Source organism: Campylobacter sp. 2014D-0258, assembly GCF_008000495.1.
Classification (GTDB): domain Bacteria; phylum Campylobacterota; class Campylobacteria; order Campylobacterales; family Campylobacteraceae; genus Campylobacter_D; species Campylobacter_D jejuni.
This window is the reverse complement of record NZ_VOAR01000018.1, coordinates 1-51,295: the sequence shown is the minus strand read 5'-3', so window position 1 is coordinate 51,295 and position 51,295 is coordinate 1. Positions and strand designations below refer to the sequence as shown.

The 51,295-nt window shown below is 28.9% G+C and carries 57 protein-coding genes and 2 pseudogenes; 7 read left to right on the top strand and 52 right to left on the bottom strand.

Going from position 1 to position 51,295, the window contains the following annotated elements; all coding sequences use genetic code 11:
- The 23 genes from SR62_RS03180 to SR62_RS03075 form a co-directional block, all read right to left on the bottom strand.
- Positions 1–119, bottom strand: a 119-nt coding sequence (locus SR62_RS03180) for a GTP-binding protein (RefSeq protein ID WP_222703345.1), incomplete at its 3' end; no start/stop codon positions are given.
- Between the two features lie 358 nt (positions 120–477).
- Positions 478–657, bottom strand: a complete 180-nt coding sequence (locus SR62_RS03175; RefSeq protein WP_002779751.1) for a hypothetical protein — start codon at positions 655–657, stop codon at positions 478–480.
- A gap of 18 nt (positions 658–675) precedes the next feature.
- Positions 676–2,097 (bottom strand): hypothetical protein, encoded by a 1,422-nt coding sequence (locus SR62_RS03170; protein ID WP_002790581.1) that lies wholly within the window; start codon positions 2,095–2,097, stop codon positions 676–678.
- 105 nt (positions 2,098–2,202) lie between these two features.
- Positions 2,203–4,227 (bottom strand): DNA topoisomerase 3, encoded by a 2,025-nt coding sequence (locus tag SR62_RS03165; protein WP_147502260.1) that lies wholly within the window; start codon positions 4,225–4,227, stop codon positions 2,203–2,205.
- Positions 4,228–4,490: 263 nt separating this feature from the next.
- Positions 4,491–5,111, bottom strand: coding sequence for a hypothetical protein (locus SR62_RS03160; protein WP_002834102.1), 621 nt, complete (start codon positions 5,109–5,111; stop codon positions 4,491–4,493).
- Between the two features lie 74 nt (positions 5,112–5,185).
- Positions 5,186–5,983 (bottom strand): hypothetical protein, encoded by a 798-nt coding sequence (locus tag SR62_RS03155; protein WP_002834101.1) that lies wholly within the window; start codon positions 5,981–5,983, stop codon positions 5,186–5,188.
- Positions 5,984–5,985: 2 nt separating this feature from the next.
- Complete coding sequence (locus SR62_RS03150) at positions 5,986–6,750, bottom strand: TrbM/KikA/MpfK family conjugal transfer protein (protein WP_002809111.1); 765 nt, start codon at positions 6,748–6,750, stop codon at positions 5,986–5,988.
- An 11-nt stretch (positions 6,751–6,761) separates the two neighbouring features.
- Positions 6,762–7,187 carry a cag pathogenicity island Cag12 family protein gene (locus tag SR62_RS03145; protein ID WP_052792750.1) on the bottom strand — a complete coding sequence of 142 codons (426 nt, stop codon included), beginning with the start codon at positions 7,185–7,187 and terminating at the stop codon, positions 6,762–6,764.
- Positions 7,168–8,979: a type IV secretory system conjugative DNA transfer family protein gene (locus SR62_RS03140; protein WP_072241027.1), complete on the bottom strand. Its 1,812-nt coding sequence runs from the start codon at positions 8,977–8,979 to the stop codon at positions 7,168–7,170. The genes SR62_RS03145 and SR62_RS03140 overlap by 20 nt, the downstream gene beginning before the upstream one ends.
- Positions 8,980–9,972, bottom strand: coding sequence for a P-type DNA transfer ATPase VirB11 (gene virB11 / locus SR62_RS03135; protein WP_002826431.1), 993 nt, complete (start codon positions 9,970–9,972; stop codon positions 8,980–8,982).
- On the bottom strand, positions 9,953–11,128 hold the full coding sequence (gene virB10, locus SR62_RS03130; protein ID WP_147502259.1) for a type IV secretion system protein VirB10: 1,176 nt from the start codon (positions 11,126–11,128) through the stop codon (positions 9,953–9,955). The genes virB11 and virB10 overlap by 20 nt, the downstream gene beginning before the upstream one ends.
- 26 nt (positions 11,129–11,154) lie before the next feature.
- Positions 11,155–12,042: a P-type conjugative transfer protein VirB9 gene (virB9, locus tag SR62_RS03125; protein ID WP_002834097.1), complete on the bottom strand. Its 888-nt coding sequence runs from the start codon at positions 12,040–12,042 to the stop codon at positions 11,155–11,157.
- Positions 12,039–12,701: a virB8 family protein gene (locus SR62_RS03120; RefSeq protein WP_002809287.1), complete on the bottom strand. Its 663-nt coding sequence runs from the start codon at positions 12,699–12,701 to the stop codon at positions 12,039–12,041. The genes virB9 and SR62_RS03120 overlap by 4 nt, the downstream gene beginning before the upstream one ends.
- Complete coding sequence (locus SR62_RS09155; protein WP_002809290.1) at positions 12,691–12,858, bottom strand: hypothetical protein; 168 nt, start codon at positions 12,856–12,858, stop codon at positions 12,691–12,693. The genes SR62_RS03120 and SR62_RS09155 overlap by 11 nt, the downstream gene beginning before the upstream one ends.
- Positions 12,848–13,846, bottom strand: coding sequence for a type IV secretion system protein (locus tag SR62_RS03115; protein ID WP_002842899.1), 999 nt, complete (start codon positions 13,844–13,846; stop codon positions 12,848–12,850). Before SR62_RS03115 ends, SR62_RS09155 begins: the two co-directional genes overlap by 11 nt.
- Positions 13,843–14,814 (bottom strand): type IV secretion system protein, encoded by a 972-nt coding sequence (locus SR62_RS03110; RefSeq protein ID WP_057031366.1) that lies wholly within the window; start codon positions 14,812–14,814, stop codon positions 13,843–13,845. The genes SR62_RS03115 and SR62_RS03110 overlap by 4 nt, the downstream gene beginning before the upstream one ends.
- 3 nt (positions 14,815–14,817) lie before the next feature.
- A complete protein-coding gene (locus SR62_RS03105) occupies positions 14,818–15,093 on the bottom strand; it encodes a hypothetical protein (protein WP_002835072.1) in 276 nt (91 codons plus the stop codon).
- Positions 15,094–15,108: 15 nt separating this feature from the next.
- The gene (locus SR62_RS03100) at positions 15,109–15,534 is read right to left on the bottom strand and encodes a single-stranded DNA-binding protein (RefSeq protein ID WP_002835070.1); all 426 of its coding nucleotides are present in this window, start codon (positions 15,532–15,534) and stop codon (positions 15,109–15,111) included.
- A gap of 33 nt (positions 15,535–15,567) precedes the next feature.
- Positions 15,568–15,981: a hypothetical protein gene (locus tag SR62_RS03095; RefSeq protein ID WP_229134961.1), complete on the bottom strand. Its 414-nt coding sequence runs from the start codon at positions 15,979–15,981 to the stop codon at positions 15,568–15,570.
- On the bottom strand, positions 15,978–16,658 hold the full coding sequence (locus tag SR62_RS03090) for a hypothetical protein (protein WP_025431542.1): 681 nt from the start codon (positions 16,656–16,658) through the stop codon (positions 15,978–15,980). Before SR62_RS03090 ends, SR62_RS03095 begins: the two co-directional genes overlap by 4 nt.
- A complete protein-coding gene (locus SR62_RS03085) occupies positions 16,655–17,212 on the bottom strand; it encodes a Rha family transcriptional regulator (RefSeq protein WP_147502258.1) in 558 nt (185 codons plus the stop codon). The genes SR62_RS03090 and SR62_RS03085 overlap by 4 nt, the downstream gene beginning before the upstream one ends.
- Positions 17,213–17,222: 10 nt before the next feature.
- Positions 17,223–19,991, bottom strand: a complete 2,769-nt coding sequence (locus SR62_RS03080; protein WP_147502257.1) for a VirB4 family type IV secretion/conjugal transfer ATPase — start codon at positions 19,989–19,991, stop codon at positions 17,223–17,225.
- Between the two features lie 12 nt (positions 19,992–20,003).
- Positions 20,004–20,267, bottom strand: coding sequence for a TrbC/VirB2 family protein (locus SR62_RS03075; RefSeq protein ID WP_002835064.1), 264 nt, complete (start codon positions 20,265–20,267; stop codon positions 20,004–20,006).
- Between the two features lie 170 nt (positions 20,268–20,437).
- On the opposite strand from SR62_RS03075, the gene SR62_RS03070 reads away from it, so the two are divergent.
- From SR62_RS03070 to SR62_RS03060, 3 genes are read left to right on the top strand one after another with little or no spacing between them, the layout of a single operon-like run.
- A complete protein-coding gene (locus tag SR62_RS03070) occupies positions 20,438–20,761 on the top strand; it encodes a hypothetical protein (RefSeq protein WP_002809052.1) in 324 nt (107 codons plus the stop codon).
- Entirely contained in the window at positions 20,752–21,129 is a 378-nt protein-coding gene (gene vapD, locus SR62_RS03065) for a virulence-associated protein VapD (RefSeq protein ID WP_002809051.1), read from the top strand. The genes SR62_RS03070 and vapD overlap by 10 nt, the downstream gene beginning before the upstream one ends.
- Positions 21,126–21,740, top strand: coding sequence for a recombinase family protein (locus tag SR62_RS03060; protein ID WP_002790346.1), 615 nt, complete (start codon positions 21,126–21,128; stop codon positions 21,738–21,740). Before vapD ends, SR62_RS03060 begins: the two co-directional genes overlap by 4 nt.
- 122 nt (positions 21,741–21,862) lie before the next feature.
- Here the strand turns inward: SR62_RS03060 and SR62_RS03055 are convergent, their stop codons facing one another.
- Genes SR62_RS03055 through SR62_RS03045 form a run of 3 tightly spaced genes read right to left on the bottom strand, consistent with a single transcriptional unit; the run spans position 21,863 to position 24,074 of the window.
- On the bottom strand, positions 21,863–23,656 hold the full coding sequence (locus tag SR62_RS03055; protein ID WP_011187235.1) for an AAA family ATPase: 1,794 nt from the start codon (positions 23,654–23,656) through the stop codon (positions 21,863–21,865).
- Positions 23,657–23,659: 3 nt separating this feature from the next.
- On the bottom strand, positions 23,660–23,863 hold the full coding sequence (locus SR62_RS03050; protein WP_002835056.1) for a type II toxin-antitoxin system HicA family toxin: 204 nt from the start codon (positions 23,861–23,863) through the stop codon (positions 23,660–23,662).
- A complete protein-coding gene (locus SR62_RS03045) occupies positions 23,856–24,074 on the bottom strand; it encodes a type II toxin-antitoxin system HicB family antitoxin (RefSeq protein WP_002818418.1) in 219 nt (72 codons plus the stop codon). Before SR62_RS03045 ends, SR62_RS03050 begins: the two co-directional genes overlap by 8 nt.
- A 491-nt stretch (positions 24,075–24,565) precedes the next feature.
- Between SR62_RS03045 and SR62_RS03035 the strand changes: the two genes are divergently transcribed.
- Positions 24,566–24,823 (top strand): hypothetical protein, encoded by a 258-nt coding sequence (locus tag SR62_RS03035; protein ID WP_002844160.1) that lies wholly within the window; start codon positions 24,566–24,568, stop codon positions 24,821–24,823.
- A gap of 221 nt (positions 24,824–25,044) precedes the next feature.
- Here the strand turns inward: SR62_RS03035 and SR62_RS03030 are convergent, their stop codons facing one another.
- From SR62_RS03030 to SR62_RS03010, 5 genes are all read right to left on the bottom strand, one after another.
- Positions 25,045–25,308, bottom strand: a complete 264-nt coding sequence (locus SR62_RS03030; RefSeq protein ID WP_011187234.1) for an EexN family lipoprotein — start codon at positions 25,306–25,308, stop codon at positions 25,045–25,047.
- A 117-nt stretch (positions 25,309–25,425) separates the two neighbouring features.
- Positions 25,426–26,652: a DUF5710 domain-containing protein gene (locus tag SR62_RS03025; protein ID WP_052823657.1), complete on the bottom strand. Its 1,227-nt coding sequence runs from the start codon at positions 26,650–26,652 to the stop codon at positions 25,426–25,428.
- An 82-nt stretch (positions 26,653–26,734) separates the two neighbouring features.
- On the bottom strand, positions 26,735–27,394 hold the full coding sequence (locus SR62_RS03020) for a hypothetical protein (RefSeq protein WP_052823658.1): 660 nt from the start codon (positions 27,392–27,394) through the stop codon (positions 26,735–26,737).
- Between the two features lie 3 nt (positions 27,395–27,397).
- Positions 27,398–28,009 carry a hypothetical protein gene (locus SR62_RS03015; protein ID WP_002826068.1) on the bottom strand — a complete coding sequence of 204 codons (612 nt, stop codon included), beginning with the start codon at positions 28,007–28,009 and terminating at the stop codon, positions 27,398–27,400.
- Between the two features lie 28 nt (positions 28,010–28,037).
- The gene (locus tag SR62_RS03010) at positions 28,038–28,319 is read right to left on the bottom strand and encodes a hypothetical protein (RefSeq protein WP_002809140.1); all 282 of its coding nucleotides are present in this window, start codon (positions 28,317–28,319) and stop codon (positions 28,038–28,040) included.
- Positions 28,320–28,512: 193 nt separating this feature from the next.
- On the opposite strand from SR62_RS03010, the gene SR62_RS03005 reads away from it, so the two are divergent.
- The 3 genes from SR62_RS03005 to SR62_RS02995 are packed head-to-tail and all read left to right on the top strand — an operon-like array spanning position 28,513 to position 31,179.
- A complete protein-coding gene (locus SR62_RS03005; RefSeq protein WP_002779777.1) occupies positions 28,513–29,064 on the top strand; it encodes a hypothetical protein in 552 nt (183 codons plus the stop codon).
- Entirely contained in the window at positions 29,064–30,452 is a 1,389-nt protein-coding gene (mobP1, locus tag SR62_RS03000; protein WP_002790553.1) for a MobP1 family relaxase, read from the top strand. The genes SR62_RS03005 and mobP1 overlap by 1 nt, the downstream gene beginning before the upstream one ends.
- Positions 30,453–30,474: 22 nt before the next feature.
- Positions 30,475–31,179, top strand: coding sequence for a GNAT family N-acetyltransferase (locus SR62_RS02995; protein ID WP_002790552.1), 705 nt, complete (start codon positions 30,475–30,477; stop codon positions 31,177–31,179).
- A 9-nt stretch (positions 31,180–31,188) separates the two neighbouring features.
- Here the strand turns inward: SR62_RS02995 and SR62_RS02990 are convergent, their stop codons facing one another.
- The 21 genes and pseudogenes from SR62_RS02990 to SR62_RS02875 all read right to left on the bottom strand — a co-directional run bounded on the left by SR62_RS02990 (position 31,189) and on the right by SR62_RS02875 (position 51,091).
- The gene (locus tag SR62_RS02990; protein ID WP_031263757.1) at positions 31,189–31,800 is read right to left on the bottom strand and encodes an NYN domain-containing protein; all 612 of its coding nucleotides are present in this window, start codon (positions 31,798–31,800) and stop codon (positions 31,189–31,191) included.
- 253 nt (positions 31,801–32,053) lie between these two features.
- The gene (locus SR62_RS02985) at positions 32,054–37,852 is read right to left on the bottom strand and encodes an SNF2-related protein (protein WP_079376549.1); all 5,799 of its coding nucleotides are present in this window, start codon (positions 37,850–37,852) and stop codon (positions 32,054–32,056) included.
- Positions 37,853–37,898: 46 nt separating this feature from the next.
- The gene (locus tag SR62_RS02980) at positions 37,899–38,165 is read right to left on the bottom strand and encodes a hypothetical protein (RefSeq protein ID WP_002804244.1); all 267 of its coding nucleotides are present in this window, start codon (positions 38,163–38,165) and stop codon (positions 37,899–37,901) included.
- Positions 38,166–38,167: 2 nt separating this feature from the next.
- Positions 38,168–38,728, bottom strand: a complete 561-nt coding sequence (locus tag SR62_RS02975) for a hypothetical protein (RefSeq protein ID WP_002790730.1) — start codon at positions 38,726–38,728, stop codon at positions 38,168–38,170.
- A gap of 58 nt (positions 38,729–38,786) precedes the next feature.
- Positions 38,787–39,053 carry a hypothetical protein gene (locus SR62_RS02970; protein ID WP_002779704.1) on the bottom strand — a complete coding sequence of 89 codons (267 nt, stop codon included), beginning with the start codon at positions 39,051–39,053 and terminating at the stop codon, positions 38,787–38,789.
- A 4-nt stretch (positions 39,054–39,057) separates the two neighbouring features.
- On the bottom strand, positions 39,058–39,615 hold the full coding sequence (locus tag SR62_RS02965) for a hypothetical protein (protein WP_021034318.1): 558 nt from the start codon (positions 39,613–39,615) through the stop codon (positions 39,058–39,060).
- Complete coding sequence (locus SR62_RS02960) at positions 39,612–40,124, bottom strand: hypothetical protein (protein ID WP_002779702.1); 513 nt, start codon at positions 40,122–40,124, stop codon at positions 39,612–39,614. The genes SR62_RS02965 and SR62_RS02960 overlap by 4 nt, the downstream gene beginning before the upstream one ends.
- Entirely contained in the window at positions 40,121–40,519 is a 399-nt protein-coding gene (locus tag SR62_RS02955) for a hypothetical protein (RefSeq protein ID WP_002790713.1), read from the bottom strand. Before SR62_RS02955 ends, SR62_RS02960 begins: the two co-directional genes overlap by 4 nt.
- Positions 40,520–40,660: 141 nt before the next feature.
- Entirely contained in the window at positions 40,661–40,966 is a 306-nt protein-coding gene (locus tag SR62_RS02950) for a hypothetical protein (protein WP_002790442.1), read from the bottom strand.
- Between the two features lie 351 nt (positions 40,967–41,317).
- Positions 41,318–41,869, bottom strand: a pseudogene (locus tag SR62_RS02935) (repa); the annotation flags it as partial.
- A gap of 387 nt (positions 41,870–42,256) precedes the next feature.
- Positions 42,257–43,051, bottom strand: coding sequence for an aminoglycoside O-phosphotransferase APH(3')-IIIa (gene aph(3')-IIIa, locus SR62_RS02925; protein WP_001096887.1), 795 nt, complete (start codon positions 43,049–43,051; stop codon positions 42,257–42,259).
- A gap of 83 nt (positions 43,052–43,134) precedes the next feature.
- Positions 43,135–44,418, bottom strand: a complete 1,284-nt coding sequence (locus tag SR62_RS02920) for an RNA-guided endonuclease InsQ/TnpB family protein (RefSeq protein WP_187106213.1) — start codon at positions 44,416–44,418, stop codon at positions 43,135–43,137.
- Between the two features lie 80 nt (positions 44,419–44,498).
- Positions 44,499–45,392, bottom strand: coding sequence for an aminoglycoside O-phosphotransferase APH(2'')-If (locus tag SR62_RS02915; protein WP_021424053.1), 894 nt, complete (start codon positions 45,390–45,392; stop codon positions 44,499–44,501).
- Positions 45,392–45,781, bottom strand: coding sequence for a GNAT family N-acetyltransferase (locus SR62_RS02910; protein WP_032512193.1), 390 nt, complete (start codon positions 45,779–45,781; stop codon positions 45,392–45,394). The genes SR62_RS02915 and SR62_RS02910 overlap by 1 nt, the downstream gene beginning before the upstream one ends.
- Before the next feature lie 46 nt (positions 45,782–45,827).
- A pseudogene (locus SR62_RS02905) lies at positions 45,828–46,088 on the bottom strand (AAA family ATPase); the annotation flags it as partial.
- 199 nt (positions 46,089–46,287) lie between these two features.
- The gene (ant(9), locus tag SR62_RS02900) at positions 46,288–47,064 is read right to left on the bottom strand and encodes an aminoglycoside nucleotidyltransferase ANT(9) (RefSeq protein WP_052084611.1); all 777 of its coding nucleotides are present in this window, start codon (positions 47,062–47,064) and stop codon (positions 46,288–46,290) included.
- A 24-nt stretch (positions 47,065–47,088) separates the two neighbouring features.
- On the bottom strand, positions 47,089–47,859 hold the full coding sequence (locus tag SR62_RS02895) for a nucleoside phosphorylase (protein ID WP_057033214.1): 771 nt from the start codon (positions 47,857–47,859) through the stop codon (positions 47,089–47,091).
- A gap of 248 nt (positions 47,860–48,107) precedes the next feature.
- Complete coding sequence (locus tag SR62_RS02890; RefSeq protein WP_009247521.1) at positions 48,108–48,605, bottom strand: nucleotidyltransferase domain-containing protein; 498 nt, start codon at positions 48,603–48,605, stop codon at positions 48,108–48,110.
- A 226-nt stretch (positions 48,606–48,831) separates the two neighbouring features.
- Entirely contained in the window at positions 48,832–50,124 is a 1,293-nt protein-coding gene (locus SR62_RS02885; protein WP_187106212.1) for an RNA-guided endonuclease InsQ/TnpB family protein, read from the bottom strand.
- Positions 50,111–50,749 (bottom strand): IS607-like element ISChh1 family transposase, encoded by a 639-nt coding sequence (locus tag SR62_RS02880; RefSeq protein ID WP_002782963.1) that lies wholly within the window; start codon positions 50,747–50,749, stop codon positions 50,111–50,113. The genes SR62_RS02885 and SR62_RS02880 overlap by 14 nt, the downstream gene beginning before the upstream one ends.
- A gap of 159 nt (positions 50,750–50,908) precedes the next feature.
- Positions 50,909–51,091 carry a hypothetical protein gene (locus SR62_RS02875; RefSeq protein ID WP_002779753.1) on the bottom strand — a complete coding sequence of 61 codons (183 nt, stop codon included), beginning with the start codon at positions 51,089–51,091 and terminating at the stop codon, positions 50,909–50,911.
- Positions 51,092–51,295 lie beyond the last annotated feature (204 nt).

The window sequence follows — 51,295 nt, the reverse complement described above, 5'->3', positions numbered from 1 at the left end:
GTGCCTTCATCTACGCTCCCTAGTTCTGCAATTGCACCACTGGTATACAATAAACTTTCCGTTAATGTTGTCTTTCCTGCGTCAACGTGAGCCAGAATGCCTAAGTTAATTATTTTCATGTGATTTTATTCCTATCAACACCCAAAAAAGGGCATAAAAATACCCAGTGATAAATACTCCTATCACTGGGTAAATAACTCCAATAGCCCCAAAACACTTATATGTTTTCGGGCATATAAAATTACATGATAAAAGTATTCTTAAACTGGGTACAAAAAACTAAGCCCCATATTAAAAGTGAAACGGGACTGCCACTTTTTGTTCCCACTATCAAATTGACAGTTTATTTAAGAATACCTTGCCGCATATTTATTAACTCCTTGTATAATACTGAATCTAATTATATTCCTTAACCCTTTATTTGTCAAGCTGACAAACTAAAGCAGAAAAAGCGGCAGGATTTCCCCCTGCCACTAATCATCTGTTTATGCAAAAATAATTTCCAAGTTTTACTTCTGTAAAAATAAAATGTTCTTCATCGTTTTCGCAATAAAAAACAATATTAGAATACTCATTGGCTTTAAGTAGTAAATCTAAAATTTTCAAGTCTTCCTTTGAAATTTGTATGTGTAAATCTGTAATTTTGTTTGTATTCATTTTAACTCCTTGTATTTTTTAAACAGCTTTCAGGCTTTTTTCAACAAAATTTATAACTTCTTTATTTGCAAATTCATTATATTTTGCTTTGATTTCCTTAATTGCAAATTTATTTTTTCTTTTGAAAATTTCCAATGTATAAACTCCTCCTTCGTAATTTAAACTATAAATGGCACTTAAGCCGTCTTCAATTTCTCTTCTTCTTGTATAAACGCAATTTTTTTGCTCCATTCCGTGCAAGTAAAGTTCTTTATGCGTTTCTATTAGTTTAAATTCTTCTGGAAGTTTTAAATTGATAAAATCTTCTTTAATTTTAAGTTTTTTATTTTTTGGAATTTGTTTTTTTTCTAATTCTATCGTTAAAACATTATGTTCGTTTGTTATTCTATTTATAGAATTAATGTTAAGGTTAATTAAATTATTTGTTTCATAGCTTAATTTAATATAATCATTTATTAGTATATAAATTTCAAGAAATTCATTTTGATAGCTTTCTTTCTGTGGTTTTAATTTGTGATACAATAAAAATGAGGCAATATTAATAATTTTGTATTTTTTTCTTTTGTATTTTATTTTAATAAAATGCTCGTTGGCAAAATTATTATTAATAAAATCAATATAATCATATATTAATTTGTTATTCTCCAAAACAAATTTATACAATTTATTCTGTTCGTTTTTTGCAATAAAATTTAAAGAAATTGCAAAAGATAAAGCCAAGTGGATATCAAATTTATTTAGATTGAAATTAATTTTAGTATTTAATGATTTTTCTATAACTTCTTGAACGCTATGACAATTGATTAAAACATTAAAATCTATTCTTAAAAGCTTATATATTTCAAAAGAATGATTTTCTTTGATATTTTTAAAATCTTTGGCAATATAAGGATTTATTTTTTCTAAATAGTTAAAATAATAATTTTTTAAAATATTATTTTCTAATAAAAAAACAAGATTAAAACCCTTGCTTTGAATTTTTCTATATTTAAAGGTAATTAAGCTATTATCTTTTTGTATGATGAAATGTTTTTTATTATAAATGTTACTAATATCAAAACTTTTTCTATCCAATGAATTTATTTTAAAACTAAAAACAAGTTCTGTAAATGAAATTTCTTTATTTTTAAAATTTAATGCGTAAAAAATATTTTGATTAAATTCAAATTCACTATAAGAAAAGTCAAAATTTATATCTTTGACTTTTTCTAGTATTTTTTGAGCGAATTCAAAAGTTTTTTTATGTGTCAAAAATATTCCATTAGCTATGCTATATTTTTTTATAATAAAAATATAATCTTTTGGAATGCTTTTAATAAAAAGCAAAAAATTTTCATCTTTTAACCATTCTTTTAAGGTTGTATTTTTAGTATTTTCAAAATCTAAAAACTCATAGCCATTAAGCAACAAGCATTGATTATATTTATTTTTTTCTTCCATAATTTACCTCCTCTCAAAAAATATTTTTACATAATCATAAAATTCTTTATATTTGAAAAATATTATTTATTAATATTAATTAAAATAAATTAATATTTATTAATATTATACATTTATTATTTTAGGTTTTCCATTATCGTCATAATACATAGCCTTGCAACCTTGTTTAAATTCACTACAACCCCAAAAGTTTCCATATTTCCCTTTTCGTTTGGTTAAAAATCCTTTATTGCATTGCGGACATTGAATTTTTGGTTTGTTTTCATTATCTAGTATTTTAAACTCTTGATTTTTATCAATTCTTTGAATTTCGCTAATTACTTCTTTTGTGATTTCTTCTAAGAATTGTTCTCTTCTTAATTCTGATATTTCTATCATTTTTTGTTGCTCAAACCACAATGCTGTCATGTCAGGAGTAATAAGTGATTTTGGAGAAAGTTTAATTAAATCTCTACCTTTTTTAGTGGATTTGATAATTTGTTTTTTATCTTTACTTACTTCTATATACTCTCTTTCAATTAATGTTTTTATATGATTAGATCTTGTTGCAGGTGTTCCTATGCCACCACTTTCACCCTTTTTGTCTTTATCTTTTTCCATTAGCAATTTTTTAATTCTTTCATCAGACACATATTTTGCGACACTATTTAAATCTTTAAGTAGCGTTGTCATAGTGTAGTAAGGGCGTGGCTTTGTTTGCTTTTTTTCAATTTGTATCAAAGAGCATTTTGCAATATCACCATTTTTTAAGATAGATAAATCGTTTATATCATTCTCATTATTTTCTTGTTCTTCTTCGCTATCTACATTTTGCCAAAGACTTCTAAAACCACTTTTTGTTGTCTTGTTTTGAGTAGCGGTAAAAATTCTTTGATTTACTTCTAAATTAATTGTATTAGTTTGATATTCTCTCGGATGAAAGAATTGGATAATAAATCTTTTAGCGATTAGATTGTAAACGACTAATTCATCTTGAGTTAATTGCGATGAAATTTTATTTTGGGTAGGGATTATTCCATAGTGTGCTGAAATGTTAGCATCGTTAAAAGCCTTGCTTTTTATTGTTAAATCACTGCTAGCAATGAGAGCTTGAATTTCATCATTAGAATTTAAATTTTCCTTTATAATATTTAAAATATTTGGTGCTTGTTCAAACATTGTTTCAGGTAAATATTGACAATCTGATCTATTATAAGTTATAGCCTTATGTTTTTCTCTTAAATTTTGAGTGATTTCTAATGTTTTATCAGGGCTAAAACCAAAAAGTTTTGCACATTCAGCTTGTAAAACAAGTAGGTTATAAGGTAGCGGTGGATATTCTTTTTTGTTTTCTATTTTTAAATTAATTTTTGCATTTTGGTTTTCACAAGATTCTTTGATCTCTTTAGCTAAATTTTCATCTAAAATTTTATCTTCTGTTTTCAATCTTGCTTTAATAGTATTATTGTTGATATTAAAATCACCTAGCAAGGAATAATAATCTATACTTTTAAAATTTTCAAATTCTTTATCTCTATTAACTATAAGAGACAAAATAGGTGTTTGAACTCTACCTACGCTTAAAACACCCTCATATCCATTTTTTCGTGCCATTATGGTGTAAGCCCTAGTAAGATTTATCCCAACTATCCAGTCTGCTTGACTTCTTGCAAAACCTCTTTCGCTCATTCCTTTAAAATCTGCATTTGGCTTAATTTTTGCTATTTCTTCTTTTACTGCTTTTGGTGTTAAATCATTAATTAAAACTCTAAATACAGGTTTAGAAGTTTTAGAATATTGCACAATTTCATCGACAAGAATTTGACCTTCATCGTCAGCATCACCACAATTTACAATAGAAGTAATCTTGTCGCTATGGATTAAATCGCAAATAATTTTTAATTGTTTTTTACTTTCTTTTTTGGGCAAATATTTAAATTCTTTAATGGGTAGTGGTAAGTCTTCAAGTTTCCACAACTTATATTTTTCATCATATTCTTCAGGTTTAGCAAGCTCTAAAATATGTCCAAAAGCCCAAGTAACAATATTATCACCTTTTTGTATATATCCTTCTCCGCTTTTATAATTGCCATCTAATCCTTCTGCAATTGCTCTACCAAGTTCAGGTTTTTCAGCTATAAATAATCTCATTTTTGCCTTTCAAAAATCTTATCTTATTGTTTGCTATATTATTAATAAATATTAGAAAATAATAGTTATTAATGTTATATATTATTAATTTAAATATACTATTTTTAAAGATATTGATATTTTTTTGCTATCGATTTTTCTATAGTTTGATTTTTTGTAAAACTACTCATCTTGTCAAAAAATAACTTTTAAATTTGTTATTTATAATTACTATTAATAAATAATAATAACTATAAATATGCACCTTTATGAGGTGCATATTTTTATCTTCCAAACTCTTGGTTTTGAGTTTTTTCAGGCTCTTTGATTTCTTGAGTTTGCTGTATTTGTTGTTCTTGTTTTTGTGCTTTCATTTCAGCTTCATTAACAACTTTAATTCCAGCATTTGAAATTACAGCTATAAACTCATTCCCTTTTTCTTTAAGTTCTTGTTTTAATTCTTCATTATAAAGCCTTACATTAGTTTCTAAATAGTGGCTTTTAGTTCCATCTTGATTTTGGTGTTCTACAATTCCAACTCCTTCAATTAATTCTTTTGCAGATTCTCGCTTCTGATTAATTGTGTAGTAAAAATAACCTTGCTCATTTATATTAGAGTTGATATAAATGAAATCATCTCTATTTTGTGAATTTGTAGGTTTTAAAACTATATTGTGAGTTTTTTCATCTCTATTAACAAAATAGTTTTTCCATACCTCATTAACTTTTGCAGAAAAAAGCACAGCTCCGTGTTCCATTGCAGCAACTTGTCCAGCTTCTTTAATAACATCGATGAGAGCAGTATCTACTTTTCTTTGTTGAATATCACCTTCCTTGCCTCTATAATTTAAAGCATTGTTTGTATCGATAACAATTTTATCATTAACTAATTTTCCAAATGCCATTTTTTGCTCCTTTTTTTAATAAATTTGTGATTTGTTTTTTGTTTTTTGCATTTTTTTGTATATAATTGTTCTGTTCATTCACCTCCTTGTAGTGTGATTTGAATACTATTTTTATTCTCATTGAAAATAGTTTTTTTGTTTTTTGCAAAGCTCAAGGTAAAGCTTCCTTTGCTATTTTCATCAATAGAGATAGTGGCTAAACCTTGAGTGATTGTGCTTACTCTTTCTTTTAAATTGTTATATTCTGAATATTTTATATAAGTAAGCAAAATTAAAATGCCAAGAGCCATACCTAACCCTATAGAAGTAAAACTAAAAAATATAAGATACCATTTTGTATTTTTTGTCATTTTTGTAAAAATTTCCGAAAATATATTCAATTTTTGTTTTCCATCTTCAACAAAATGATCAAGAAAAGTATTATAATTTTTTGCATTATGAGAAAGTTTATATTCTACTATTTCGCAAAATTTATTAATTTGCTCGTTATATTGTTTAAGTTTATCATCCAATGATATTTTTTGAATTTCATTAGCAAATTTAGCAAAATCTTCCATTGTTTTTTTAATAGAAATGGTTTTATTAATAATTTCTTTCTCTTCATCATTAGGAGGATTTTTAAAATAAGAAATAAGAGCTAAATAGGTATTATCTAGCTCTATAATATTGCTTTCTAAATCTTTAAAAATACCATCTTCTGTATTATTTTGTGCATTTTGCTTACCAACATTAATTTTAGCAATAATTATTTTTATAAGATTTTCAAATTTTTCCAATAATTCATTATAGTTTTGCATAGCTATATTTTTTGAATTATCTTCATTAACTATTTCAAAAAGATTATTTTCGTTAGAATTAATTTCTTCATTCATTGTTATTTCTCGTTTATCCAGCAATCTTTTTTAATAATTATTTTTTGATAATAAGCAATATCGATTCTATAATACTTGCCAAATCCTTCTTGTTTTCTTTTATTAGCAGGTAGTTTAATAAATTCTCCATAACTTATAGGAGTTAATTTTTCTCCTTGTTCTCTTTGCGATACAGGTAAAGCATTATAAATTTCTTGTGATACTTCTTTTAATTCATAACCTCTTTCCCAATCTTTTTGCTCATAAAATTTCTTATCGCAAGTATATTTTAAATGATAATCTGTGTATTTTGATGAAGCTAAAAGTTTGCAAGAGTTTGTAAGTTCAGGATTTATTCTAAATCCATAAGTTTTTATTTCTACGCATTCTCTTGATCCATTATGCCCACCACCAGTGCATATTTTTTCAACTTTTAAAGGTTGTTTTGATTTTTCAATTCTTTGATTTAATGCAGTTGTAGAGCATTCTCCATCTAAGTTAACTAAAATATCATTTTTATATTTATACATTTCTGGATCATTTGTTGTGTCAATAGGACACAAATTTAAAAATTCTTTCCTTGCTTGGATAGTTTTCCAAGGTTTTTTAAAGTGAATGCTAAAATATTTTGCTAAAGAAGATGCACATTCAGGTGGTTTAACTGGACTTGCTAAACAAAGAATTACTTCGCAAGAAGTTCTAGTATCACCAGATAGTAATTGCAAATCTAAAGCATTAACACTATTTATTACACCAAAAACACAAAATGGGAATAATATTTTTTTCATTTTTCTCTCCTTTAAAAATTTGTTTTATTAAAAAATAAAATATTAACTTTGTTAAAATCACGCTCAATAGGATTGACAGGCTGTAATTCTATAGGTGCTAAAACTTGATTTTTTTCAAAGTATTGCTTATATTGTTCAATTAAATCTTTTCTACCTACTAAAATGATTTTTGTAGAATTGTGTGCGAGTAAAAAAGTTTTAGTAATAAGATCATTTTTAATAAAATCATCATTTATAGTTTTTTTCTCAACCACGATATGATAAGTCCAATTAAATCCGCTCAAATAAGGATCTTTAGGAACAAAACTGTATTTATGCTCCAAAAGAGAATTATTAATAGATAATGCAGAGCCATCATCTAATCGTTTTGCTTTTGGTGCAGAACACCCAACCATTAATGAAGCGATTAAAGCTAAACTAAGCGACATTTTTTTCATTGTTTTCTCCTATAATTTGAATTTTAATTTTGCATTCTCCTTTCAAGATTGCATCTTCTAATTGTTTGCGTGAAGGGATTTTTTTTATTCCTGATAGGCTTTTTGAAACAGCTTTAAATTTATCCATGAAATATGAATCTGAATAGTAGAATGCTTTATTGCATAAAATAGGCTTACCACTATCAATAGTAATAAGTTCATTTTCAAAAGGCATTTCTCTAAGTTCTTGTGGCAACATTAAAGCCCTACTTGCTTCGCTAATACTATGTGATCCACCTCCATTATTGCCTGTATTAATACTTCTTGATTTTGTTTTAAAAGTAGTATTTCCTAAAATCCTAGAGATAGCTTCTGCGTCTTCTTGCTCTCTTGGTGCATAGAAAATCTGACAAGCATGATTTGTTAAGAGTGTTTTAGCTCCTTCTTTTCCATAGCCCAAAGGTGGTTGTGTTTCAAGTTGTGAATTTGATTGATAAATCATCAAAGATCTTAACCAATAACCAGCCATAAAACTGATTGCTGATTGATAGATAGGAATTCTACCAGGTGCAGTAAATTCATCCATAACCATTAAACAAGTATATTTTAAATCTTTATTGCTTTGTGGCATTTCTTTGGTGTTTAATAAAATAAGTTGCGACCAAAAAATATTTAAAATAAATTGTGCATTTGCTAATTGATCAGGCGTAATTCCTATATAAATTGTCATTTTCTTTTTACGCAAATCTCGCAAATCAAAATCGCTTGTTTCTGTGCTTAATCTTAGAGTTTCACTTTCAAATGGCACAAGGGGTGCATTAAAAGAACTCATTACGCCTGATTTAGTTGCGTCTGAGCTAATATTAAAATAAGTTTCTAAGCGTCTTATGGTAGCTTCATCTAAAATTTCACAATAGACTAAAAAATTGTATGTATCATCAAAACCTCTAATATTATTTTCCTCATTTTTAAGAGTTAAACCTTTTGAGAGTTGCAAGATATTGTAAAAATTAAATTCTCCCACATCAACATTAAAAGCTTTTTGAAAATCTTTTCCATTGCTACTAAGTTGCAAATCACGCCATAAATAACAAAGTCCTATGAATAGATTTTGAGCCAATCCGTTGAAAAATTTTGAAGTAGAATCCCCATCAAGTGGATAAAGGATATTGCCTAAATCCATTAATTGACTATCGCAATGCTCTTTATCATTCATATCAATATAAGTTAAAGGATTATAGCGATGTGTCTGTCTTGAAAATGGATTGAATAAATAAACTTCTTGTCCTAAAATCTCTTTTCTATATTTGCTTGTGTAGTCAAAACATTCTTGTTTAATATCTTGAACAACAGCACTTTCTCGCCACTCTAACAAGTTTGGTATTACTATACCTACGCCTTTACCACTTCTTGTGGGTGCTCCTAAGGCTACAAATTGCTGACCGCTAAATCTTAAAATCTTTCCCTTGTATTTTCCGATAATTATTCCATTATCTGAAAATAAATTCATTTTTTTAATTTCATTAAAATTTGCAAATCTAGCTTCGCCAAATTGAGATTTTTTGGCTTTTAAAGATAACACCAAAACAGAAAAAACAACAAAACAAATGCCAAAAGTAATACCTAAAGAAAGCCATATTTTTGGATAACCATTAGAGATTGCTTGTAGCGTAAAATTTATGTTATAAATTTCAATCGCTTTCATTATTTTTACTTTATTTAAAAAGAAAAAAACAATGGGCGTTATTAAGTAAGTGAGAATAAAACTCGCTATAGCAAGAAAAATCATTTGAATGCTTTTATTATTTTGCATTTATCTCTCCATTTCTTTAAAATAAATGCCGCTAATACGCCTTTTTCCATGATGAGCATGGATATGCACGACAATATCTATTAAGTCTTTAAGTGTTTTTTGGATAATTTCAAAAGGCACGCATTGACCTTGTGGATTTTGTAGAGTCATTAAAGCAAGTCGTGTAAATGTTTCTTCGGGGCTTCCTGCATGGCAACTTGTGATACTTCCACCATGACCACTAGCTAAAACATTAATAAAATCATAAGTTTCAGCACCTCTAAGCTCTGCTAGTAAAATCCTATCAGGCTTCATTCTTAAACAAGATTTTAAAAGTGTTGCAGAATTTAAAAAATCTGTACTTTTTGCTTCGCTAGGATAGAATAATTGCACGAAATTTTTGTGTTCATAGAATTTGATTTCTTCAACATCTTCTATTGTGATAATCCTATCATCAAGGCTTATAAAATCAATAAGAGTTTTCATAAAGGTAGTTTTACCGCTTCCTGTTTCACCAGCGATAATAATATTTTTACCATAGCTAACAGCTTTGGATATAAAATTTTGATAATCTCTTGCTTCATATAGCTTGATTAATTCTTCATCGCTTGGTTTGATTTTATTCTTATCATCAGGATTTAAATCTTCAAAAAGTCCGCTTTTAATATGATCTTCCATTTTAAAGCGAGTTTTGCTTGGCTTTCTAATAGTAATTGAAATGTGTTCGCTTTTTGTAGCAGGAGGAATAACAATTTGCATACGCTCTCCACCTACTAGAATACAACTAAGAATAGGGCGTGATACATCTATTTTATCTTTTTTGAATGAGGCTGAAGCAGTTGCAAAATGTCCAGCTTGTTCAAAATCAAGTTTAGTATCTATACATTCCCATAATCCTTTAGAGTTTTGTACCCAAATTTTATTATCGCCGTTATAGCAGATTTCATTGATATTATCATCTTTTAAAAATTCTCCAAAAAATTTTTGAGTATATTTATCTAGCGTTATTGACATTCTTTTTCCTTGTAAGTTTATAAACTTTTGAAAAATCAATATCACGATTAACATAAACACCGACCAAATCACCTTGATTTTTATAAAGTGTAGGTTTAATATCAATCATTTTTTCTAGTGCTGTATTTGCGATTTCTTTTGCAGAATCTCTTGTATTTTCAGTGTAATTGGCATAATTATTTTTATTATCTTTACCTGCAATTTGATCCGCTAAGATAGCCAGTGAATCATCTATCATTGATAGTAAAACAGCAGAGCCAAATCGTTTTAAGTAATGATGATCTACCCAACCTTGAACGCCACTTGCACCTAATTCATCGGTAGCACCTGAATAAACAGGGATAATGATATTGTTCGGTGTTCTAATTTCTTGCCAAATTACAAATAATCTATCCATTCCATCATCCATTTGTCCAGTATTAAAAGTTCCTGTAATAGTGCTACCTTTTTCAATTAAAAGAGTATTTCCATTAGCAGAATAGACATCATTTGATACAATACAAGCGATTCCACCTTTAATAGAACTTACCAATCTTGTTTTTAAAGCACAGCCTATATAAGTTCCTTTAGGTAATAGTAAATTTTGATCAAATTCGCTAACTTTAGCGATTGTGGGAGTGAAGACCTCTCCAACAAAATCTCCACTACTACCACCTTGTAAATTATTAGAGTTTTGTAAAGTACCATTTTGTCCAAACTCAAACACTGTGTTAGGTTTTTCTCCAAATTCTTCCCTGTTTCCTGTGCCATTATTTCCAAATTCATCATTATTAGATGAAGCGACAACAGTAACTCCTGCACCTTTAACAATTCTAGGCTTTGGAGGTTTTGGTTCAAGTATTAAATCTTGTGTCGGTTTTGGTGATTCTTGTGCAATTAGTTCATCAAATGTTTTTTGTGGAGGAGGTGGAATAAATTCCTTTGTTTTAACACTTTGTGCCAAATCTTTATTATCTTCTTTTTGTACTTCTTCGGTAGTTGTATTGCTACTTAAAAATGATTTTAAAAAATAAACTAATATTAAAACTAATAATAACCCACCCACAGCAAAAATTACATAAGCTTGTATCTTTCTAAGATGATTTTTTTGATCGTGTAAATCACTTGTATGATTTTCAAAATCATTGTCTAAATTATCTTGTTCTTTATCTTGCATACTTATTCCTTTTAGTTTCATTCGTTTTATTTTTTATTTATCTCTCTTTGAATATTTTCATTGGAGGTTTCTCTTGTTTTATCTAAAGGATTTTTTGCATAGCCACGATTAAAAATACCAACGACTTTATCGCCACTTCTTAACAAGATTTGTTTAGTAATTTTTTGAATTACTAAAACTTCATAATTGCCATCTTTTTTAATATGAGTATTTAAAATACTTTCTTTACCATTATCATACATGAAAACAGCAGGAAAAGTTTTAGTATTATCAAAACCAAGATATGTAAAAACACCATCATCATAAGCAAAATTTGGACTTATGTCTTCGCTACCTTTGTTAATTTTCATATAAAAATCCCAATTTCTAGGAATGGTATTTTTATTTAAATCTCTGCGTATATTTTCTTGTTCTTGTGCTTCTAAAAATTCTTTAGCGGCTTTTAAATCTTTTTTAGGGTAAGAAAAACTGAGTTTATAGGTAGCGTTATTATTTTGGTTTACAAGTTTTAAATCGAATACATAAGTATTTAGATTTGTAATAACAATTAGGTTAGTTTTCCAATCATGAGGATTTGGATCTAAAACGAATTCTTGTGATGCTTGACTCTCTCCTATATTATTGTTTTCTTGTTGAACAAGTTGTGTTTTATAAGCTTTAGGTTTTATAAATAAAAGATTGTCTTTTTCAATTAAATCCCAACCTTCTGCAAAACCTGTAGCAGTATTGATAATTCTTTCATCGGTACCAAATTCTAAAACGCTAACATAGCCATTTTTTGCATTAATTTGAAATACATCGTTTGCATTATAAATTGCATAAGCAATTCTTTTATCAAATGTAGAAGTTTTTGGAATATTTAAAGCCCAAATAAAACTACACAACAATAAATTTATCAAGATTATTTTTTTCATTGTGCCACCTCGTCATCAATTCTATAAGTTAATACTTTAAAACCTAAAGGATTTAAAAATCTGTTTTCTTCGCTAGCTTTTGCTAAGATATAGTCATAACTTAATGTTATTACTTTTGTTGCTTGAGTTGTTCCTTTGGAAGTTAAATTTTTTGTAGTAATAATTGCCCTGACTGTAGCAGTTTTCACTCCGTTACTTTCTCCTAAAACAATACTTAAAATTTGAACACTTACTTCATTGGAGTTTTTTAGAATTTGATCTCTTGCATTATCACCTTCATATAAAGCCCTATATTCATTTGCTACTTTTTCAGAACTCATTAATTGAGTAAGTAAATAATCTTGATTTAAAAGATCATAATAATAGCCTTCTCTAGCTTTTACATAAGTGCTAATAAAATATTTATCTAATGCTTCATTTGCTTTAATTTCTTTTTCATCAAGCATGGTTAAAATATCAACCATTCCTGTAGTATTGTCTACTCTTATTACATAAGGTTCTATTGTTTTTAAAGGAGTAAGTAAAACAACAGCTATAATGGAAATAATGGCTATAAAAATAGAAATAAAAGCAATAAGCCAAGCTCTTTTATTACTTTTTTCAATTAAGTATCTAAAACTTGCTTCATAATCTATTGCAGTATTAAACTCATTTTTCATCCATAGTTCCTTTATTTAAATCTTTGTTTTGAGTATTAACAGGAATCCATCCTGTTTGATTGTTAAAAAATTCATCATATTTACCCTGATTTTTAGTGCTACAAGCACTAAAAAATAAAACACCAAGTAATAAAATAAAAATTAATTTAGCCTGCATTTCTAGCCCTTTCATACATTTTTTTAGCAAAACTATAACCGCCTTTAGCACTAGCCAAAGTACCTTTGGCTGCTAATTTTCCACCAGCTTTTGCTGTATTTACAGTTTTTCCTGCGACTTTGCCTCCAGCCCAACCTGCTAATCTACCAACAGGGTTTAAAACAGAACCTATTACTCCGCCCATAGCTCCTTCCATTGAAACATTTGCAACTTTTTCGGCATAAAGTTTTGCAGAAATAATCATAATGACAAGAACTAAAGCGGCAATGACAAAGAAAATACTTGTGCCTAATACTTCGTCTCCTGCTTGAGTTACTTTTGCAAAATACTTAATCCAAGTTGATATTTGCTCCATAAAAACACCCAAAAATAAGCCTACAAGCAAAATGACTAAAGTATTTGAAAGTAAAAGTCCTATCCACTGTGTAAAAACATTTTTAGTGGCTTTAAAAACTAAAAGCCAAAATACTATAGGGGCGGTGATTACAAGCAGTGTTTGTGTGAAGGTAGTAACAACAAAGATTGTAAGTGCAGGAACTACAGCAATTGCAAATCCTACATAACAAAGTAGCATTGCTACAATAGCTAAAATAGCACCTCCAACACCACTTGATTTAGCCCAAATTATGTTTGTAAGTTGTGCTGTGTTTGCATACATTTCATCTAGTGTTTTATACATTTGCGTTCCGCCTCCTGCCCACTCGTATAATCCATCCATTGTTGAAATTGTTAAATCTAGCCAACCCCCTAAATTTAAGGCAAAAGTAATGGCAACAAGCTTTCCAACTATATCCCAAGTTAATTCTCTAATAGGGCTTTGACTTCTACCCATTAAGACTTCGTAGCCTTTATACATAATGACTAAAGTGATAATAATAGAAAGCAATACGCTAAGTTCTGCAACCTTATCATTTGTGCCTACTTGTCTTATAGCATCAACAATTTGTTGTATGCTTTTACCTAGAGTTTGAAAAAGATCTAAATTCATTTGTTGTTCTTAAAAAATTCCATAGCACTTTCTCGTGGCTTTTGTAACGACTTAGAATATTCTTGCATAGCCATATCTTCTTTAATTTTTCTTTGGTTTTCATAACTTGCATTGGCTAAATCAACTTGATTTTTAACCATTTGAATTTTTGCCACTTCCAACTGAATAGCATTGCCAACATCTGTGCTTTCTTTAATATCTTTGGAATTTACTAATTTATCTTGCAATTTTTGGAGTGTTTGACTAATCGTATCCATTTGTTTTGAAGCTTGATTATAGGTTTCTACTTGAGCAGCATAAGTGATTAAATTCATTTTACAAATGTTTTTTTCTGATTGACTTAAAAAATCAAAATTACATCGATCAAAGCTCGTATATTTTCCAAAAATTTCGCTACCTTTATTACTTAAAAATTTTTGTGGATCTCTTAATACATCATTGTAAAATGATTGAATATTTTGCCCAGCTTCAGCAAAATCTGAATATATTTGTTTAATATCTTTTAGAAAAGTTACTGAATCTCTAATGCCTGTTTTTGATAAAAGTTCATCTTTGTAAGCTTGAATTTGTTTTTGATAGTGTGCTACTGTTTCAGTCCATCTTGAAGCATCTTTAGCCCATTCTGCCACTTGTTTAGCGTTTTGTGTAGCCATTTGCTGATTTGCTGTTACATCAACTACAGGAATACCAGCACTAAATGCTAAGTTAGGCAAAACTAATAAGGAAGTAAGAATAAGAATAGATTTTTTAAATTTTTGGATATAATTTTGTGGGGTTAGCCATAGGGCTGCAACCCTGTGGCTAGATTTAACCTCAGAAAAGAGGTGGTTAAATTGAGTTACACAAATCTCATAGTTATAATTATACTCCTTTGTATAATTATAGTCAAGGCTTATTAGTCTTGCCCCATTTTCATGGGGATGAGATTTCCCTATGGCTTTATTAACACCAAAGATATTTTTTTTCATTTTTTACCTTTCAAATGATTTTTCTTGTTTTTTGCAAAGCTCTTTATCAATAGCTTCATCTAATGCTTGGTTTATATCTTCTTGTAAAAAAGAAGATATAGATTTATGATTGATATAAAATTCATATACTTCATCTAAAATTATTTCTATTTGATCTGAATTAAGATCTTCCATTGAAGAATTTTTTTCAAATAAAAACAAAGCTTTAATCAGCTTTTCATGATTTGAAGTTTCTAATTCTTGCGCTAATTCTTCTACACTTAAATTTTTTATAGACATTTTTATCCTTAAATCTTAAAATACTTGTGTTTCTTCAGATTCTATATTTGTGTTTTCATAATCAATATTTGGCTCTTTTGGTGGGACTTGTTGATTTTGTGTTCCATTGTCATCTTTATCTTTTTTGCCAAGCCAATAAAATTTAGATACAATCACGGTTAGCATTGTTCTAGTATTTCCATCTTCATCTTGATATTGATTGGATGATAATTCTCCACTACACGCAAACTGTGAACCTTTTTTAATGTGCGTTGATGCACTTTCTGCACTTTTGCCAAATAAAACAATAGGTATCCAAGTCGTGCTACTTTCTTCATTGCCTCTTTCATTTTTCCATCGCTTTGTAATTGCAAGAGAATTTTTTGCATAAACTCTTCCGCTATTTGTAGTGCCTACTTCAAAATCTTTTCCTAAGTATCCGATTAGATTTACATTATTCATTGTTTAACTCCTTTTTGTTGGTGTAATATTTTTTCATCTTTTAAACTCCTTATTTATAGATTTAACTACATTTGTTTTTTTGGTGCTAAATTCTTCTAATTTTGCTTTAAAATCATTTGTGGATTTGTTTTGTTGTGGTATAATTTTATTGGTAGCCGATGAAATGTTCTTTTGAACCAGTCGTCCGTCAAGACTTTGGGCTTGAGTGTAGGAGGTGTGGGCGTTCCTACCATCGACTACTACATCTTTTTTTGCCATTAATTCCAAGTTTTTTATTCTTTTTTCGTTAGCGTGAAAAATTTTACTGATATTTTCATCTTTTCGGATACCTACTTCACCCATTTTCTTTTCATTTAGCTTTTTCCCTGCAATGTAGTCTTTTTCACTTTTTGGAGTCGGATTATTGATAATAATTTCAGGATCATGGATAGTATAATGTTTTTTCATCTTTTAAACTCCTTATTTATAGATTTAATTGCATTTGTTTTTTTGGTGCTAAATTCTTCTAATTTTGCTTTAAAATCATTCACAGATTGGTTTTGTTGTGGTATAATATTTTCGTTAGTGGGTCTGCGAAAATTGGAGTCTTTAAATAACGGAGGCAGAGCTGACTTTGTCTGCCCATTCCCACTATTATTTATTCTCTCTCCTTTTTCTGTTTGACTATAACTTGTTAAAAGCCTATTGACTGCTTTATTGTTTTGTATATATTCTCTACTTCCATATCTAAGAATATTTTCATCATTTGCTTTAACTTTCCAAGTAAAATCTTTATGTTCTGCGTTAAATTCTACCCTAACGCCCTTAGCAACCTTAGGAAAAGAAAGCATTTCTTTAGTTGTTACCATACCTCTTAAATTTGGATTATCAAGATGCTTTCTTATTTCCTTTTCCATAAAGTCTTTATCTACTTTTATATCTCCTACATTGCTTTTAACTCTTGTATGCTCTTTAGTATCTTTTAATACTTTATACATTTGAGAGCTTTCTTTTTTGCTTTGTCTATCCCAAGCAATGTCTTTAAGATGAGTAATTCTTTTCTTGATTACATTAATAGTTGCTTCTAGTTGCTTAACATCGTTTTCTAAAGCTAATATTTCTTTTTGTAATTCTTTATCACTCATTGCAACTTCTTTGGATCTTTTGGTGTGCGATTATCTACAAGATAATTTAAAGAAAATACATTTTTAGCTTCTTTGGAATAAGGGTTATCTGTAATAGTCACACTAACCTTGTAATCGTTTTGTGGTAAATTTGGATAAATAAGTTCCATTAAATCTGTTAAGTATTTATTAGGGCTTTTAATCTCTTTTTGTAAAAGTTTTTCCATTTCATTAAAAGCATTGATGAAAGCGATTTTGAATTGTAAAGCTTTTTTGCCTGTAAAGCCCATTGCTAAAAGAAAGAATCCATCTTTTGTAAGTTGATAGTATGGGTATTTTCTTTCTCTACCTTTAAAGCCTTGTATTTTATGGACTTTGAATGAAAACTCAAAATTGAGGAGGTCGTTGGAAGTCCCTATTTCTCGCAAATCATTTAAAATGTTCTCAATATCCCTTAAAACATTATCATGTCTTTTCCCAAAAACCTTAGCCACATCTAAACTTGTGCAAAAGATTTGATTGTTTTGAGTGCCAAATTGCACTTCTTGTTTATTAATAATCACTTTATTACTCATTTTTCATCTCCTATGAGTTTTTATAAAATTCTCTTAGTTCTAACACTTTTTCATCAAGACTTTTATTTTCTTGTGAAAAAATTTTTTCTATAGTATCTATGTGTGCTGTTCCAGTTGATAGTATTTTTAGGTTTTCACTCCCCAAAGAACTAAGATCAAGAGTGCAAATTACTTTTTCATCTTGTCTTTTGATTAAAAATTGTCTTTTCGCAGGATTAAAACCTTTAATGATCATATATTCATCATAGCTTAAGCCTATTCCATTTACATATTCTTCTTCTTTGGCTTTTGGATTTGGTAAAAATACCATTGTTGCTGATTGTTCTATAAGAGTTGCAGCATTTTTAAGCTTTAAAAAGTCTTCTACACTTTGTGTAGCAAGTCTTAAAAATCCATTCTGCTTTCTAATGGTTTTAAACTTGTTTTTAACTTCTTCTTGCACGATTTCATTTTCTAGCCACTTCCAAGCTTCATCAATATCAATACAAAGTCTTCTGCCATCTGCTAAGCTCATTACACGCCAAAGAATGTAATAACTTAGTATCCCTGATACATCTTTATCATCAAGAAATTCTGTTCCATCGATTCCAAATAAATTGATATCGTCAGGAAAATCTAAATTGTCGTATTCGTTATCAAATACCCAGCCAAATTGTTTGCCTTTTTTAAAAAGTGCTAATCTTGATTTAAGAGAATTATCATCATCTACATTTTCAGTTAAGTTTTCTAAAAGTAAAGAGATAGGATATTTTCTTTCTTCTTTTTCAAAACCTTTCATAAGAGAATTAACAGCATTATTGAGCATTTCTTCTTCTCTAGTTGTAAGAATTTCATTATTTCTAGTTACTAAAAGTTTCATTAGCGATTGAAGTTGTCTTATGTTTTCCTGTGTGCTTTCAACCATGAAAGGATTAAATCCTGTTGGCTTACCGTTTTCAATGCTAATATATCTACCGCCACCACAAAGTATGTTGCCTAACGCACCTTTATCCTTATCTAAATAAATGGCTGTAAATTTTCTGTTTTCTTCAGGAATATCATCAGGAAATGTATCTTTGCTAGCGTATTTCATCATTTGATCTACAATGAAGTTCATAAACACTGTTTTACCGCCACCACTTTGTCCTAAAATTAAGGTATTAGCTAAAAAGAGTTCTCCGAAATCATTTTTATTTGCACCAGAACTTTGGTGAAAATTAAAATAATAAGGTTGTTTGTTTGGTGTTTTTAAAATGCTAACAGCGTCACCCCAGCAGTTTTTATCTCTTTTGCCTATAGAAAAATTATGTAGAGCAATTAAAGATGAATAATTAATGGATGAGATAAGATTAATGCGTGGGCGTATTGCAAAATTTGATGGTAGTTGCGAAAAAAATGTCGCAGGTAGGGCGATTGTTGCTAAAGTTACTCCAAATCCTAATTCGTTCATCTTTGTAACAACTTCATTTGTGTTGTCTTTACATTCTTTTATAGTATTTCCATACACAAGAATTGAAAAATGATATTTGCCAAAAGAGATTTCTCCATTTGTAAGTTGATCTAGTGCTTCGTCGATTTGTGCTACTTGTGAAAAACCATCATCTTCGGTTGCAATGAGTTGTTTTTTCTGTTTAGATATTGCTGATTTTGCATCCACTCTAGGAATAGGAGAAAAGCTTTGAGTTATAGTGTATTCCACATCTAAATACATTAGGATATCTAAAATTCCTGCAAAAGTTTCATTTGTATAGTCTTTAATTTCAATGCATCTAGCAAATCTTTTTGTGCTATCATTTTGGTTAAATTGAATAGTATCGTGTCCAAATTGTATGTTTTGTAAATTACCATTAAGGTACTGATCTATAGGACTTGGTAATACTCTTATAGGATTAAATTTACCACCAAGTAAATAATTATAAAATTCTAGTTGTTTAGAGTAGGTTTTATCATCTTTGGAATATGTTTTTAATCTTTTTGGGTTAAAATCTTTAATATTTGCTTCTAGTCTATCAGCAAATTCACTAAATTTAGCTAGAAATACGCTAATTGTTTTTCTTTTATTTTCAAAAGAGCTTTTCATAAAAGTTGTTTTTTCTATTTTCACTTTTAAAGGATTGAAAATAAGAGTTAAATATAAAGAATTTTTTCTAAGAGTTCCTTGCTTAAAACTCTCATAATATTTTCTGTCAATTTCTTCTAAAAAAGCATTATTAAATTTCGAAGTTAATTTGTCTTCGATAGAATATCTACAATTATGAAAATAAAAGCTTACAGGTTCATTTGCAAATGATTTAAATAGCATATTCAAAAGATCATTTTTAATATCTAGCTCATCATCATCTTCTGCTTCAAAACTAATTCCTCCAATCTCCCAAGTTGTCATTAAAAGATAATCTTTTGTAATGACTACAGAATCGTTTATTAGTGATGAAAAAGGAATTAATTTTTCAAAATTAGGTTCTGCATTAAGTCCGAAAACAGATATTTTTGGAAAATTAGAATTTGGCGGCATTTGTCTATAAGAGTTTGTGCTGTAAGTTTTAACCTTATGATAATTTTTGGAAGCAGGATTGGAGAAAAATCTCATTTTTAAAAACATTAATCGAAAAATAAAATCATCTCTTTTTGTCATTGCTTTCATAATAAAAAACACAGGAATAGAAAAGCCAACTAAAAAAATGTTTTGACTATAAAATGCAATTAAAATGATACATCCCATCGCTATAACAAAAGGTGTCATCGGAACGCCAAAAATCATAGGGGGACGCGTTAAACCTTTAAAAAGTGGATTTTTCTCCATAGCTAGTCCTATTTATGTAATGATATAACCAGCTATTGCCGAAGCTGATCCAAAAATAACACCGCCAATGAAAATAGGTGCAACTTCTCTAAGGGTTTGCCCCTGAAACATAATTTTAGATCCACCCCACATAAATGCAATTGTGAGTAGCACAGCTCCAAGTGCATACAAAGCAGTGCTTAAATTTTCCATAAAGGTATTAACTTTATCAATACCACCAGCACCAAATGCAAAAATAGGACTGATTAAAATTAATGATAATAGCCTTTTTTTCATCCATATCCTTTCGTTAAAAAATTGAGCGTTTTATTTATGTCTTAAATTTGTATTTAATAAATAAATTAAATTTAGTTTTATAATTAAATTAATATTATTCAAAAGCTTTTATTTAAGTATTAGCTATTTTTTACTAGAATTTGTTAGGTTTTTGATGAAAGGATAAAAAAATGGCATACCCACTTTTAGGTACAAGAATAGTATTAGATGAAGAAAAGATTTTAAAAGAAGGCAAATATAATTTAGAAGATATGTATAAAATGATAGATGAATATGCTAAAGAATCAGGAATGATAAAAATTAATAAAGAAACTTATCATTGTAAAGGGGATAAGTATGATTTAGGTTGTATGACTTTATTTATATATAAATATTTGATTGATTCTGAATGGTTTACAAAAAATGCAAAAGAATGGATTTGGATTAGTGAAAAAGAAGGAAATAGCGATTTAATTTCTGCAAGTAAAGCTGAAGGAGAAGGAATTTGGGAATAAATCGCAAAGCAATTAATTTTGATTTATCTACAAAAAGTCTTGAAAAATATTTCAAAGATACAAGAGAACCTTATTCTTTGATTAAAAAATTTATGCTTGAAAATGGTTTCGAGCATAGACAATATTCAGGTTATACTTCAAAAGAGCCAATAAATGAAAGACGAGTTATAAGAATAGTTAATAAGCTCACTAAAAAATTTACTTGGCTTGGCGAATGTGTTAAAGAGTTTGATATTACTGAAATAGGAGAGCAGTATAGCTTAAAAGAGACTATACAAGACTTATGTGCTAAAGATTTTCATCAAAAACTTAAAGAATTTACTGAAAAAACACCAAAAAATCAAAAGTTAAAAGATTTAGAACGATGAATATAGCATACATAAGAGTATCAACAAATAAACAAGAATTAGACTCTCAAAAGTTAGAAATTATGGAATATTGTCATAAAAACAATATTCATTTGGATGAAATTTTGGAAGTAAAAATAAGTTCTACAAAATCTCAAGAGAAAAGAAAAATCAAGGATTTAAAACAAAAACTAAAAGCAGGCGATTTATTAATAGCAACAGAACTTTCAAGACTTGGTAGAAGTATGTTAGAAATAATTAATTTAGTGCTTGAATTTAATTCTAATAATATTAAATTCTTATTTTTAAGACAAATGGAACTTAGTAATTTTAATAATCCTGCTTCTAAATTAATCTTATCGGTTTATGCTTACTTAGCAGAAAATGAAAGAGATTTGATAAGTCAAAGAACTAAAGCAGGACTAGAAAATGCTAGAGCTAGTGGAAAAAAACTGGGACGCCCTAAAGGCTCATTAAATAGTATTTATGATAAGGATATAGATAAAATACAAACCTTGCTTGATAAAGATTTATCTATTAAAAGCATTTGGAAGTTATTATACAAAGATAATGGAAAAAGCTATGATGGTCTATTGTGGTTTATCAAAAAACGAAAATTAAAAGGAAGCTAAATTTTCATTTAAGAAAAATATAAAAAATTTTGTAATAAAATAAAACGCTCAATTTGTCTATCTTATTTGTCTTTGTCTTTCTAATTCCCATTCATTCATACAACACTCCTTGATTGTAAATGTTAATCAAATAAAGATTTTTGCAAAAGAAATTTATTGCTTTTGGTGTTTAATTGATTCATTGGATCACTACGCTTAATATATCTTTTTACTCTATTATTGCTTTCATAGATGAAAAATAAATCATTTTCATTTTTATACTTATTATGAAAAAATTCATCATCATAATTAGCAAATTCTACGCCTTTGCCATAAACATTAATTCCAAATTCTATAAGTTTATCTTTTAATTTAACAATCTCTTTCTTTTGTTTCGAAATAATAGAACTTTCTTTATAAAATCTATAAGCTTTAATTTCACAAAACTCACTATAACTAAGAATTTTCTTATCAGGAAAACTTGTTAAAAATCTAATCAAATCTTGTGCCACCAAAGAATTTAAATTAATAAGAATTTTGGATAAATCATCATCATAAGAAAGGGTGGATTCTGTTTCGAGTTTTTTAATATATTCTCTACGAACTGTTAGCACGAATACAGATACAATTGTTCCATTTTCTTTTGTGATACGCTCTACAGAGTCAAACATTAAAATGCCTTTATCTCTTTGAGTGATTGTTTTTTTATCTTTATCTTCTACATTTTGAGTGAAAGCCAAATCATACGCAAAACGAGAGATTTCTGTAAATTTTTGTTTTAACCAAGAGTAATTATTAGAATTTTTATTAAGATATTGTTTCAAGAATTTATAAGGCTCTAATCTTACTTCCATATCCCAAAAATTTTCTTGATATTTTTTAATAACACTTGTATCCACATTTTTTTTGATATATAAAAATAAAGCATCTAAAATATTCCTATGCGTTTGCGTAAGCAAAGAATTCTTTAAACTTATGACATATGATGAGTCATTCGCACCTGTCATTTTAAAATCTATTTTATTATCATTTTCTTTAAATACTTTATAAAAATTAGTGTCTGTAAGCTTTCGTGAGCTTAAATAAAAAACACCTCTATTTTCATTCATTGTTACATAGCCTTTTGCTAATTCATTAACACTTACAGCAGAAATATCTTTTTTATTGATAATCTCTAAAGTATTAGAATCAATGCTGTTAGCTCTAAGATTTACAATTGAAGGCTCATCAATACTAGAATTTTGCAATACTTTAATCGTTTTTTGAAATTCTCCAGCATTGATATTATTATTATCCTTTAGCACCTCAAGCAAGCGATAGGTGGTAGAATTTTTATCTTCTCCCTTTTCGAACGAAAGTTTATAAACAAGTCTAGGAGCATTGATAATAACAGAGCTACCCATAAGACTTTCGCCTTTTTTGTCTAAGTGATGAAGTAATAAGATAGCTTGATTATTTGATTTTGCTATATCTGTTAGAATATTAAAGAAATTTTGCACATCGTTTTGATTGTTTTGATCTTTAAAGCCTAATGTTGAGAAAAATGCACTAAAGGTATCAAGAACAATTAAATCGCAATCTGCTAACTCATTAAGTTCTTCTTTTAAGCAATTTATAGGTTCTTTATTGATTTTTGGAAGTTCATTCGAAAATTCAAGTTCCGCAGTATTAAAAGAATAAAAACTTTCAATATTTTTTATGCGTCCTAAAATTGCTTTATTTTTATCTTCTACACTCCAAAAAAAAGGTTTTAAGCCATCATTAATAGCATTAGCACATACCTTTAAAGCTAAAAAAGACTTGCCTACTTCACTATTGCCACTTAATACAGCTACAGAGCCCCTTTCCAGTTTAATTGTATCTTCGCAGATTATAGAAACATCTTCATCACTAAAAAGTCCGAGTGTAATAGTATCAATAGTATTTCTTTTTGGCATTTTTTAATCCTTTGCTACTTCTATGATCTCAAATAGTTGTTTTATGATTTTAGGGTGCAATATTTCTCCAATATGATGAGGAATAACCATTCTATAAAGTCCTTTTTTATAGATTCTATGACTACCTTTTTGCCTATCAATCAAAAAATTATTTTGCAATAAAAGCTTTTCCGCTTCTTTTGCAGTCATTCTAGGCAATTCAGGCATTTGCTAAAACCATTGGAATAATTGAAGTTGTTTTGTTTTCAATAATTCTTTTTTCTTCATTTGCAAGGCTTTCTAAATAAAGCTCCCCAGCTTCTTTTATATTAGCTAAAGTTTCTTCATAGGTATTTCCTTGCGAAACGCAACCTTCAAGCTCTAGAATGCGTGCAAAATATCCATCCTGATCTTTTTCAATAATAATATTTAATAGCATCTAATTCCTTGTATTAAAAAATGATAAGATTGACTTAAATGTAACCAAATATTTTAATCTTCGAAATAAATTATACCAAAGTATCACATCTATGTCAATAGGTAGCAATTTTAGAATTTTTTCAAATAAAATTGACTTAAATGTAATATACACTTACATTAAAGTCAACAAAAATTATTAAATACTCCTCTTATTTTCAAATAAAATTGACTTAAATGTAATAATTTTTGACTTAAATGTAATAATTTTTGACATTTTTACGAAAAGAATATATGGAAAATAAGAACTTTAAAAAAACAATTGACTTAAATGTAATAATTCCTAAATTCTTAAATTCATTAAATTCTATAATATTAAATAAGGTAAATCAAAAATTAAAATTTTTGAACTTTTATTTTAAAAAACTCCAAACAGAAAGTGTTGCTAATAGAAATAGAAATTATGATATAATGTTTTAATAGAAAATAAGCATAAGAAGCAGAGGTAAAAGAATGTGTAAAATTATTAAATATTTAGATTATACTAAACTTAACACTTTAGAGAAGCTGTATTTTGATTTAACAATTATGTTAATTGTAACTTTTTTAAGTTTTTTATTTCTTGTTTTTGAATTTTTCATTTATGAAAATATTGCTGTTTTCTTTCAAGATTGTTTTTTAATGTCTGTGATTTTTATTATTGGAATCACAGGTTTATTTCATACTTGTAAAGGTTTAAGAAAATACAAAGAGATTTTAAAAAAGGTTTAATGATAAAAACTTTTATCAAGATTTGTGTAATATAATCTTTTTGTATTACACTTTAACATATAACATTAATTACTAAAAATAACTATTATATATCAGTAATTTTTAATATATAATAGTTATTTACTTTTAAAGTTCTGCAACCTTATCATTTGTGCCTACTTGTCTTATAGCATCAACAATTTGTTGTATGCTTTTACCTAGAGTTTGAAAAAGATCTAAATTCATTTGTTGTTCTTAAAAAATTCCATAGCACTTTCTCGTGGCTTTTGAAATGACTTAGAATAGTTTGCCTTATAAGCATTTGCACATTCTGTGTCAGTTTTCGCAGAATTAGCATTTTTATCGCATTCTTTGATTTTAGCTTCTAATTCTGTAGCATTTTTTGGATCTTCGTAATATTGCACTGTTTTTGGCTCTGAAGAGCAAGCAGAAAAGACACCAGTAATAACTGCACCCAATAAAGCTAGTTTGATTGTATTTTTCATTTTTAATCCTTTTTTTGTATATTTATAGTAATTATAATATACTATTATTAATTAAAAATATATAAAAAATATTTTTTATATATTTTTATATACTATGGTTACAAAGAGTAACTATTATTATCTAGTTATCTCTTTTTCAGGTTGTGTTTTTTCCATAGATTTAAAAGCTTTAAGCTTATTATGAAAATCAATAAAATTTAATTGTTTTTTGACTTCATCAAGTCCTTTGTTTAAGAAGATATCATTAAAATCACTCACGCCTTGTCCTGCTTCTTGATCGCTGATTTTTGGAATGATAACTTTAATATCTGAAAATCTTTGTTGAATTTCTTTTGCAGTTTCCACTCCGACATTAGAAAGACCTTTCAATTCTCTTTTTTTATCATTATCTGCTATTAAAGTTATAGGAGTATTTTCAAATTTGTTTTTTAGGGTTTCAACAATTTTCGATAAATTTCCAGCATCAACACCCATTATCACAGGCTTATTAAGTGCCTTGTATATAGTTGCAGCAGTAGCAAAGCCTTCGCAAATATAAAATTCTTTTAAATTATGCAGTGTTTTAGCTCCTATTATATGAAAGCAACCTTGTTTTTTTGCAAGATATTCTACGCCTTGATCTTTTTCTTCTTGAGTTTTAATGACTCCTATGATCTTATCTCCATTTGGAAATATTCTTTGCACAGACCATAATTTTCCATTCTCGTCTTTTAAAGGAATAAGCAAAGAACCCATTTTATCCTGTTTAAGATAAAAGTTTTCATCAAAGCCTTTTTTCTTTAAATAAGCGTGATTAGAATTAGCCCATTTTGCATTATTATACTCATCTTCAAGTTTTAAAGCGGTTTTTTCTTGCAAAGTTAAAATCTCTTTTTCTCTAAGCTCTTGATCTTTTTTTATTTGCTCATGTAATTTTTGAGAATTTTTTATATTATTGCTTTGATTTTTTTCTATGGGCATTTTCCAATTTTCTTTAATGCCTGTTTTAAAATTTTGCATAAACCCTGCAGGATAATCGTCTAAAAAACCGCTATAGGCACCGCTTAATTCTCTACCTTTATCATTAGTAGTTTTTACTCTATGAATTTTACCATCCATGATAGGTAAGCCTTCAATAATTAAACCTTGATTTTCTAAAGCAGATTTAAAAGCTGTTAAGACTTCATTTTCATCAAATGAAAATTCTTTATTTTGGTGCGGATAAAGCCATTGTGAGAAAATATTTTTATCTAAGCTTTTTGGAGCAAACCATTTTTTTTCTTTATCATCCCACATTGCCCCTAATGATTTTACTTTTTCTTTGTCTTTAAATGGAACATAAAGATAAATTCTTTTTTGTGGCATCGTATATCCTTTTAGTTTCCTTTAATGTTTTTTTGGTTATAATTCCAAATGAAATTCGAGGGACTCCTTGTGTCCCACCTTTCTAATCTTGGCAATATTTCAAAATTCTTTCATCAAATGTTTTAATTAAATCATCTAAAAATAGTTCTATCTTTTGTGGATTGATGCCTATATAGACATTTTCAATCTTTGTTGTTAATCTTGGATAATGTTTGCCATTTTTTTCTGTTGTTTTTAGAATATTTTCCCAATGATAACTTCTATTTCTTAGATTTTGTAATAAGCTAAGAACTATATCCACTTTATATATATTTCCAAAGTTTCTTTTTTTACCATTTTTTAAAAAGAAATTTCTATTATATTGATTGTAATTTCTAAAATTGATATTTTTTAAATTCATTATAGAATCTTGCATTCTATTTTCTTTAATAAGATAAATAATAGTTCCTAAGCTCATACGAGAAAGATATTGATGATGAGATAAATTTCTATTTTTTTCTCTATATTCAATTTCATCTTTGGCTTTTTTAATATTTTCATCGTTAGAATTTTTTATCCAATTACTATCTTGTTCTGATAATTTATTATCAAGTTTATTTCTAAGAATAATTTCTAATGTAGCAATTTTTGGAGTGATTTTTCCTACAAGTTTAAGATTATCATAGTGCTTGACAATATTATTATCGTAAGAAGATAATCTTATTTGAGAAAATAGTTCATTAAAATTTATTGTATTATTCATTTTTTACCTTGATCGAGAATATGTTTTTTCGTTGCTAATTTCTCTATCTGGTAAAATTTTATTTAGTTTTTTTTTGAAAAATTCATTCATTTTTTCTTTAAAAAATGAACTTTTATTAATTTGCTTTTTTTCAAATTTTTCTCTAGTTTCAGAATAAGAATTTGCAAATTCTAATATCATTACACCAACATCTTTATTGGCTACTTCTGATAAATTTTTTATTGCTTTAAAAGTTCCATCTAACATTTCATCATATATTTTTGGTTTATAAATTCCAAGTCGATTATTAAGATCTTTTTTTATTTCAGGGTTTATATTTTCTTTAATTAATTTGGAACTACCAATATTAATTAAATGTTCAATACCTTTTTGAAAATTTTTATCTCCAAGTCTTATATTTAATGGTATTTTTTCTTTATCAGTAATGATATCAAATTTAATATATTGATTTGAAAAATCTTTTTTTAGTAAGCTTTCTGCAACATCAAAAGTTTTTATTGTATTAAAAAATTTATTTACATCTTCACCTTCATAAGTTCCTTCTTGTATAGCTTCTTTATATTGCTCATTAAGTTCACTTACATCTGTTACTTTTATTTTGTAATCTTTTTCCATTTTTATTCTCCTATGATAAATTTTTGTTTTATTGTTTTTTTGCAGTATCTATTTTATCGTTTCTATGATTAAAATCATATAAGTTATTTATTTTATCTAAGATATTTTTAGTGTTTTTACAATCAAACTTTTCTACCAATAAATTAAATTCATTTTTAAAATCTTCATTTATTTCAAAATCTTTAAATAGTGCTGATGAAAATTTTTTATATATACGCTCTTTATTTTCTTTTTCTTTTTGGCGTAATTTTTTTAATTTTTCATCATACTCACGCTTTAATTCTTCTATCAATTTGCTTTCTTTAAACATAACATCTCCTTTATAATATTTATGTAAATGTATTATTACAAAGTAGTCTTAATATTTTATAAAGCTTAATAATGTAGAATAGCGATTAATCGAAATAATTTAATAATTACAGGATAGCCTTTTATTTCTTAAAAAGTTACCTTTTTAAAAAATAAAAGGCAAAAACTCTGCGAGGCTCATTAAGGAAGTGCAAATGAATAAAAACAATAATTGCGTCATAAAAGTTAGCAAAGATGATAAAATAATTTTAGAATATATAAAATCAGAAACAAATGCATCATATAGTAAAATAATATCTATTTTATTAAAAAAGTTTAATTCTTGTGATACAGATGAGAAGAATAAAATCAATGATGAGATATCTAAAAATAAATTTTATACAAGTGATGAAAATAAAATAATCAAACTAAAACTTACAGAAAATGAAGTAAATATTTTAAAAGAAATCTCTAAAAATACAGGATTTTCAAGTATTACAAAACAAGCAAAATTTTTGCTATTAAACTCCATAAAAAATGAAAAACTTTTTACTAATATAGAAATAGATGAGTTTATAAAAACAAGAACAGAAATCAATGCAATAGGTAAAAATATATATCAATTATTGAAGATTCTTAGAAGTGGAAATTCTGTCAAAATAAATGAAAATAATTTAAATAAAACTATGGATAATATTAGAGATAAAATTGATATATTATCCGATCAGCTTGGGGCTATAATAGAAAAAAATAATGAAAGAATTTAATGTCGCGTAGTATAAGAATATTTGATGATGAAATAATTGCTAAAAAAGTTTTTACTAAAATAGAAAATGCTTCAAAGCTACCACTAAATTACATCAATAAAAATAGAGATAAATACACCAAAGATATAAAAACAGGTAAGCTTATTAGTAAAAATATGTTTAGAAAAAATACAGAAGTCGTTGTAAAAATTACTTCAGGTTCTAAAAATTCTCAAGCACTTTCAAAACATCTTGATTATATTTCTCGTGATGGAAATGTAGAATTGATTACAAACGATTTTGATAGATATGCGGGAGAAGATGAGATTTTAGAAGTTAAAAGAATTTTTAAAAATGAAGGATCTCCTATTCCATTATATAAGGAAGGTGCTAAAGAAAAAAGACATACCATTAATATGGTTTTTTCCATGAAAGAACATTCTACAACACCAAAAGAAAAATTACAACAAGCTGTAATTACTACTTTAAAAAGAATGTATCCAAATAATTTTTTTGTAGTTGCTTTTCATAATGATACTGATAATCCGCATTGCCATGTTTGCTTGAAAGTTGCGGATAAAAATGGCAAAAGAATTAATCCAAAAAAAGCAGATTTAGCAAATTTAAGAGCAGAATTTGCAAAAGCATTAAATGAGTTAGGAGTTGAAGCAAAGGCTACAAATAAAAAGCAAAGAGAAGTAGAAATAAATCAAGAATTTTCAGTTAAATTAAATGCAAATAATGAGATTAATCAAGCACCAAAAATAAAAATGCACTATTATCAAGTTATGGATTTCGGAGAAGCAAACTATCAATTTAGCACAGATAAAAATGCCAAAAAAAGTTATTATGTGAGTTATAAAACCAAAAAAGGAATAACTACAATTTGGGGACAAGATTTAGAAAGGGTTGTAAGAGAAAATAAAGTTTTAAGGGGTGAATATGCAAGATTTAAAATAGTAGGGCAAGAAGAATATGAGATAAAAAGAAAGGCAAAAATTAATAACAAGTGGCAAGAAGTTGTTAAAACACTTAAAAAACCTATTTGGGAAGTATCAGTAATAGGTAGAGAGAAAGATTTAAAACAGATCAACAAAGCCAAAACAACAAAAAAATATAAAATTATACAAGATAAAGGAGTGAATAATGAGAGAGATTATACAAAACAATATAGACAGAGAATCTTACAAGAGCTCGGTAATAAATCAACTATCCGAAGAGAAACTGCCCAAGAAAGAAACTCTATGCGAATATTGTCCAAACAGCCTGTGGTTCATAACACAAAACGAACTCAAATGCTTTTGCACATCAATGCACTCAATCAGTTACAGCAAGGAGAGCGAGGACGATCCGATAATATCTTGCGATGGACAAGTGCTAGGAATAATGAGATTAAAAGAGATGGATAAAATTATATAGGAGTAAGAAATAATGAGACAGGCATTTTATACAAGTAAATTTTATATCTCTAAAAAAAGCGAAAAAGAAGTTTGTTTTAAATTGAATTTTGAAATAGAGATAAGTGGAGGAGGTGAAAAAATTTATAAAGTTGAAATAAGAGCGTTTGTGGATTATCAATATTTAAAAAATGGAAATAATATTACTCCAAATATTCACAAAAATCAAAATGATTGGTGGTTAAGTTACGAGTGTGATAGGTGGAGTTTTCATTCTTCTATAGCAATTCGCGATGAATATCAATCTTTAGGCATAGGAACATTTTTAATTAATAAAATGCTAGAAATTGCTTTAAAGTATGTGCCAACAGCAAGACTTAGCGGAACATTAAGTGCTGTGGATGAAGAAATCTTGGAAAATCACATAAGAAGAGATAAGTTATATAAAAATTTGGGTTTTATATTTAATGAAGATAATACAGGATTTAGTATAGAGCAAATTGGTGATTTAAAGATAAGGAAAGATTTTGATTATATTCAAGAAGTTCATATTCTTAATATGTGTTATCAGCTAAGCAATTTACAGCACGAAAAAGAAGGCTGTATTCGACAATTAGAATCCCATAAAGACGATATGCGCAAATTAAATAAAGAGAATGCTGCTCTTCGCACAAGAAATAAATTTATACTTTGCTTTTGTATAGCATTAATTTTCTTAATTGTTTGTTTAATAAAATAAAAGCAAAAATTAATTGCCATTTTTATTTTTATTAATAAAAACAGACGAAAGGATGTCAATATGCTCCAACAAACCTTTTTTAATTTGAGTTTCTGGAATTCTCATTGGATCTAATTGAACAATAATTCCTTCTTTTCTGGCGTGCTTAACAGCAGGGATAAAATCACTATCTGCTGTGATTAAAATTATTTTTTCGGCGTGATGTTTATTTGCTAAAGTTGCAATATCAAGCCCTATTTTCATATCGACACCCTTTTGTTTAATGTCTAAAACGAAATCTTCGCTTGTAAGCTCACAAATGTCTATTTCTTTGCGTAGAATTTTTCTAAATTTATCATAATCTCTAAATTTCCATTGAAACGAATTTTCATCGATTTCACCTAATCTTACAGCAAAATAAGGTTGCTTTCTTAGGTGATTTAAAAGTTCGCTTCTAAATTTGTATGTTGTAGTTTTGCTTAAGTTCTTAGATTTATCAGTTTTTTCTATGGGAGGCATAGGAACATTTTTATCTAATGGTTCGCAATCGTAAATATAAACTCTATGCAAATAATCTTCATTTCTTCTAAGGGTTTCCCATACATAGTCTTTTAATCTCTTAGCCAATTCTTTAGCCTCCATTGTTTTAATACTCTTGTGAGTATTATATCTTTCAAGAAAAAAAGAGAGATCTACAAGAACTGCAGTCTTTTTAGGCTGAATAATTGAAAATTCCATATTTGGATTGCTTGAATTCATTGTTGCGTAGTCCTAATTTATTAAATTGGAAGCACAAAGAGTCGTCAATTTAAAAATATGATGCTAAAAAGACCCCTCTATGTGCTAATGATGGCGGAATTATATCATAAAAATATTAATGAGAGCTTTAGCTGGTTTAGATAAGCAATTCTCTGTCTTTCAAAATCTTATTGTGCTTATTTAAATCTTCTAAAATCTTTGCAGATTTTGGCACAAAATCACTTTTGTAATTTTTTTGCTTACTCATTTTTTCTATTTCATCCATGATAATGCGATTATCTTCTCTTAATGCCTCTAAATAGTCCTTTCTTTTGTATTTTGGAGTGTTATCCCCTGTAATGCTTTTTAGCTCCACAATTTCTTTTTCAAGATTTTCTATCTTATTTTTATTGAGTTGAGTAAATTTTTCTAAGTCATTATAAAAATTGTTTAATCTCTTTACAAAACCACCAAAATTTACATAACTTTCCAATTTAAAAAAAGTTTTTTCATCTCTTTTATAAATCAAATTTTCAGGCTCGATTATTGTTTTACCATCAGTAGTACTCACATAAAAATTAAGAGTGTTTAAATCTGTTCTTTCTCCGCTTATAAGCAGTCCTTTAAACTCTAAAACCTTATATTCTTTTTGATAGTCATCAGCTATTGTTTTAACAATCTTTTCAAAATTTCTTTCAAGTTCTGCTTGTCTGCTTTTGTTTAAATCGCTTGTATCATTTTTAAAGACAATGAAATCTTTTTCATCATCATTAATGTAATACTTTCCTTGAAAATGCTCGCTATTGTTTTCTTTAATGATTGAATTTAAAATTTCCATTTTAGCTATATCTTTTTTTAGTAGTTCAATCTTTGAAAGATTAGTTATAAGACTTTCTTCATTATTGTGTATTTGTCTTTTATAACCACTATAAAGCATTTCTTCTTGTCTTAGATCACTATTTAATTGCACCTGTAGTAAAATGAGTGGATTGCCTGTTGCTTCTGCTTTCATTTCTGCAGCATCAGCTGCACCACTTGTAACATCTTCTAAGGTTCTTACATCAGCACCAGCTTTTCTAAATTGTTCTATGGATCTTGCTTTGCTTTCAATGACTTGCCACATTCTAGCATCATAGGTTCTTTCAGTTGCATATCTAAACTCTTTTACTCTAAAGTTTTGTGGATCTCTCATAAAGAGTTCATTGCCTTGTCTTATAACCCTACCGCTTCTTTGTTCTAAATCGCTCGGACGCCAAGGGCAATCTAAATGGTGTAAGGCTACAATTCTTTTTTGCACATTTGTTCCAGCACCCATTTTTTGCGTTGATCCAATTAAAATTCTAGCTTTTCCTGAGTTCATATCTGCAAAAAGCTGTCCTTTTTGTAAGTCTGTTTTTGCATCGTGAATGAAACGAATTTCATTTTGTGGAATACCTTTTGCGACAAGTTTTTTTAAGATATCAGTATATACATCAAATTTTGCTTGTTCTGCTAAGAGTTCATCAAGGCTTTTGCTATTCTCTTCTTCTGTTTGTTCTATTGTTTCATTAATATTGACAAATTCTTCTTTATTTAAATTTGGTGTAGCAATATTGCCATTTAGAGCAACTTTTTGTGAGTGTTGTTTTGGAGTGGATAAATCACAAAATATTAATTGTGTGCCTTTATCATCATTCCAAGCATTATACTCATTAAAAACATTTTCAATAAGCTTATTAATTTTAGAATTTGCATAATCATCACAATGTGGATTAATAAGTCTAAAATCAAGTCCAGCTTTTCTAGCATCTGTGGTACAAGCAAGTAAGTTATTTCTAGTAATATCATCTTGTTGATGCTCCATTCTCCACACAATAGAGCCTTCATTCCATCTTCCATTTTCATCTTGAATGCCTATAAATTCTGCTATTTCTTTACTTCTAGGAGCAACGATATTAATAGGTTTGTCATTGTAAAGCTTTGGCACGAAATCTTTTTGATATTTCATAATATCATTATTTGTTACAATATCAGCCACACTTTTATACATGGTAGAAAGTTCAGGAACATTTTTGAATTTGTTAAATCTTGCAACGATTTTATAATTTATTCCAGAACTATCAAGCTCCCAAGCGTTTGTAACTTCTCCAAAAGTAGAAGCCCAAGAATCAAAAGCTTGTATCCCTTTTTCTTTTAAGATATTTGGTTGTATGTATCTTTGCAAAGTATAAAGCTCTGTAATTGAATTGCTTATAGGCGTTCCTGTTAAAAAATAGAGTTTTTTATTTTGCTCGTGAATATATTGTGTTTTAGAATAAAGATCATAGGCTTTTTGTGAGCCTTTTAAATTGCCAAGACCACTTATATCACCCATTGAAGTTGTAATGAGTAAATTTTTAAACTCATGTGCTTCATCAATAATTAATGCATCAATTCCTAATTCTGAAAAATCTATCGCTTTAGATTTTTTATGTGTAGTTTGCAAATCACTCAATTTCACCTTAAAATTTTCAATGCGTTTTTCTAAGTCTTTTACAGAATATCGCATAACATTATCATCGTTTCGTTTTTTTTCTAATGTTTGTTCTAAGATATTAATATCTTCTTCATATTGTTTTTTGATAACTTCATAAGGTGCGGGGATTAATTTAAATTGCGAGTGTGTCATAATGATGGCATCAAAATTATTTGTTGTAATTTTGGAAAAAAACTTTTCTCTATTATCTTTTTTTAAATCATCATTTGTAGCAACTAAAATGTTTGCATTTGTATAGGCGTGATAAAACTCATCATTCCATTGTCTTGCTAAATGATTAGGGACTACAATTAAGGGTTTATTTAAAAGCCCCATTCTTTTTTGCTCCATCACAGAGCAAATTGCCACTAAAGTTTTTCCAGCACCTACTTGATGATCAAAAATAATACTATTTTCTTGAATAGCCCTATATATAGCATTTTTTTGGTGTTTTTTGAGTTTGATATTGGCATTGAAATTTGGAAGTTCTAAATGCTCTCCATTGTATCGTGGTTCTATATTTGTATTAAACCTTTCATTATAGATATTTTCCAAATCTGTGCGTCTATCATAGTCTTTATAAATCCATTCTATAAATTCATTTTTTAAATTTTCTAATTTAGAATTAGCGATTGCAGTTTCTTTAGGATTTAATTCTCTGATTTCTTTTCCTGATGGATCTAGTTTTTTATCATAAATGCGAATAGGCTTTCTTAATAATCCATGCTCCAACAAATCAAAGCAACCTATTCTTTCTGTGGCATATTCTGAACGAATATAAGAACTTAAAGAATAGCCAAAACCTTTAAGACTCCATTCGCCTGTTCTTTCCATTAAAAATAAATCATAATCTTTAGGAGTAATTTGTAAGGTTTCTTCTATAAATTGTTTGTAATATTTTATAGGTATCCATGTTGTTCCTAAGCTTATTGAAATATCAACTGCTTTTAAATCTTTAGGCAAGACTTGTTCTAAGCTTTCTAAATTATTAGCAAATTCATTAAATCCATCTTCTACTAATTTTTTTACTTCTTTATGCTTTGCTTTAACATTGCCAGAAAGATATTTTTCAGCCAAAACATAATTTGCAGGATTTTTGTGATCTTTAAAGATTAATCTATCTTGCTCTAAAGATTTAAGGGTTTCTTCTAAAGGCTGATTTAAATTCGTTTCTAAAAATTTTAAATCAATTCTCCCATATTCATTGATACTAGCAATTAATGCTTCTTTTGGAGTCGAGATTTTAATTTCTTTTTGTGCATTTATAGTTCTTTTGAAAAAAATATCTGCTTTTGTCGCACTTGGTGCAATAGGATCTATACCTTCTTTTAAAGCTACACTTTTTGAAATACCACTGCTATAATTTTTTTCTAGTGCTAAAATTTTGTTTGCTTCTAAATCTTCTCTAAAGGCTTTTTTATTTGCATCTCTATTTAAGTATCCTTCTTTGGCTACAAATTCATCATAAAGCTTGTTTAGATATTTTCTTTGATTTTCTACTAAAAGATCGCTAGATTCATTTTTTTCATATTCAATAAGAGTGTTAAATTGATCTCTAAGAGCAATGAGTTTTTTAATTCTTCTTGTATCGTGTTCATTTAAAACAGGTTTTGAAAAGACTAACTCATCATCGCTTCTGATTTTCATGTAAATTTCATTATTGTATTCAAAATAATTTCCATCTTTTAACTTACTTAGAGTTTTGCTATATTTTTCGTATTCAGGCGATTCTCTATCAATCCTGTAATAAGATAGCTTGATTTTTGTTTCTTGATATTTATAAATGTTTTTAGGTAAGGTTTTTGTAAAATTTTCTAAAGCGATTTTTAAATCTCTTCCATCATCTAAGCATTCTAAACTATAACCATATTGAGAGCTTTTAATATTCATTTTTCCTAAGATATTTTGTGGATTATTTTTAAAATACTCATTTATTCTAAAGTCATTAAAAACATCAGGGTGCATACCTCTTTTTTCAGCTTCATCAAAACGATCGTCATAGTATTCTACGCTTTCCAGCCAAGATTTATCTATATTTAAATCTTTACCTTTTTTAAAAAAGATAATATCGGTAGTAACTTCTGTATTAGCTCGTTTTTTAAAAGCATTATTTGGCAATCTTACAGCACCTAAAAATGTTGCTTGTTCGGCTATATAATTTCTTATTGTGCTATTTTTAGAATCTAAAAAATAACTTGATACTACAAAAGCAGCAATTCCATCTTCTTTTAAATTTTTAATTGCGTTACCGATAAAATAATTATGCACACTTGTTTTATTAAGTGTAGTATCATTTAAATCTAAAATCTTTTTTTGACCAAAAGGTGGATTACCTATAAAAGCATCGTATGGCTTATCAAATAAATGGTGCTGAAATGCTTTATTATAAATTGTTTGATTTGGGTGTAAATGCTTTAATATATTTGCACTTATAGTATCAAGCTCTACGCAAGTAAAATGATATTTATCGCTATAATTTTTTGCATAAGACAAAAAAGAGCCTATACCTGCACTTGGCTCAAATATTTCTTTGGTGTGATCATCATTATTAAATCCTAGCTGATTAAGCCCTTGATAAATTGTATCGATAATAATTTTTGGAGTGTAAAAAGCATCTAAAGTTGAAGTTTTTGCCTTTTCATATTCTGCATAATCAAGTGTGCTAATAAGTTCTTTAAATTCTTTTTCCCATTCTTTATTCTGATGATCAAAAGCTTGAGGAATACCGCCCCATCCTGAAAATTTATTTAGAATTTCTTGTTCTTGTTTGGTAGCGTAGCGATTTTCTTGTTCAATAGTTTTTGAAAGTTTAATGGCTTGAAGGTTTTTTTGAAATCTATCTTTTAAAGAACCTAGATAGATTTCATCATCGCTTACAAAATCTAATTTTTGCCCAGATTTGAGGCTTCTTCTTTCATATCCATCATTTCTTGCTGCAGTTTCCAATACTGATTGTTGATTGTAGCTTCTTGCAGCATCTGTTCCTTGTCTTTCATCATCATTTCTTGAAATAAAGGAGAATAAATTTGGGGTTCTATCGCTATGTATTGATTGAGATTTATTTGCTCTTCTGCTAGTATCTCCATATCTGTTAGCCCCTGTTCTCTCTTCTTGTCTGCTTCTTTGCTCTCCAAGATTGCTAATTCCATTTGTGTTTGTGGCAATGCTAGTGTCATTAGATCTGACATTCCTAGATTCTTGATTGTGTTCGGATAAAACTCTGCCCATCTCTCTAGTATTATCAAGCTGTATTGTGGAATTTTCTTGTCTATCCACGCTTGGTGTATTTGATGAAATGCTAGTTCGTTCAATATTGTCTGTAACTTCTCTATGTTCGGATAATTCTCTATTTTGTTGCTCATTTTCTTCTCCTTGTGAAAATTCTAATTCGATTAGATCAAATAAACTTCGACCGCCATAATCTTTTTCATCTTCAATTTGTCTTTTTGTTTTTTTACTCATTTGTATCCTTGTAATTTTTGTTTTTTGCAAGGATATTTTAACATTTTTAACTATTAATATTTAAAGCTCGTGCCTCTTTTAAGATTAATTTTCTTATATAAGTACCATATTCACTTACTAAATCTAAATCCATTAATTTTTTCAAAATTTCCATTTCTTGTTCATTAAGTCTGCAAACTACTAAATTGTCTCTTCTTAGTTTTTGATCTATAGTTTTTCTTCCAGCTGACTTTTTATCAGCTTTACTATATGTTTTTTGAGAGCTTGTTTCAGAGTTTAAAGCTTCTGCTATTGTAAAGGGTTTTTTTTCCATTATTATTTATCCTTTCTAATAAAATCTAAAAGTCTTTGATACTCATTGAAAAAATTTGTATAACTTAATCTTGAAAGATTGTTTTCATTATAAAGTTCAGTAAAAGAAGCTCCACTACTCATAGAATTTTCAATTATCTTTGAAAATTTAAAGAAAAAGAGATTTAAATCTGTAAAATTGCTTTCAAGAGTTTCACAAATTTGCCTTTTCTCTTTCTCATCTCTATAATCTGTAACCAAGATACAAACTCTATCATCATTACCTATTTCATTTAAAGTTTCCAATGTTCTAAGTAAAGAATTGTAATTACTCGTGCAAGGAATAATAATCTTATTACTTTCTTTAATAATATCTAATACCCCTTTTTCTACAAAACCACCAAAATCATAAACGCAATTATCTATTTTTTTTGGAGTCGGTAAAATTTTTGCTTTTTCAGGATAAATCTTTTCTATAATAGAATTGTCATTGCTTTGTAAAAAATATTCCAGATCTTTAGCAATTGAAAAAGCAAAAGGAGTTTTTCCAACACCACCTTTTTTATTTACAACAGATATTATCATAAAAAAACCTTTTTTATATTTTTGTATAATATTATATACTAATATTTATTAATAAGAACTAAAAATAAATATTAGTTATTTTCGATTTAATATTTTCATAAACATCTTTTTCAATTTCTCTATCTTCTTTATGGTTAATTGCAACTTTATACCATTCTTTGTAGCATTTTTCACAATAACAGCTATATAAAACACAAATCATATATCCATCATTGCTTAATCTTCTATTACAACTATCGCAAATGCCATAACCTCCAATTTTTAAAATTTCTTGTTTATTTAGTCTTAAGATTTTAAATTCTTTATTATTATCCATCTCTAGCATTTTATTACTCTCCTATCTTTTTCAAGATTAGCTCTTGATTTGTTTTTAAAATATTTCTTCTCTCTTTCTCTTTCTGCATTTCTTCTAATTCTTTTGCTATTTTCTTTTTAAAAAGATTAATGTAATATTTTTTGATTTTATCTATGAGTTCCTCATTAATTCTGCCTTTTTCATAATAAGAATTACATTTTAACAAAGCAAAAGTTTTGTATTCTAAAACATTAATTCCATCATAGTATTCCTGAAGCTTTAAAAGATCATCTTCTAATTCTTTTCTCAAAGAGTTGTTAAGTTTACTGATAAAATTATCATCATAATCCACTTCTTTTGCACACTTTTTTTCACCAATTAAATGAATAGTTAGCAAAAACCCGTTCACTAGAAAAAAACTAGATACAAAATAAGCATAGCAATTTTCTTCTTCTATAAAATAGGATAAAAATAGTGCAATAGCGATAGTTGAAAACAAGGCAAAAATTAACATAAGGATATTAACAACACGATTTATTCTCAAAAACAAAATTTTATCCACAATCTTTTTTGACAAATTTACTACTCTCATTTATCCTCCTTTAATATTTCTTTGCAACCTTCCTCATTACATCTTAACTCAAAAAAGGTATCGTTTTCTTTGTTTTGCAAAACAACTTCAATGTGTTTATCGCCATAAACAGCCATTACAAATCCATATTTGTTTTCATCAAAGCTTTTAATCTCTTTTCCTTTTAAATAAATAGAAATCTTTTTATCATTTTTTAATACAAGTCCTTGATCCGAAAAGAATTTAATATTTATTTCATTTTGAAAAGTAAAAAAGGCAATAAGCATTAAAAGAAAAATAGAACTTATCGATACAAAAATAATATTTGCTGTAGCAAATAGAGTTTCAAGCTCGGTTTTATTCTCGTTAGAATCATTCAAAATTCTTTTTATATTAATAACACCAAAATAAATAAGTGCAATTCCAAGAATAAAAGATAAGATACCAAAATCATCTTTAACACTACTAAATAAAAACCATAAGCCTGATAAAAAACATATTGCGTATGCTACTATTGTAATTTTTTTCATCTTTGATTTACACTCCATGAAAGACCATTAATAATGATTAAAAATATAAAATAAGAGCCATAAAGGTTTTTTAAACTTATATCAATATTAAAAATATAAAAAACCGCGACAAATATAGGCATTATAAATAATGAGAGAGATAAAACATTAGATAATCCCCAAACAGCACAAATAGCTATAGTAAATACTATTAAAAGAGTTGTAATTGGAAAAAATACTATATTATCTTCGCCTACAAAATTTGCAAAATTACCACATATGAAATCTAAATTAGAAAAAATAAATTTTACAAATTCCCAAATTTCATTTTTAAAAATGCAAATTAAAGCGATAATTGCTATAAAAATTGCATAAGAAAATATTTCTTTTTTAGTTATTTTTTTTTCATAAATCATTTTTGCTCCTCATCTTTTGTAAAAATTTTTATATATAATTATATAATATTATTTATTAAAATTAAATTAAATTAATTAATATATATTTACATTTATTAATGTTATACATTTATTAATCTTATAGTAGATATAGAGTGTTTTTCAAATATCAGTTTTTATAAAATCTTTTTCATTTATTCCATAATATTGCAATTCTTTTTCATATTCTGCATTTTGAAAAAAATCAATTATTGGTTTTTCGCAAAAATACACATTAATCAATCTTTTTTCTTTTTCATTGATTATCCTAATATATTGAAAATTTTTCTCTAAAAAAAATTTATCATTTTCTCCTATAATAGCATTTTCGTAAAGATACTTTATTAAACCCTGTGCAAAATCATTATCTCTTTTATTTGAAAAATTTTCATTATAGTTTTTTATCACTTTTTCTAAGCTAGAACGCATAAAAAACCTTTCTATTTTTTCTCGAGCAATTAGGACATTTGAAAATAAATTTTTCATTCGGCTGAAACTCAACATAAATCTTTTCTCCGCATTTTTTGCACTCGATTTCTGTGCATAAAATCATAGAATGATTTTTGATTTTATCATTGAGCAAATATGAATACATAGTATTTTTCAAACTTATTCCTTTTGACTTATTTTAGTTGTAGTTCTTAAAATCTTCCCTATTATTATTGTAGGTATATCCCAAAGAGTATAATGGCTTTATAATGTATATATCGTTTTTCTTACACTCTTCCATCATTTGATTATAAGTCATTTTTTTGGGATATATCTTGATTTCATTTTTTTCTAATATTTCAAAATACCATAAAAATAAATCATCTTTGGCTTCTTTATACCGTCTTTCACATCTGCCCGGCTGAAATGGTTGTCCTCGTCCTCGGTAAGGCTCTCTAAATGGTCCAGGAACGCATAGGCGTCTCTCCGTATCTTCTGCTCGGATATGCCACACTTCAAGCCATAAGAGCACAACGCCATAATAGAAAAGTAACGCCCTCCGGCTTTCACTTCCTCGGTTATTTTCCGTTTCCACCACTCATATAAAGCTTCGTTACATACCCACGTACCGCCCTGCTTCTTACTTTTCTGCTTCGGCTCTCCCTGCACGATCCGCTTCTCATACCATTCCGGGTACAGCTCCTTTGCTTCTTCCAGCGTAACGGTACTTTTTCTTCTCGGCTTCTCGTACAACGGAGCAAGGTCTACCTTACAGCTCGGTATGCTGGCTTTTATGTCCTCCAGCGTGTAACGGTTCTCTGACAGCTTATAGGCTTTTACTGGGAAATCTACACCCAGCTTCGACTGACTCCCCACACACCGGAAACCTTGATAAATTCCGGTTCGTGCAGTCTCGTGGCAAACAATAGACAATCACCTGCTGATCTTTTTCGCAGCTGATAACGAGGAAAATGTTCATGGTGTTATGCATCTTTACTCTGTTAATCCTGTTCAAATTTTATTCCTCCTCTGTGACTTCCATAAAAAGTATATCCTATGCGTTCTTAAGCTAGCTGCTGTTAGTGCTTCTCATTGCACCCTGGTTATAAAAGCCATACTCACAAACCTCTTCACCAAAACTCTTTACATCTCTAATATAGAACTCTATCTAGCGAACTTTTAGAAAAGATATAAAACATCAGAGTATGGACAGTTGCGGATGTACTTCAGAAAAGATTAGATGTCTAAAAAGCTTGTAGTTAAAGCTTTTTAGACATCTAAATCTAGGTACTAAAACAATTCATCCAGTAAAATATAATATTTTATTTTCTCCCAATCAGGCTTGATCCCCAGTAAGTCAAAAAATAGCTCGACATACTGTTCTTCCCCGATATCCTCCCTGATCGACCGGACGCAGAAGGCAATGTCATACCACTTGTCCGCCCTGCCGCTTCTCCCAAGATCAATAAAGCCACTTACTTTGCCATCTTTCACAAAGATGTTGCTGTCTCCCAGGTCGCCGTGGGAAAAGACAAGTTCCTCTTCGGGCTTTTCCGTCTTTAAAAAATCATACAGCTCGCGCGGATCTTTAAATGGAGTGTCTTCTTCCCAGTTTTCGCAATCCACATCGGCCAGATCGTTATTCAGTAAGTAATCCAATTCGGCTAAGCGGCTGTCTAAGCTATTCGTATAGGGACAATCCGATATGTCGATGGAGTGAAAGAGCCTGATGCACTCCGCATACAGCTCGATAATCTTTTCAGGGCTTTGTTCATCTTCATACTCTTCCGAGCAAAGGACGCCATCGGCCTCACTCATGAGCAGATTGCTCCAGCCATCATGCCGTTCAAAGTGCAGGACCTTTGGAACAGGCAGCTTTCCTTCCAGCCATAGCATCATGTCCTTTTCCCGTTCCACATCATAGGTGGTCCCTTTATACCGGCTGTCCGTCATTTTTAAATATAGGTTTTCATTTTCTCCCACCAGCTTATATACCTTAGCAGGAGACATTCCTTCCGTATCTTTTACGCAGCGGTATTTTTCGATCAGTTTTTTCAATTCCGGTGATATTCTCATTTTAGCCATTTATTATTTCCTTCCTCTTTTCTACAGTATTTAAAGATACCGTTCCTACAAACCTATAAAATCCTATAAATAGATACAAATATCTACAAACAAGATTTCTGTTGTATTCCTGTATCAACCTTGCTAGTTGCAATACGATTTATTGCTAAATCACTTTGCAGAGCCGTCAAGTCCTCAGGCGTAAATTCGGCTTGAACTAAGCCTATATTGTTTATTGCATATCGTTTTAAATTTAGACTTGCATTATAGTCTCTATCTATTGTAATTCCACAATTTTCGCATTGAAAAATGCGTTCGCTTAAAGTTAGAAATTCTTTTTTGTATCCACAGCAATGACAAGTCTTAGAGCTAGGATAAAATCTATCCGCTTCTATGACTTCATTGCCACGATATGCACTTTTATAAGCTAGCATTCTTTTAAATTCAAAGAAACTTACATCAGATATGCTTCTAGCAAGATTATGATTTTTCATCATTCCTTGCACATTAAGGGATTCCACACAAAAATATTTATAATGATTAGCTAAAATGCTTGTTAATTTGTGTAAAAAATCATTGCGCATATTTGCTATTTTTGTATGAATCTTTCTAAGCTTCAAGTTCTGCTTTAAGTAGTTGTTAGACTTTTTGGTTTTATCACCTTTGGCTTTTGGGTGTTGTTTTTTACTAAGTTGTCTGCTAACTCTTTTAAGCTTTCTTGTAAGCTTATTTAGTGGCTTAGGTGCATTTATACTTAAACCATTAGATAAACTTACAAAACTCTTTAATCCCATATCAATGCCTAGGATTCCACCTTTATTTTCTTTTATCTTATGTGTTTTTATAAACTCGTCTTGTGGAATCTCTACACTAAAAGAAGCGAAGTATTTATCACCTTTTTGAGAGATTGTAGCAGAGTTTATTTTACTATTAAAGCGTAGATTCTCACGCATTTTTACAAGTCCTAAATTTGGCACTTTTAGATATTTTTCATCTTTGATTATTGCTTGGTCTCCACCTATGTAATAAGAGCCGAAATTATCTTTCTTTTTCTTAAATTTTGGATAGCTTACTTTACCTTGTTTTAAATCTCTAAAAAATTTTTGAAATGCTAGATTTAGATTTAAAAAAGGCTGTTGCGTAGCATATTTACTTACTTCATAAGTAAAAGGAAATTGTTCTTTTTTTATAGCATTAAACTCTTTTTTAAGCTCTAAATGAGATTTTTTAATGCCTTGCTTATAGTATTCTTGCCATTTAGCGAGTCCCCAATTATAAGCAAGTCTAGCACAACCAAAGGCTTTTTTAAAATGAGTTTTAGCCTTATTGTTTGGCTTTAATTCTACCTTATGAGAAATGCTAATAAGTTCATTATTGTTCGCTGACATTTGCTACCACCATTTATAAAACTTTCTTTATTTTATCAACTTGTTCTTCTACTTCTTCCGGATAGTTTTTAACCATATCATCACTTCCTTAATTTTTCATCTTTGCGAGTTCTTATATAAATCTCTTTTCTACCTTTTTCTATAAAATCAGGTCTATTATTTTTAATACCATATACAATAGTTTCTATTGGATAATATTGTTCTACAACATCTTGATATTCCTTTGCTTTTGAAATATCAATATTTCCGTATAATCTTAATATATCTTCTCCAAAAGACACGCCAATTTCTTCTTCACTATCTTCTAGCAAATATATGAAATCACAGTATTCATCTATAATTCCAGAATCTCCAAAATCTATTACACCACATAATCTATTTTCATCATCAAGTAATAAATGATTACAACTAAAATCATTATGGCATAAGCATTTTTTACCATCAAATATAGTTGTACTATTTAATCTTTGCATAAATTCTTCTACATATTGTTTTTCAATATCAGTAAGACTATCATATATTGTTTCTTTAAGTAATTGATATTCTTCTAAAACATTTTGTTTATTGTCTATCGTATATGAACTTATTTCACTATAATCTAAATCGTGCATTTGTCTTAAAAACATAGCAATATCTTGCTTTAATAATTCTTGCTTTTCTTTTGATAAGGCAAAATATATTTCTGGTGTTAAAAAAGTTCCTTTAATTTCTTTATATCCTAAAATAGATAATTCTTCACTTATATATGAATATTCTATATTTGGTATTTTAATATTTGTATTTAATTTTTTGTTTAGAAAATCATATATTGCTTTTTCTTTTTCATACCCTTTTTTCTTATTAGCACTAAATTTGATTTTGAAAACATATTCATTATTTACAATGTATGCTTTGCTGTCATAACCCTCACCAATCAACTTTATACTATCAACAACTATATTGCATTTTTCTTCTATTATCTTTTTTATATCCATTAGTTTTTCTCCTTAAAATCATACACATAAATAATTTCATCATCTACTTTATTTATTCCTCCTGCTTTTTCATAACATTTACAAGCAGAAATATTGCTTCTATTCGTTATTAAATACATTTTATAACAATCAATAGTTTTAGCATAATCACGAGCAAATGATATTAAACCCGTTCCATAACCTTTGCCTTGATAATCAGGCATAACATCAATAGCGTCAAGATAGAATACTTTTCTTCCATCTGGTTTCAAAAGAATATATCCAAAAGCAAAACCTACTATCTTATTATTTATCTTTGCAATAAATCCAAAATCATTTTTATTATCTATAAATTTTTTTAAAACATCTACATTATATTTTGTATTTTCATCATCAACAAAATCTAACATAAGTCCCAAATCTTGTTCTTCTAATAATTTATATTCCATCTATCTCAACTCCATCTACAATTACATCATATCCGCCGCGGGCATAGCGCTTTGCAGCTTCTAAAAAGGCTTCAATGACAACTAAATTTTGTTCGTTGGACTCTGGTAAATGCGGCGGTATTGCTCCTTTGCTTAAATAATGAAAAAAGTCGTCTGTGTGCATATGTACAGACTTTTCCAAATCTGATTCTTTTGCAACAACAGATGCCGTTGTAGTTTTTCCTGTCCCCGGCGAACCTGTAATCACAATAATTCTTCCTTGATTCATCTACATTCTCCCTCGCAATTCAGATTTACCGCTCTCTTTCTGATTTTGGAGCGTTTCTTCTCTCAAGATTGAAATGGGCGGGAAGCCATTTTAGGGCTTTCCCGCCTTGATTGCCCATCAGCAAAGACGGGCGGGACTGTCAACGGCGGCGCATTTATGCGCCGTTCATCTTGACCGTTGATTGGCCCCGCTAACTTTGCTACTCTGTTCTAAGTAATTCCTCAATTTGTTTTTTCATATATTCTACAAGTGCCATCGCTTCCTTTTCTACTGTCTCCCATTCATCAGACAAATTTCCCAAATAAGCTTCCTTTGCCGTTGTTAGCAGGGGGGAAAATCTCTCCGGCAATTTTAAAATTACCCATTTTGCGGCAACATCTTTTGTCGTGATTTCTTCTGTTACTAAAGTAAACCACATTCGTGATAAGGTTAATAACACATTTCTTTCATCACCCTTAAAGCTGGAAATCAAACCAGGTAAAGAAAACCGAATTGCTTTTTTAATTTCGTGAAATGGGATAGCGGGAATAAGCTCTTTGCTTTCCGCCCCCTTCAAAGTTATGCTATTTTTTCTTGCTTGCCATAATAAAATCATTATATCTGGGTCATTGCAGGCTTGCGGATATTCTCCTGCTTCCATCTCTCCCCTTAGCCATTCACCATACATATACTGACATTTTGGCGGAAATTGCAACGGAACAATATCAGATTGATTGATAATAGTTACCTCTAAAGGTCTTTTTTCAATACAGCCTACGGAGCCAGAAATTTTCAATAATTGCTTTGTTAGATCTGCTCTGATTGAATTACTCAATTCTTGTTTAGTAATTATCAGTATATCTATATCACTATCTGGACGCAGCCCATTCATTGTTGCTGAACCATATAAATATATCCCCAATATTTGACCTTGTAATATGGTTTCTGCTATTGAAATAACTTGATTTACTTGTTGTGGAAATTCATTTATATTCATTGTAACTCCTATATGTATTTATTTTTACTCCTCAACAACTGATAAAACAGCGTCTAAGGCTAATTCTAAGGCTATGGATATATTTGTTTTTCCCCATTCTCTTTCTTGGTATTTATGAGGGTCTGCAAGAGTATCGGCTGAAAAAAGCAGCATAGCCCATGTAACTTTTCTAAATTTTGCACACGCCGCCAATGCGGAACATTCCATTTCTACTACTTGACATCCCTCTTCTTTCCGATACTGAACCATTTCTACTGTTTCTCGATAAAAACCGTCTGTTGTCCATGTTTTAACTTCCCAATATGGTATATTCTTTTGGCTTAAAGCAGATTCAATCGCATTTATACCAGCCTTTGAAATCTCTACTTCTCGGGAGGGAGGAAGATAATGGTAAGATGTTCCCTCATCTCTCAATGCAGAAACAGGTATCAAAAATCTATTTTCCGGGATGTCTTCCAATACGCCGCAGGAGCCGACGGAAATAATCTTTGTTACACCCCCTGCAATTAAATATTCTAAAACTTGGACGGCAGCAGCACTTCCCACAGGAGCCGGACATAGACATATTTTCTCCTGATTATAAAGACATTCATAAATAGGATATCGTCTTGTTGCACTTTCAAATTCATCTATCTGTATTCCATCATGGGTATGTGCATAATTTTCAACCTCGTCTCCTAAAAAAGCAAACACTGCTTTTGCAGGAAAACATTTTTTCCCATTTCCCGGCTGAAAAACAGCTTTTGATGCGGTATCGTACTCTAAAACAGGGTAGTCATGCTTTACTAATGGCATATTATTATCTCCAGGCTATTATTCTATTCCTACAAAGACTAACGCTTTTTGTTTAGGAATTATTCTCTGTAATGTTTCTCGTTCTTTTGATTATTTGATATATCCATATTATCCTGCCTATACGAGCTAATGTTATCATTTTGTTATCGGCATTGATAACACCTACTCGATAACTGTGGATAATAACTATATGTAGCATGTCAAATTATAAGCTATTTTGCTTAGAGATTCAACACAAAACTGAAATTTTACTTTTCCTTATATTCATCTGGTATTGCTATTTGAAATGTTTCACACAACAGCATCACATCATGCACATCATTTTTATCGTGTTCATATCCCAAATGAAGCATTACCTGACTCAATGGTTCAATACAAGAAACAGTTATATCTCCAACTTTTCCAATACCGGAAAAAGTTTTTGATGGAAATATATCTCCCTCATAAACAATTCCGTCATCTGTAAATTCAAAACAATGTAAATCAATGATTCTTTGTTTATCATCTTTCCAGACAGTATGACCATCCGTTGTATAATCAGTATTTACTTCCTCAAATCCATGCTGCTTAATCACATAAATATAATCATGATAATGTTTCAGTTCAACAAACAAATCAATATCATTGTGTATTCTTGATTCTCTTTTAAGAAGTGCATCAACACCCCATCCGCCATCTAAATATACTTTAATTTCGTTTTGCAAAGCATATTTTATAATTTCACATGCATCTTCTGTACGTACCATAATCTATCCTCCAAATTCAAATCTTTGTATGCTTTCCAACTCACTAAAAGCCTGAAATTTGTCAGTCTTTCATCCTTTTTGTTATCAATCACCAATTAGCTGTAATCCATTAGGATTTAGCTGATATATTTTATCGCACACCTCTTCAATATACTTTCTATCGTGAGAAATGCTAATGACAGCCGTTCTTACAAACCTATAAAATCCTATAAAAAGATATAAAACTCTATAAATAGGATTTTTGTTGTATTCCTGTTTCAACCTTGCTAGTTGCTATTTGATTTATTGCTAAATCATCTAGCAGAGCTGTCAAGTCCGCAGGCGTAAATTCGGCAAGAACTTTGCCTATTTTTTGCTTTAATTGTGAAAGTAAATTAAGACTAGCATTGTAGTCTCTATCAATGCTAATTCCACATTCATCGCAAATATAAACTCTATCTTTTAGAGCTAAATTTTCTTTTATAGTTCCACAATTAGAGCATAATTTAGAACTAGGATAAAATCTATCTACTTGATAGATTTCTTTATCGTTGTAGCTAGATTTATATTCTAGTTGCCTTTTAAACTCATAAAAACTTACATCGCTTATAGATTTAGCAAGTCTATGATTACTCATCATCCCTTTTACATTTAAATCCTCTAAGCAAAAATATTTAGCATTTGCTACCAAGCTAGAAGTAAGCTTGTGTAAAAAATCACTTCTTATATTTGCTATTTTACGATGCAATTTATTTAGCTTAATACTTGCTTTTAGATAATTGCTAGATTTTTTAATGCCTTGTAATGCTTCTTGCTTGGTTTTTGCGTGTTGCTTTTTGCTTAGCTGTCTAGCTCTTTTTATCATTAAGCGATTAAGCTTAGCTAATGGTTTAGGTGCTTTTATCTCTAAGCCATTAGATAAACTTAAAAACGATTTTAAGCCTACATCTATGCCAAGTGCTAGATTATTATTTTTAGCTTTATTATGAGTTTTTAGATACTCATCTTTACTGATTTGCATACTAAAAGAAACAAAGAATTTATCAGCACTTTGAGAAATAGTAAAAGAACTGATTTTACCATTAAATCTCAATTTCTCTTTCATTTTTACAAGTCCTAAATTTGGCACTTTTAGATATTTTTCATCTTTGATTATTGCTTGGTCTCCACCTATGTAGTAAGAGCCAAAGTTATCTCTTTTTTTCTTAAACTTTGGATAGCTTACTTTACCTTGTTTTAAATCTCTAAAAAATTTTTGAAATGCTAGATTTAGATTTAAAAAAGGCTGTTGCGTAGCATATTTACTTACTTCATAAACGAAAGGAAATTGTTCTTTTTTTATAACATTAAACTCTTTTTTAAGCTCTAAATGAGATTTTTTAATGCCTTGCTTATAGTATTCTTGCCATTTAGCGAGTCCCCAATTATAAGCAAGTCTAGCACAACCAAAGGCTTTTTTAAAATGAGTTTTAGCTTTATTATTTGGCTTTAACTCTATCTTATGAGAAATGCTAATAAGCTCATTATTATTTGCTGACATTTTCTACCACCACTTCTTGCATTTCATCTAAAAGTTTTTTATTTTTCTTTGAGCGTGAGCCATAAAGTCTAGCTGAAAATACTGTGATTATTTCCAACACATCTTTGGCTAATTCTTCTTCAAATTTTACGCTTTCTTCGCCTTTATTTATTATTATTACTTCTACTTCTTTGGCTTCACATATAGCAAATACTAGCTCAGCACCAAAGCGTAAAAGTCTGTCTTTGTGAGTTAAAACTAATCTTTTTACTTTGCCATCTAGAATTTGATTTAGCAATTTAGTTAAGCCTTTTTTATAATAATTCATACCAGAGCCTAAATCTTGTATAACTTCATAATTAAAGCCTTGTTTAGAACAATATAGCTCTAAGACTTGAACTTGCCTTATTAAATCATCTTTTTGGTCGTGGCTAGAAACACGAGCATAAGCAATAGTTTTTAAGCTATCTTTATTAAAAACTAGGTTTTTATTTATAGCTTTTAATGTTTCTAGCTTATACCTACGCTCTCCACCCTTAGTCATATCATCAGGTTTTAATAAGCCTTTTTTATCCCAATTTCTAAGAGTTTGGATAGTAACACCAAGAGCTTTACTAGCTTGACCGATTGATAATAATTTATTCATAGGACTATTTTAGCAAATTTTAAAAAATAAGTCAAGTAAAATCTATAAAATATTTATATAATTTTATAGATTTTTTTATAATTTACTTAGCAGTTATAAGCCCCGTACCCTCTTTCATTCATCAGCCGGATAAAGGTTTCCCGGCTGGTCGCTGTTTCCTTACAATCCAGCACCGCAAGGGCAATATCCTGCACATAGCTTTTGACCTTTCCCTGCTCTGCCTGTTTCAAAAGCTGGTAGGTGTCTTTGCTCCATGCCACCGTTTCTTCCCGGACTTCTCCAGCAAATGTCTTTCCTTTCTCCGGCACATGCAAGCCCTGTTCCCAGCTCTGCTCGTTGCACCGTTCCTTTAAGTCTTTAAGGTCGTGCTTACTCAGAGGGTAATTTAGGGTATAACAAAATAACCCACCCGAATATCGTTTTTTTTATTTGGTGAGTTTGTTCTTTCAAATACGAAACAAAAAGAGCCGATGATTCGTGAATTGTTCCACAATTTCATCGGCTCTGCGTCTTAAGCGTCTGGCTCTTTGATGACAGTTATCTTCA

Excerpts from the sequence above, each read along its gene's own strand:
- SR62_RS03140 (WP_072241027.1), bottom strand. The coding sequence starts at position 8,979 with ATGCAAAATAATAAAAGCATTCAAATGATTTTTCTTGCTATAGCGAGT.
- SR62_RS03070 (WP_002809052.1), top strand. The coding sequence starts at position 20,438 with ATGGCATACCCACTTTTAGGTACAAGAATAGTATTAGATGAAGAAAAG.
- SR62_RS03170 (WP_002790581.1), bottom strand. The coding sequence starts at position 2,097 with ATGGAAGAAAAAAATAAATATAATCAATGCTTGTTGCTTAATGGCTAT.
- virB10 (WP_147502259.1), bottom strand. The coding sequence starts at position 11,128 with ATGCAAGATAAAGAACAAGATAATTTAGACAATGATTTTGAAAATCAT.
- SR62_RS03090 (WP_025431542.1), bottom strand. The coding sequence starts at position 16,658 with ATGAGTGATAAAGAATTACAAAAAGAAATATTAGCTTTAGAAAACGAT.
- SR62_RS02955 (WP_002790713.1), bottom strand. The coding sequence starts at position 40,519 with ATGATTTATGAAAAAAAAATAACTAAAAAAGAAATATTTTCTTATGCA.
- SR62_RS09155 (WP_002809290.1), bottom strand. The coding sequence starts at position 12,858 with ATGCAGGCTAAATTAATTTTTATTTTATTACTTGGTGTTTTATTTTTT.
- virB11 (WP_002826431.1), bottom strand. The coding sequence starts at position 9,972 with ATGTCAATAACGCTAGATAAATATACTCAAAAATTTTTTGGAGAATTT.
- SR62_RS03120 (WP_002809287.1), bottom strand. The coding sequence starts at position 12,701 with ATGAAAAATGAGTTTAATACTGCAATAGATTATGAAGCAAGTTTTAGA.
- SR62_RS03030 (WP_011187234.1), bottom strand. The coding sequence starts at position 25,308 with ATGAAAAATACAATCAAACTAGCTTTATTGGGTGCAGTTATTACTGGT.
- SR62_RS03175 (WP_002779751.1), bottom strand. The coding sequence starts at position 657 with ATGAATACAAACAAAATTACAGATTTACACATACAAATTTCAAAGGAA.
- SR62_RS03060 (WP_002790346.1), top strand. The coding sequence starts at position 21,126 with ATGAATATAGCATACATAAGAGTATCAACAAATAAACAAGAATTAGAC.
- SR62_RS03020 (WP_052823658.1), bottom strand. The coding sequence starts at position 27,394 with ATGAATAATACAATAAATTTTAATGAACTATTTTCTCAAATAAGATTA.
- SR62_RS03085 (WP_147502258.1), bottom strand. The coding sequence starts at position 17,212 with ATGAGTAATAAAGTGATTATTAATAAACAAGAAGTGCAATTTGGCACT.
- SR62_RS03005 (WP_002779777.1), top strand. The coding sequence starts at position 28,513 with ATGAATAAAAACAATAATTGCGTCATAAAAGTTAGCAAAGATGATAAA.
- SR62_RS02910 (WP_032512193.1), bottom strand. The coding sequence starts at position 45,781 with ATGTTAGATTTTGTTGATGATGAAAATACAAAATATAATGTAGATGTT.
- mobP1 (WP_002790553.1), top strand. The coding sequence starts at position 29,064 with ATGTCGCGTAGTATAAGAATATTTGATGATGAAATAATTGCTAAAAAA.
- SR62_RS02970 (WP_002779704.1), bottom strand. The coding sequence starts at position 39,053 with ATGCTAGAGATGGATAATAATAAAGAATTTAAAATCTTAAGACTAAAT.
- SR62_RS03160 (WP_002834102.1), bottom strand. The coding sequence starts at position 5,111 with ATGGCATTTGGAAAATTAGTTAATGATAAAATTGTTATCGATACAAAC.
- SR62_RS03010 (WP_002809140.1), bottom strand. The coding sequence starts at position 28,319 with ATGTTTAAAGAAAGCAAATTGATAGAAGAATTAAAGCGTGAGTATGAT.
- SR62_RS03165 (WP_147502260.1), bottom strand. The coding sequence starts at position 4,227 with ATGAGATTATTTATAGCTGAAAAACCTGAACTTGGTAGAGCAATTGCA.
- SR62_RS02885 (WP_187106212.1), bottom strand. The coding sequence starts at position 50,124 with ATGTCAGCAAATAATAATGAGCTTATTAGCATTTCTCATAAGATAGAG.
- SR62_RS02880 (WP_002782963.1), bottom strand. The coding sequence starts at position 50,749 with ATGAATAAATTATTATCAATCGGTCAAGCTAGTAAAGCTCTTGGTGTT.
- SR62_RS03150 (WP_002809111.1), bottom strand. The coding sequence starts at position 6,750 with ATGAAAAAAATATTATTCCCATTTTGTGTTTTTGGTGTAATAAATAGT.
- SR62_RS02915 (WP_021424053.1), bottom strand. The coding sequence starts at position 45,392 with ATGGATATAAAAAAGATAATAGAAGAAAAATGCAATATAGTTGTTGAT.
- SR62_RS03100 (WP_002835070.1), bottom strand. The coding sequence starts at position 15,534 with ATGAATAATGTAAATCTAATCGGATACTTAGGAAAAGATTTTGAAGTA.
- SR62_RS02995 (WP_002790552.1), top strand. The coding sequence starts at position 30,475 with ATGAGACAGGCATTTTATACAAGTAAATTTTATATCTCTAAAAAAAGC.
- SR62_RS03055 (WP_011187235.1), bottom strand. The coding sequence starts at position 23,656 with ATGCCAAAAAGAAATACTATTGATACTATTACACTCGGACTTTTTAGT.
- SR62_RS02965 (WP_021034318.1), bottom strand. The coding sequence starts at position 39,615 with ATGAGAGTAGTAAATTTGTCAAAAAAGATTGTGGATAAAATTTTGTTT.
- SR62_RS02975 (WP_002790730.1), bottom strand. The coding sequence starts at position 38,728 with ATGATAATATCTGTTGTAAATAAAAAAGGTGGTGTTGGAAAAACTCCT.
- SR62_RS02990 (WP_031263757.1), bottom strand. The coding sequence starts at position 31,800 with ATGGAGGCTAAAGAATTGGCTAAGAGATTAAAAGACTATGTATGGGAA.
- SR62_RS03035 (WP_002844160.1), top strand. The coding sequence starts at position 24,566 with ATGTGTAAAATTATTAAATATTTAGATTATACTAAACTTAACACTTTA.
- SR62_RS03015 (WP_002826068.1), bottom strand. The coding sequence starts at position 28,009 with ATGGAAAAAGATTACAAAATAAAAGTAACAGATGTAAGTGAACTTAAT.
- SR62_RS03110 (WP_057031366.1), bottom strand. The coding sequence starts at position 14,814 with ATGAAAAAAAATATCTTTGGTGTTAATAAAGCCATAGGGAAATCTCAT.
- SR62_RS02985 (WP_079376549.1), bottom strand. The coding sequence starts at position 37,852 with ATGAGTAAAAAAACAAAAAGACAAATTGAAGATGAAAAAGATTATGGC.
- SR62_RS03050 (WP_002835056.1), bottom strand. The coding sequence starts at position 23,863 with ATGCCTGAATTGCCTAGAATGACTGCAAAAGAAGCGGAAAAGCTTTTA.
- SR62_RS03025 (WP_052823657.1), bottom strand. The coding sequence starts at position 26,652 with ATGCCACAAAAAAGAATTTATCTTTATGTTCCATTTAAAGACAAAGAA.
- SR62_RS03080 (WP_147502257.1), bottom strand. The coding sequence starts at position 19,991 with ATGGAGAAAAATCCACTTTTTAAAGGTTTAACGCGTCCCCCTATGATT.
- virB9 (WP_002834097.1), bottom strand. The coding sequence starts at position 12,042 with ATGAAAAAAATAATCTTGATAAATTTATTGTTGTGTAGTTTTATTTGG.
- SR62_RS02890 (WP_009247521.1), bottom strand. The coding sequence starts at position 48,605 with ATGGTACGTACAGAAGATGCATGTGAAATTATAAAATATGCTTTGCAA.
- SR62_RS02980 (WP_002804244.1), bottom strand. The coding sequence starts at position 38,165 with ATGGAAAAAAAACCCTTTACAATAGCAGAAGCTTTAAACTCTGAAACA.
- SR62_RS02920 (WP_187106213.1), bottom strand. The coding sequence starts at position 44,418 with ATGTCAGCGAACAATAATGAACTTATTAGCATTTCTCATAAGGTAGAA.
- SR62_RS03095 (WP_229134961.1), bottom strand. The coding sequence starts at position 15,981 with ATGAAAAAACATTATACTATCCATGATCCTGAAATTATTATCAATAAT.
- SR62_RS03105 (WP_002835072.1), bottom strand. The coding sequence starts at position 15,093 with ATGTCTATAAAAAATTTAAGTGTAGAAGAATTAGCGCAAGAATTAGAA.
- SR62_RS02950 (WP_002790442.1), bottom strand. The coding sequence starts at position 40,966 with ATGCGTTCTAGCTTAGAAAAAGTGATAAAAAACTATAATGAAAATTTT.
- SR62_RS03155 (WP_002834101.1), bottom strand. The coding sequence starts at position 5,983 with ATGAATGAAGAAATTAATTCTAACGAAAATAATCTTTTTGAAATAGTT.
- SR62_RS03145 (WP_052792750.1), bottom strand. The coding sequence starts at position 7,187 with ATGAAAAAAATGTCGCTTAGTTTAGCTTTAATCGCTTCATTAATGGTT.
- SR62_RS03115 (WP_002842899.1), bottom strand. The coding sequence starts at position 13,846 with ATGAATTTAGATCTTTTTCAAACTCTAGGTAAAAGCATACAACAAATT.
- SR62_RS03075 (WP_002835064.1), bottom strand. The coding sequence starts at position 20,267 with ATGAAAAAAAGGCTATTATCATTAATTTTAATCAGTCCTATTTTTGCA.
- SR62_RS02895 (WP_057033214.1), bottom strand. The coding sequence starts at position 47,859 with ATGCCATTAGTAAAGCATGACTACCCTGTTTTAGAGTACGATACCGCA.
- SR62_RS03045 (WP_002818418.1), bottom strand. The coding sequence starts at position 24,074 with ATGCTATTAAATATTATTATTGAAAAAGATCAGGATGGATATTTTGCA.
- SR62_RS02960 (WP_002779702.1), bottom strand. The coding sequence starts at position 40,124 with ATGAAAAAAATTACAATAGTAGCATACGCAATATGTTTTTTATCAGGC.